Below are 57,671 nucleotides of genomic sequence, written 5' to 3'. Positions count from 1 at the left end.
GTACGCGATCCAGTCCTCCGGGCTGTTCCCGCACATGACGGTCGCCCAGAACATCGCGCTGGTCCCGAGGATGGCCGGCTGGTCCAGGGACCGGGTCACGGCCCGCGTCGAGGAGATGCTCGACCTCGTCGGCCTCGACCCCGGCGAGTTCCACGGCCGCTACCCCCGCCAGCTCTCCGGCGGCCAGCAGCAGCGCGTGGGGGTGGCCCGGGCGCTCGCGGCCGATCCGCCGGTGCTGCTGATGGACGAGCCGTTCGGGGCCGTCGACCCGATCACCCGCGACCACCTCCAGGACGAGCTGATCCGCCTCCAGCACGAGCTGCACAAGACGATCGTGTTCGTCACCCACGACTTCGACGAGGCGATCAAGCTGGGCGACCGGATCGCGGTGCTGCGCGAGCACTCGCACATCGCGCAGTTCGACACCCCGGAGGCGATCCTCACCAACCCGGCGGACGACTTCGTCTCCGGGTTCGTCGGCGCGGGCGCCGCCCTGAAGCGGCTCGACCTCACCCGTATACGGGACGTGGAGATCACCGACTACCCGACGGTGACCATCGACGATCCGCTCCAGGAGTTCTTCAACCGGCTCCGCGACAGCGGCTCCAACGAGATCCTGCTGCTCGACAAGCGTGGCCGGCCCTACAAGTGGCTGCGGCGCGGCGACCTGATGCGCGCCCGGGGCTCGCTGGCCCGCGCGGGCACGCTGGTGGCCGGCACGGTGACCCGGGACGCCACCCTGCGGGACGCGCTGGAGGCGGTGCTCACGGACAGCGCCGGACGTGTCCCGGTCACCGGACGGCGTGGGGAGTACACCGGGGTGGTCGACGTGGAGACGCTCATGAATTCCGTGCACCAGCTGATGGAGGCCGACCGCCTGGCGGCCGTCGAACACCGTCACGCGTTGGAGGAGCTGCGGGCCGCGCAGACGCACGCGGAGCAGGAGGGCGTCGGCGGGGAGGAGAAGGCGTGACGGCCCCCGATCTGGAGGACGACCGCACGGAGCGGGACGACCCGGTGTACGAGGAGGAGGCCGAGGCTCCTCCCCCGCCGAGCCCGGCGGGCGGACGGATCACCTGGCAGAAACTGACGATCCTGCCCCTGTTCCTGGTGGCCCTGCTGCTGGCGACCTGGCTGTGGTTCCGGCAGGCGGACCTGGACCGGATCTCGGAGAACGCGCTGGCGCACGGCCAGGTCTCCAAGGCTTTGTGGCAGCACGTGCAGCTCACCGTGATCTCGACCTTCTTCGTGTTGATCATCGCCATTCCGCTGGGCATCCTGCTGACCCGCCGGGCGTTCCGGAAGGCGAGCCCGCTCGCGACGACCATCGCCAACATGGGCCAGGCGACCCCGGCGATCGGTCTGCTCGCCCTGCTGGTGATCTGGCTGGGCATCGGCCGCAGATCGGCCCTGATCGGCATGATCGCGTACGCCGTGCTGCCCGTGCTGTCGAACACCATCGCGGGCCTGAAGGCGAACGACCCGACGGTGCTGGAGGCGGCGCGGGGCATCGGTATGTCCCCGATGGGCGTGCTCCGCAGGGTCGAACTCCCGCTGGCCGTCCCGCTGATCCTGGCGGGCGTGCGCACGGCCCTCGTCCTGAACGTCGGCACCGCGACCCTGGCGACGTTCGGCGGGGGCGGCGGCCTGGGCGTGCTGATCACCGCCGGCATCACCAACCAGCGGATGCCGGTGCTGGTGCTGGGCTCGGTCCTCACCGTCGCCCTGGCGCTGCTCGTCGACTGGCTGGCCTCACTGGCGGAGGTGCTGTTGCGGCCGCGCGGGCTGGAGGTGGGGAGGTGAGGCGGCTCGGGTGGCCGGCGGCGGCTCTCGCTGTGACGGCCGGCTGCGGACTGACCAGCGGCTCCCCCATGGCCGACGACGTCGAACCGGGCTCGATCGGCCGGGGCGAGCCGCTCAAGGGCGCCCATCTGACGGTGACGTCCAAGTCGTTCACCGAGAGCCTCGTCATGGGCGCGATCATGGGCATCGCCTTCCAGGCGGCCGGAGCGGACGTCCTGGACCGCACCGGCATCCAGGGGTCCATCGGCGGCCGGGAGGCGGTCCTCAAGGGCGACGCCGACGCCATGTACGAGTACACGGGCACGGCCTGGATCACGTACCAGGGCAACAGCGAGCCCATCACCGACCCGTACCGCCAGTGGGAGGCGGTGCGCGACGCCGACCTGAGGAACGGGCTGACCTGGCTGCCGCCGTCCCGGCTGAACAACACCTACGCACTGGCGATGAACCGGGCCAACTTCAAGAAGTACGGCACGAAGACGCTGTCCGACGTGGCCGTGCTGGCCAAGAGGGATCCGGGCGCGGTGACGCTGTGCGTGGAGGGCGAGTTCGCCAACCGCGCGGACGGGCTGCCGGGGATGCGGAGGGCGTACGGGATGGACGTGCCGTCGGGCCGGATCACCCAGATGGACACCGGGATCATCTACACGCAGGCTGCGAAAGGGAGCTGCGTGTACGGGGAGGTGTTCACCACCGACGGGCGGATCACGTCGATGGACCTGGTGGTGATGGACGACGACAAGAAGTTCTTCCCCAACTACAACGCGGCCCCCGAGATCAACACCGAGACCCTGAAGAAGTGGCCCGCGATCGCGGAGGTACTGAACCCGATCACCGAGAAGCTGGACAACACGGTGGCGCAGGAGCTGAACGCGAAGGTGGACGTGGAGGGGGAGGATCCGCATCAGGTGGGGTTGGACTGGCTGAAGAAGGAGGGATTCGTGAAGTAGGGCTTATAAAGAAAGAGCGCCGGCTCGGGCCCGCCTGGGCCGGACCCGGAGGTGGGTCTGCGACCGGCCTCCGTACCCAGGACCACGGCGGCTGCCGCGGTGGGTCAGGACAGCCACTAACAGGTGGGGACGGAGCCCTTGCCCTTCTCCAGGGACACGAGGGCGTCGACCGTGCCCTTCAGTGTGGTCACCGGGATCAGGCGCAGGCCCTTCGGCAGGTTGGACTTGGCGTCGGAGCACTCGTCCTTCGGTACGAGGAAGACGGTCGCGCCGTCCCTGCGGGCGGCCTGCGTCTTCAGCCCCACGCCTCCGACCGCGCCCACCTTCCCGTCGGCGTCGATCGTCCCCGTACCGGCGATGGTGCGGCCGCCGGTCAGGTCGCCGCCGCTGCCGTCGCCGTCGAGCTTGTCGACGATGCCGAGCGTGAACAGCAGTCCGGCGCTGGGGCCGCCGACGTCCGCGAGCTTCAGCGTGACCTTGACGTCCTTGCTGTCGAGGTGCAGGTAGTCGAGCGCGGCCTCGGTCGCGGTGTCCTGGGACTCCTTCATCTGCGCGGTGTTGTGCTGCTCGATCTCCTTGGTGGACTCGCCGCTGGGGTAGACCGAGTCACGCGGCATGATCGCCTGGTCGCCGCGGAACCAGCCGTCGATCACGTCGCCGAGCGAGACGTCCGCGTCCGGTGAGGTCGCCTCGATGGTCGTCATCCGCAGCTGGCCGCTGGTCTTCCGCGTCGGCGCACCGGAGATCGTGATCACCGCCTCCCCCTTGTTCGCCCCGAGCACGTTCGCCGTCATCCCCGGCTCCGCCACGGAAAACGGCAGCGGCACAAACGCGGCCGTGGCGACCAGCGCCACGACGGGCACGGCACAGACGGCGAGGGCCTGGAGACGAGTGAGGCGAGAGAGCACGGGATCAATCTAACGGAGGGGACGTTTCAGCCAACCTCGGGTCTCCCCGGGGGAGGGTGGGCGCGGGCGGCGACCCGGCAGCGCCGGGCCGCGCGACCCACCCCAGCACCGGCACCGGCACCGGCACCGGCACCGGGCAACAACACAAGCCCTCAGCACAGCAACCCGGCACCGCAGCGCGCCTCAGCGCAACGCCTCAGCCACCTCCCGCGCCGCGTCCACGACCCGCGGCCCCACCCGCTCCGGCACCGCGTCCGCCAACATCACGACGCCCACGCTCCCCTCCACCCCGGTGACTCCGAGCAACGGCGCCGCGGCCCCACTCGCCCCCGCCTCCAGCTCCCCGTGCGTCAGGGTGTACCCCGGCCCCCCCGACGGCCGCTGCCGCGCGGCGAGAATCGCCCGCCCCGCCGCCCCCCGGTCCAGGGGATGGCGGAATCCCGCACGGTACGCCACGTGGTAGTCGGTCCAGGACGGCTCGACGACGGCGACGGCGAGCGCCTCCGCCCCGTCCACCAGCGTCAGATGGGCCGTCGCCCCGATGTCCTCCGCCAGCGATCGCAATGCCGGCAGCGCGGCCTCCCGTACCAGCGGATGGACCTGTCGGCCCAGGCGCAGCACCCCGAGGCCCACCCGGGCACGTCCGCCCAGATCACGCCGTACGAGCGTGTGCTGCTCGAGTGTGGCGAGCAACCGGTACACCACGGTCCGGTTCACGCCCAGTTTGTTGGATAGCTCGGTGACGGTCAGCCCATGGTCCGTGTCGGCCAGCAGCTTGAGGACCCGTAGTCCTCGGTCGAGCGTCTGAGAGGTCTCCGCGGTCACGACGCCCACTCCTCCAAGTGGTGAGGTCGGAGGCCCCCAAGCGAAAAGATGCGTCGCCGAGTCCCGTCGGCGACGCGCTTCAGAGGCCGCCGATCGGCCTGCGGCCCGGTCCGCCCGGGCCGAGTCGCTTCACGGCTGCGCTCCGCGGCGGCGCTGCCACGGGGCGTGTGCGTAGCGGGACAGTAGCGAAGCCGGTTCGCTGAGCGGAAGGCTCCGTCCAGAATCCGGGCATCGACCTGGAGGGACTACCTCGGTTTGTCCCGATATGTACGACGTGTGAGCGGGTTGCGCACGCCCCCTCGTGTCACCCGTCATCGCATCCGCGTGGCCCACTCCTGCACCTTGGCGATCCGCTGCCGCAACTGGCCCGCCGTCGCCTCCGCGCTCGGCGGCCCACCGCACACGCGGCGCAGCTCGGTGTGGATGACGCCGTGCGGCTTGCCGCTCTGGTGGACGTACGCGCCGACCATCGTGTTGAGCTGCTTGCGCAGCTCCATCATCTCCTTGTGCGAGACGACCGGCCGCCGCTCGGCGGGCACCTCCAGCAGGTCGGCCTCCGCGTCCGGCTTCTTCTTGCTGTGCGCGATCTGCTTGGCCTGCCGCTTCTGGAGCAGCAGCTGGACCTGGTCGGGTTCGAGGAGGCCGGGGATGCCGAGGTAGTCCTGCTCCTCCTCGCTGCCCGGGTGGGCCTGCATGCCGAACTCGGCGCCGTTGTACATGACCCGGTCGAAGACGGCCTCGGACTCCAGCGCCTCGAAGGCGAACTGCTCCTGCTCGCCGGTGTCCTCGTCCTGCTCCCGGTTCGCCTCGTCCATCTCCTTCTCGGACTCGGCGTACGGGTCCTCCTCGCCCTCCTTCTTGGGCTTGTCGAGGACGTGGTCGCGCTCGCGCTCCATCTCGTTGGCGAAGCCGAGCAGGTCGGGGACCGTGGGCAGGAACACGGACGCCGTCTCGCCGCGCCGCCGGGACCGTACGAAACGTCCGACGGCCTGCGCGAAGAACAGCGGTGTCGAGATCGTCGTCGCGTACACGCCGACCGCCAGCCGGGGCACGTCGACGCCTTCGGACACCATGCGGACCGCGACCATCCAGCGGTCGGTGCTGTGGCTGAACTCGTCGATCCGGCTGGAGGCGCCGGCGTCGTCGGAGAGGACCAGGGTCGCCTTGTCGCCCGTGATCTCCCGGATCAGCTTGGCGTACGCGCGCGCGGACTCCTGGTCGGAGGCGATGACCAGCGCGCCGGCGTCGGGGATGGCCTTCCTGACCTCGGTCAGCCGCTGGTCGGCGGCGCGCAGCACGCTCGGCATCCACTCGCCGCGCGGATCCAGCGCCGTACGCCAGGCCTGGCTGATCGCGTCCTTGGTCATCGGCTCGCCGAGCCGGGCGGCGATCTCGTCGCCCGCCTTGGTGCGCCAGCGCATGTTGCCGCTGTAGGAGAGGAATATGACCGGGCGCACGACGTTGTCCGCGAGGGCCGAGCCGTAGCCGTAGGTGTAGTCGGCGGCGGACCGCCGGATCCCGTCGTTGCCCTCCTCGTACGTCACGAAGGGGATGGGGTTGGTGTCGGAGCGGAACGGCGTACCGGTGAGGGCGAGGCGGCGCGTGGCGGGCTCGAACGCCTCCAGGCAGGCCTCACCCCACGACTTCGAGTCACCGGCGTGGTGGATCTCGTCGAGGATGACGAGCGTCTTGCGCTGCTCGGACCGGTTGCGGTGCAGCATGGGCCGGACGCCGACACCCGCGTACGTCACGGCGACACCGTGGTAGTCCTTGCCGAGCGGGCCCGCGCTGTATTCCGGGTCCAGCTTGATCCCGATCCGCGCGGCGGCCTCCGCCCACTGCTTCTTCAGGTGCTCGGTGGGCGCGACGACGGTCACCTGCTGCACGACGTGGTGGTGCAGCAGCCAGGACGCCAGCGTCAGCGCGAAGGTCGTCTTGCCGGCGCCGGGCGTGGCGACGGCGAGGAAGTCACGCGGCTGCTCCTGGATGTACTTGTCCATGGCCCCCTGCTGCCAGGCACGCAGCTTGCTGGCGGTGCCCCACGGCGCCCGGCCGGGGAAGGCGGGCGACAGGTGGTGGGAGTGGGAAGCGGTGGAGGAAGCAGACATGGATGCGGGCCCGGAGGGCTCTCCGTTGAGGGTGGTGGCGGGCGACGGGCGGGCGGTAGTCACGGTCTCCGTACGGGGTCGGGCTGGCGGTGGCTTCGTTCGGCGCTCGGCTACGTATGACAACCGGGCCACCCTACCGGCGGCCCCAAGGCGTCAACACGCGAACACCGCCGGGCCGCGGGGAGGTGGGATTCACGTCACAGGGGGAGCCCGGGAACGGTTGCGAACGCGGTGAGTTCCGCCGGCTCACTGCCCCCGTTCGCGCAGTCGGGTGGTCACCCACGCCCCCAGGAGGGCGACTGACGCCATCGGGAGGAAGACGGCGGCGTAGGCGGCGGGATGGGAGCCGGCGGAGGCCGTGGCGGCTTCCTGGGCGGCGGCGCCGTGGGTGACGTCCCCGCCGCCGAGCGCGGCGAAGGCGGCGCCCCCCGCGGCGAGCAGCAGCACGTTGGAGAGTCCGTCGGAGATCTGCAGGGCGGCGGAGTTGGTGCCGGCTTCCGCCGGGGCGGAGAGCTGGAGCAGCAGCACACTGGTGGAGGAGATCACCAGCCCCATCCCGAAGCAGCCGAACGCCCACGCCACGGCGACGGTCCACACGGGCACGGCGGGGAGCAGCACGCTGGGCGCGGTCGCGATGGCCGCGGCCACCAGCAGCATCCCCACCGTCATCAGCCTCTCCCGGTACGGCTCCATCCGTGACCGTGACTGCGCCCACGAAGCCAGCGCCCAGGTCGCCCCGCCGGCCGCGAGCGAGAGCCCGGCGAGTGTCGGTGCCAGGCCCCGCTGGGTGACCAGCATCAGCGGTACGAAGGACTCGGCGCCGATGAAGGATCCCGCGGCCACGCCCCTCAACAACACGACCGACGGCAGTCCGCGCGCCGCCCGGTAGGTGCCCCGGGGCAACAGCCCCAGCACGGCCGGCACGAGCAGCGCGGCGCCCAGGGCACCGGGGACGGCCGAGAGCGGACGTAGGTCCTGGGCGGCGTACTGGAGGAGCGCGGTGCCGAGGGAGATACCGAGCGCGAGACGGATGCGACGCAGGTCGAACGCGCCGGCTTCTTGGCCCGCCACGGGCCCGGCGGCTCGCTTCCGTATCTGCGGCAGGGCGAGAAGGAGGGGGAAGACAACGAGGACGGGTATCCCGACGAACACCCACCGCCACCCGAGCTGCTCGGTCACGACACCCGAGACGAGCGGCCCGACGACGGACGGCACGACCCAGCACGCCGCGAACGCGGCCATGATCGCCGGCCGCAGAGTTTCCGGATAGGCCCGCCCCACGACGACGTACAGCGCGACGATCACCAATCCGCCCCCGAGCCCCTGCACGGCCCGGCCCAGGATGAACACCCACATCACCCCGGCCGACCCCGACACCACCAACCCCGCGGCGAAGGCGGCGATCCCCCCGGTCAACGCCCCCAGCGGCCCAAGCCGGTCCGACCACTGCCCGGCCAGCACCATCCCGAACAAGCTGGTGGTGAAGTACCCCGAGAACGCGAACGCGTACAGCGACACCCCGTCAAGCTCCCGCGCGGCAACGGGCATCGCGGTCCCCACGGCGGTCGCCTCGAAGGCGATGAGCAGGACGACGGAGACGATCCCCACCGTGAGGGCCCGATGGGACCGCCCCAACACCCCCTCGTCCGCCTCGCCGTGACGTGTGAGCTCAGAGCTGTCGAGGGCGGCCATACGGACCAGCGTAAGCCGCAAAGCCCACCGTGACCCCTGTCAAAAGCCGCACCTCCCCTACCCCCTTGGCCCTACGCCCTCTCCCCGTTTCATGAACGGCGTATGGCAGTCCCATTGCGGCCGTGGCGTGTCCCTTGAGCGCATCCGCTGCCCCGCCGTACGGTCATCTCACCGAGTTCGGGCCGGGAGCCTCCACTCCCCCTCCTGAACTCGGAGCCCGGCCGTGTGCCCGAGTGGTTTAGGGGCTCGCCTGCAAAGCGAGTTACGTGGGTTCGATTCCCGCCACGGCCTCCACTGCCTTGACCAGGCGAAACGACAGGGCGGCACCCGGCCGGGGGCGCCGCCCTCTCTGTCGTCCGTCTCCAATCCCGTCTCAGATGGCCGGTATGAGCGCAAGGCGTCCCTGGCCCCAGGGTCATGGCGTCCCTACGATGTGACCGTGGACTGGGGGACTCTCGCGGGCACTGCACTCGGCGCCGTCCTGGGCGTCACTACAACCCTTCTGGCCGAACGGTCACGGTGGCAGCGGGAGCACTCGGCCCGAGAGCGCGCGGTGAAACAGGAGCTGTATGCCGAGTACCTCGGGGCGCTCTCGCTCACTACGCACCGACTCCGGGACCTGAAACGCAGCGTAGGCCTGAGCAGAGAAGAGCGCATGGGACAGGCGGGAGAGATCCTGGGCTCGACCAATGCCTACCACCTGCGCTATCAAGTGCTGATCATCGCTCCCGAGCATCTCGGCAATATGGCCAACCAGGCATTTGCGCGAGTCCGGGACTTGCGGGACCGCTTCGACGAGGCCGACGTATGCACAGATCCCGAGTGGGCTTCCGCTATGGCCGCTCTGACCGAGGCCCTCATTGCCCTTCGTACTGCTATGCGTGCCGACCTCACCTCTGGCTGAAGGGGGCAAGGATCCCTGGCTGCGCATGGGGAGGCGTGCGTCACCTCATCCCCGGCAGGCTGCGCAGTTCCCCTGTCCGCAAGAGCCGTGCCATGAGGAGGTACAGCACGGTCATCGTGAGGCCGCCCGCTGCCAGTGAGAGGGCAGGGGTCCAGGAGGCCGGCGTCAGGCTCTGGCCGCAGTAACGGGTGACGAGCCACCCGGCGGTTCCCGCCACGGAGGCGGCGACGGTGAGTTTGGCGTAGGTGCGGCAGATCCGGCGGCCGTCCAGCAGTCCCTCGGTGCGCCGACGCAGTCGTAGGGCCGTGAGCAGCAGGCCGATCCCGTAGGACAGGGCGTAGGCGGCGGCCATTCCGGTGACCGCCCAGCGGGGGGAGAGCAGGAGGTGGCAGGCCACGGCGAGCGCGATGTTGATGCCGCTGATCCACACGGCCATGCGGAACGGCGTACGGGTGTCCTCGAAGGCGTAGAAGCCGCGGAGCAGGAGGTACTGGGCGGAGAACGGGATCAGTCCCAGACCGAAGGCCTGCAGCATGCGGCCCAGGGGGACAGTGTCCGCGGCGTCGGCGGCGCCGTGCGCGTACACCAGTTGGGCGATCTGCGGTCCGAAGGCGAGGAAGAAGAAGGCGGCCGGGACGATGAGGACACCGCTGACGCGGATGGCGCGGGACAGGTCGGCGCGCAGGTCGCCGAGACGGTGTTCGGTCACCGCCCGGCTCATGCGTGGGAGCAGGGCCGTCACGAGGGAGACGGTCACGATCGACTGGGGAAGCATCCAGAGCTGCTGGGCGTAGCTGTAGGCGGTGTAGCCGACGCCGTCGTCCGGGAGTTCGCCGTCGGCTGCGGAGGCCAGCCGTGTGACGACCGTTGCCGCCACGAGGTTGGCCAGCACGAACAGCAGCGTCCAGCGGGCCGCGTTCACGCTCTTGCGCAGGCCGGTTCCGCGCCAGTCGAAGCGCGGCCGGAACCGGAAGCCGGCGGCGTGGGCGTAGGGAAGCAGGGAGAGGGCCTGGAGGGCGAGGGCGATTGTCGTCCCGATGCCGAGCAGTCTGACCTGGGCGCCCGTGATGTCCGAAACCTGTGCGGGGGCGGTCATCAGGCCCAGGTAGAGGCCGAACATGGTGATCAGGACCACGTTGTTGAGGACCGGGGTCCACATCATCGCGCCGAAGCGGTTCCGGGCGTTGAGGACCTGGCCGAAGATGCTGAACACGCCGTAGAAGAAGATCTGCGGGAGCAGGAAGCGGGCGAAGACCACGGTCAGTTCGAACGCGTCGTGCGTGTTGGGGGTGTCGTCCTGGTAGACGCTGATGATCTCCGGTGCCGCCCACACCGCCAGCGCGGTTCCCACCCCCAGGACGCACAGCACCAGGGTGACCAGGCGCTGCTCGAAGGCGGCACCGCCGTCGGGGTCTTCGGCGCGGGCCCGTACGAGTTGGGGGACCAGGACGGAGTTCAGGGCTCCACCGATGAGCAGGAAGTACAGGCTGGTGGGGACCGTGTTGGCCTGGTTGTAGGTGGTGGCCAGCAGTCCGGTGCCGAGTGCGGCGGCCTGGAGTGCCTGCCGTATGAGTCCGGTGGCCCGCGACACCATCGTTCCCGCCGCCATCAACGCGGACGAACGCAGCAGTCCGCCGCTGCCTTTGGGCTGGGGCTCGGGCCGGCCTTCGGGTCCGGCAGGGGACTTGGCCGGTGCGGCGTGTCTGCGTCTGGTGCGTAAGCGGTCCGGCCGCTCGGGCGACGTCTTCTCGATCATGGGCACAATCTACGATCCACAGCTCGACCTACGATCCACCGCTCAACTCCCGTGCGCTACGCGTACAGCCCCCCGCCCGCCTGGTCCTCGAACACCCCCGGCCAGTAGCGCCAGCCGTCGTCCTGCGGGGTCGCCGGGGTGGCGCTGCAGGCGATGGGGTCGACCGCGGCGAGGGTGCGGGTCATGGTGTCGGCCAGTTGTTCGTAGGCCTCGGTGAGGTCGTGCTCGGCGTCCAGGGTCTGCTCGCGGCGGATCAGCCAGAAGGTGAACGCGAGAGTGGAGATGTCGGCGTTGAGGGGGCGCAGGGTCGCGTCCGGCTCACTCCAGCACAGGACCGCGCCGGTGGTCCCGTCGATCACCAGGCTGGTGTCCTCCAGGAGGTGGCCGAGGCGGATCAGTCGGTCCGCGCCGTCCGGGAGATGGGCGTCGGCGAGGTCGGCCTCCGCCGCGTACTCGGCGAGCGTCGGCAGCGGCAGGTCCGTGTCCAGGGTGAACCAGACGACCTCCTCCGGCAGGCCCACCTCGCGCAGGAAGCGGCGGGTCGGCTCGTGGCTGAGGGCGGGCGGGAAGTCGAGGTCCTCGAAGCGGACGACGGCGCCGGAGCCGAACTCGTCGTCCAGCAGGCGGGGCGGCAGGTCCAGCGCGAGTTCGGAGACCGTGCCGCGGCCCGCCACCAGGGCCAGGGGGCGGATCACCGCCGCCATCTTCCAGAAGGGGGCCACGTCGCCTCCCGTGCCCTCCTCGTACAGCGCGAGCAGCTGCTGAGAGGCCTCGGCGACCGCCTGTGGGCCGAAGCGGCCGGCGTAGGCGGCGAACTGGCCGCGCAGGGCCGCCAGTTCGTCCGCGGCCGTGGCGAAGCGGACCAGCTTCTCCAGGGACGGCGCGAACGGGCGGCGGTCCATCAGATCGGGGCGGCCGTGGAGGAAGTACGTCGTCGAGATCTCGCCGGTCGAGCCGTCGAGCAGGACCGACTCCGTCTCCGGGCCCTGGGCGCCCAGCAGTCCCCCGATGACCAGCTGGTCGCGCAGCTCCGGCGAGAGTCGGCTCTCCTGGTCGCCCGTGGAGTCGGCGACCGTGCGCAGGCCGTCGCGGCGCAGCGCCTCGAACGTCAACAGGCCGCCGACACCCGGCAGTCCGGGGCCCGTCAGCCAGCGGCGGGTCGGCGCGTGGGTGACGTGGGCGCCCAGCTCCGTCTCGGTCAGGACGATCATCGCGGCGCTGAAGACGTCAGCGGTGTTCACGGTGCCGGTCGTGCTCATCGTTCTCCCCCGAGCGTGCGATGTTCTCGTCCCCAGGCGGGGCACGGCGGTCGGCGGTGCGCGGTGATCCGCGGCAGGCCGGCCTCCCCACTGCCCAGAACATTACGCCGCACCACTGACAACTGCCCTCAGCGACGGCCCTCGGCAACGGCCCTCACCAAGGAGCGGGGTCCGTGACAGAAGACGTCAGAAGACCCTCGCGCGTTCCCCGCCGGCCACGATCGCCTCCACCGTCTCCCCCACGGTCAGCTCCGACGTGTCCAGCCACAGCCCGATGCGCGGGGTCCGCGTCCGCAGGGCCCGGTCCAGCTCCTCGACGGTCCATGCCCCGTAGCCGGTCTTCGCGCGGTCCCTCTCGCGGACGGCGACCGTCTCGGGCGGCGGAGCCAGGACGACCACGTACAGCGGGCGGGTGCGGACGAGTTCGACGTACGCCGCCAGATCCGGGCCCAGGACCACGTCCTGCACCACCGCCGTGAAGCCCGACTCCGCATACGCGTCCGCGGTCGCCGCCGACAGCCGGTACCGCAACCGGAGCTGGGCCTCGGCCTCGCCGTCCGCCGCCCCCGGCACGTACTCTTCGCGCCCCGAGACGATCATCCGCCGGAACAGGTCCCCACGGACGTGCGCCGCCCGCGGCAGCCTCTCCGCCAGCGCCTGCGCGATCGTGGACTTCCCGGCCGCCATCACGCCGGTGACGAGGACGACACCGTCCATCAGCGCGTCGGCGTCACGTGAGGTACACGCCGCCGAGCACCACGACCACCGCCGCGAGCACGAACACCAGCACCCACATCAGTACCTTGCCGACGCTGGGCGGCGGTTCGTAGCGCGGCTCCTCGCTCACTGTGCCGTCACCACCGCGGCCTGCGGCCTTATGGGCAGCCTGTTCACGGGGCGGCCGGTGGCGGCCCGTACGGCGGAGGCGATCGCCGCCGGGGACGTCACCACCGGGACCGCGCTGGCCGCCTTCGCGCCGAAGGGGGCGACCACGTCGCGTTCCTCGACGAGCTTGACGATCCGGATGTCGGGGGCGTCCAAAGCGGTGGGCAGGGCGTAGCCGGTGAGGTCGGGATGGCGGATCAGGCCCCTGGGCGTACGGAGGTTCTCCGTGAGGGCGATGCCGACGCCCTGGGTGACGCCCGCCTCGATGCGTGCGGCGAGCTGGGTCGGGTTGAGCACCCGGCCCACGTCCTGCGCGATCGCGAGCTCCACCACCCGTACGGAGCCGAGCTCGATGTCGACGTCGACGACCGCGCGGATCGCGCAGAAGGCGAGCCCGACGAAGGCGTCGCCCTGGCCGGCGCCGTCCAGCGGCTCGGTGGGGTGCGGGCGGCACTGCGCGGTCGCCCACAGCTCCTTCCCCTCCAGCGCCTCGCCGACGGTGGTCGACAGGACCCCGTCGTACGAGGTGATCTTGCCGTCGGTGATCTGGAGCAGCTCGGTGGACATGCCGAACTTGTGCGCCAGGGGCTGCAGCAGCTGGGTGCGGACCATCTTCGCCGCGCGCTCCACCGCGCCGCCCGACACCCAGGTGTGGCGGCCCCGGCAGCCCGGGCCCGCCGGGGGCTGGTCGGTGTCGACGGGCGCCACGTGCACCTCGTCGATGCCGAGGGTCTCCTGGACGATCTGCCGGGCCAGGGTGGTGAAGCCCTGGCCGGTCTCCACGGCCGCGCACAGCACGGTCGCGACGCCGTCGTGGACCTTCACGGTGGCCGTGGACACCTCGTCGGCGCCCTCCGCGCCGAGCATGTGCACCATGCCCAGGCCGTAGCCCACGCCCCGGCGCACCGCGCCCGGCTCGCCCGCGCCCTCGGGGCCGCCGGGCAGCAGCCACTCCTCCTCGGGGGTGTCCTTGGGCAGGGTCGGGAGGGGGAAGTCCTGGACGGCCTGCAGCAGTTCCGCCACCGGCGCCGGACACGTCACGGTCTGGCCCGTGGGGAGTACGTCCCCGGTCGCCAGGGCGTTGCGCAGGCGCAGGTCGGCCGGGTCGGCGCCGAGCTTCTTCGCGAGCTTGTCCATCTGCGCCTCGTAGGCGGCGCACACCTGCATGGCGCCCTCGCCGCGCACATGGCCGGAGGGCGGGTTGTTGGTGCGTACGGCCCAGCCCTCGATGAAGGCGTTCGGGACGACGTAGGGGCCGCAGGCGAAGGAGACGGCGGCGGCCAGGGCCTCCGCCGAGGTGTCCGCGTACGGGCCCGCGTCCAGCAGGATCTGTGCCTCGACCTTCACCAGCCTGCCCTCGGCGTCCGCGTGGTGGCGGTAGCGCAGCAGGGTGGGGTGTCTGTGGGAGTGCCCGAGGAAGGACTCCTCGCGGGTCGCGGTGAGCTTGACCGGGCGGCCGGTCTTCAGCGCGAGCAGGCCGAGCGGGAGCTGGAAGCCCTGGTCCTCGCGGTCGGCCGTGGCGCCGGGGACGCCGGTGACCACGATCTTGACGCGTTCGCTGTCGAGGCCGTAGCAGGCGGCGGCGATGTCGCGGTCGGTGTGCGGGTCGGTGGAGGCCAGGTAGAGCTCCACGCCGCCGTCGGGACGGGGCACGGCGAGCCCGGCCTCGGCGCCGATGGGGGCGGGGTCGGCGCGGCCGATGCGGTACAGGCCCTCGACGACGACCTCGCCGGCCGCGTCCGGGTCGCCGTGGCGCAGCGGGATGTGCCGGATCAGGTTGCCCTCGGGGTGCAGGGGCTCGGCCTCGAAGGCCTGTTCCGGGTCGAGCACCGGGTCGAGCACCTCGTACTCGACGATGACGGCCGCGGCGGCCATCCGCGCGGTGTCCGGGTGGTCGGCGGCGACGGCCGCGATGGGCTCGCCGTGGTGGCGTACGACGTCGGAGGCGAACACCGGACGGTCGGGCGTGCCCCTGCCGTACAGCGGGCGGCCGGGGACGTCCTCGTGGGTGACGACGGCCCGTACGCCGGGCATCTCGCGCGCGTGGGAGGTGTCGATGGACACGATGCGCGCGTGCGGGTGCGGTGCGCGCAGCACGGCGGCCCACAGCAGGCCCTCGGCCCACAGGTCGGCCGCGTACGGGAACGTGCCCTCCGTCTTGGCGCGCGCGTCGGCGGGCGGCAGGGCGGCGCCGAGGCCGTGCGGGATCGGCTCGGGGGCGGGGGCTGCCTCCGCGGTGGTGGTCGCGGTGGCGGCTTCGTTGCTCACGCCTGGCCTCCGTCCTGGCCGTACGCCTGGTCATGCCGTCCGGGTGGATCCGTGGGCCCCTGGGGCCCGTTGGCGCTCGGGAACCCCGGGGAGTCGAACGCCGACGGGTGGACGCCGCCGGCGCCCGGGCCCGCCTGGTGCGGAATACGTGCCTCGTCCGCGCCCGTCTCACCGTCGGCCGCGTTGTGTGCCTCGCGTTCGGCGACGACGTCCTTGACGGCCTCCAGGACACCCCGGTAGCCGGAGCAGCGACACAGGTTGCCGCACAGGGCCTGGCGGGTCTCCAGCTCGGTCGGTGCCGGGTTGCCCTCCAGCAGGTCGTGCACGGTCATCGCCATGCCGGGCACGCAGAAGCCGCACTGCACCGCGCCGCACCGGGCGAGCGCGCGCTGCACGTCGGAGGTCTGACCGTCGACGGCCAGACCCTCGACCGTGCGCACCTCGCTGCCGGCCGCGGTGACGGAGGGCACCAGGCAGGACGCGACGAGCCGTCCGTCGACCTGCACGTTGCAGGCGCCGCACTCGCCCTGCGAGCAGCCGTCCTTGGCCCCGGCGAGCCCGAGGCGCTCGCGCAGCACGTACAGCAGCGACTCGCCGATCCACGCGTCGGTGACGGGCCGGTCCACGCCATTGACGCGCAGGACGTACGAGGCGAGCGGGTGCTCCTCCTGGGGAGGCGCGGGGGCTTCGTGCGGGGTGGCGGCGTCGAGGGCGGGGACGGCTGCCTCCGGGGAGGCGTCCTGTCCGTCGCCGGGGGCGGTGTCCCCGGTGTCGCCGGTGTCCCTGGTGTCCCCGGCGTCCACCGCGTCCACCGCGTCCGGGGAAGCGTCCTGTCGGTCGCCGGGAGGGGTGTCCGGGGAGTTGAGGGAGCCCGTGGCCGCCTCGTCGGCTTCCGGTGAGCCGGCTACCGGCTCGGGGCCGGGGGCGGGGCGCTCATCGGGCAGAGGGTGCGAGCTGTCGGCCGTCCCGTCGTCACCTTCGGCATCGAGTGCCATCTCGTCCGGGGGACCGGACGGCGCGTCAGCCTGAGGACCGGAAGTCGACCCGTCCGGGTGCTCCGGAGCCCCCTCCGAGGCATCCGGGAATCCGTCCGCGGGTACGTCCGCGGGTACGTCCGCGAATCCGTCCCTCGGCGTGTCGGCGAACCCGTCCGCCGGTGCGTCCGCGAACCCGTCCGTGGGCGCCGCGTCCGGGAGGCCTGCCGACGCCCCCTCCAGGGAACCGTGGAACGTGTCGTACGCGGTTGCGGCATCGGCGTAACCCTCGTACGCCGTGGCGGCGATGGAGGACGCCTCGGCGGCCGTGTGGGCCTCGCCGAGCGCCGCGTCGGCCGCGGAGGCGTACCGCTCGGCCTCCGCCGCGTCCGGGGAGGCCGTACCGTGCGCCCCCGTGTCGTACGGGCCCGGTGTCTGCGCGTAGGGGTCGGCACCGGGTGCCGTCTCCTGCTGTCCCCAGGGCTGGCCGGCGCCGCCCGGTCCGGTCGCCCAGGGGGCGGGGGCGCCGCCCGGCAGCGTGGCCGGGGGTGTGCCGCCCCACTGCTCGAGGAGCGCCGAGGTCGTGTACTCGCCCGACTCGTCGGGAAGGTCGCCCCCCGCGACGGGGATGGACCACTGACCGGTCACGTCGTGGCCGGCTCCCGGCGCGGGTTCCCGCGCGTTGGCGTCGCCGAAGTTCCACTGGCCGGTCGCGCCGGGGGTGTACGTGAACCGGTCGCCGCCGCTGGTGTCCTGGGCCGGTACCGCGCTCGGGTCGGGCCACTGGGTGCCGACGGCCGGGGCCCCCCAGGCACCGGCCGCCGCCGGGTCCGTTCCGTCGTGGGCGGGGGGCGTCGCCGTTATCTGCGGGGGCACGTACCCGTGGCCGGGCGCGGCGAGCGGGCTGTCGCCGGACAGGAGCGCGTCGATGCCGCCCTCGGGGAGTTTCACGAAGGCGGTGGCGCCGTCGTCGTAATCGCCCTGGGGCAGCGGGTCCCAGCGGCCGCCGCCCTGGGGCGTGCCCTCTCCGTGCTGGTCGTCGGTCACGACAGCGCCCTCCCCAGTGCTCGTCGGGCCAGCGCGGCGACGGTGCGCCGCAGGTGCAGTACGGCGGGCGGAAGCGGCTGCACGGATCCGTCCTCGGCGGGCACCGGTTCGGGGATGCAGGCCGCGGCGACGTACTCGCCGAAGGCGTGGAGCGCCTCCGGGACGATCGCGCGGTTGTTGTCCCAGTCGATGAGCTGGGCGACCCACTGCTCGGCCTCCAGGGGCCGCAGCGGCATCGGCGCTATGGCGCCGACCGCGCATCTCACGCCCCGGCGCGCGGGGTCGAGGACCAGGGCGACGGAGGCGAGCGCGCGGCCCGGGCCGGTGCGGCCGGTGGCCTTGAGGAAGACCTGCGGCGCGTGCAGCAGCGGCACGCGCACGAAGCCGATGAGTTCGCCGCCGCGCAGCATCTCGACGCCGGCCAGCAGGTGCGACACGGGGATCTCCCGGCGGGCTCCGCCCGGGCCCGCGATGATCAGTGTCGCCTCCAGTGCGGCCAGGACCGGCAGGGCGTCCCCGGTCGGGGCGGCCGAGGCGATGTTGCCGCCGAGGGTGCCGGCGTTGCGGATCTGCGGCGGTCCCGCGGCGCGCGCGGACGCCGCGAGCGCCGGGATGAGGGCGGCGAAGTCGGGGCGGCCCATGCGCGCGTGCGTGAGTCCGGCGCCGAGCAGGGCGTGGCCGTCCAGGTACTGCCAGCCGCGGATCTCGCTGATCCGCCCGAGACCGACCAGTCCGGTGGGCCTGAGCTGTCCGGAGTTGACGGCGGCCATCAGGTCGGTGCCGCCGGCGACGGGTACGGCGGCGGGCATGGCGGTGAGCGCCGCCACCGCCTCGTCCAGCGTCGTGGGCAGCGTGACGGCCTGCGCCGCCTGCGGTGTGTGCGTGCTCAAAACCGGCTGCCCCTTCCCGCTGCCCCACCTGGTCCCACCTGTGTTGCCGTACGGTACGTGCTGACAGGGCGGACGTGGCAACTCTGGCACATCTTCGCAAGAGCCGAGGACGGGGGTCCGCTAGGAGGCATTCGCCCACCTCACCAGGGACATGGTCCGTTTTGGCATGACTTCACCGGTGAGCGCGAATTGCCACTCTTCGGTGATCCTGGCGGGGTTTTTCCATTACGTGTTCGGGCCGCCCCACCCGACTACCGCTGCGGGGGCAGGCCGTCGACGGGCCTCCCCAGCACACCCGGCCGCCGCTGCCACGGCCGCGGTCCGGACGGCGGCCGGTAGCCGACCCCCAGGGCGTCAAGTCGCCGGTAGTGCACCGCCATCCGCCGCTCGAAGTCCGGGAAGTCCCGTTCGACCGGTTCGGGCAGCGCGCTCCACGCCACCTCCGCGAAGGCCGCGAGCCTCGGGAACGCCTGGTAGTCCACGCGCGCGTGGTCCTCCATCACCTCGGTCCACACGTTGGCCTGGGTGCCCAGGACATGGCGGGCCTCCGACTCGTCCAGCTCGGGCGGGACCGGCTCGAAGCGGTAGACGTCCTCCAGGGTGCGCACGTAGCCGATCGGCACGGGCTCGTCCACGCCGGCGTCCTGCCGGTGGTCCAGGTACACGTACTGCTCCGGGCACATCACCACGTCGTGACCGGCCCGCGCGGCGGCGATCCCGCCCGCGTAGCCGCGCCAGGACGACACCGCCGCCCCCTCGGCCAGCCCGCCCTCCAGGATCTCGTCCCAGCCGATGAGCCGACGCCCGCGCGCGGCGAGCCACCGGTCGAAGTGGCCGATGAACCACGCCTGGAGCGCGTCCTCGTCGGCGAGCCCGAGCTCCTCGATCCGAGCCTGCGCGGCGGGCGACCCACGCCACTGGTCCTTGAGGCATTCATCACCCCCGACATGGACGAACCGTGAGGGGAACAGCTCCAGGATTTCTTCGAACACGCCCTCGCAGAAGCGCAGGGTGTTGTCAGTGGGGGCGAGTACGTTCGGAGAGATCCCCCAGTTGTCCCAGACGGTCAGGGAAGTGGTGTCGATGACGTCGGTGTTGCCGAGTTCCGGGTACGCGGCGATGGCGGCCTGCGAGTGTCCGGGTACGTCGATTTCGGGGACGACGGTGATATGCCGCTCGGCGGCGTAGGCGACGATCTCCCGGATGTCGTCCTGGGTGTAGTAACCGCCGTGCGGCTTCTCCTCCCACAGCGGCGAGGCACGATGGCCGATTTTCGTGCGGCTGCGCCAGGAACCGATCTCCGTGAGCTTCGGGTACCGCTCGATCTCCACGCGCCAGCCCTGGTCGTCCGTCAGATGGAAGTGGAGGACGTTGAGTTTGTGGGCGGCCATCAGATCCAGGTAGCGCAGGACGCCTTCCTTCGGCAGGAAGTGGCGGGCCACGTCGAGCATGAGTCCGCGCCACCGGAAGCGCGGACTGTCGTGCACGGTGACCGCGGGCACCTCCCATTCCCGCCGGCCGGAGACGGGCGCACGACGGAAGGCGTCCGGCCCGAGCAGCTGACGGAGGGTCTGGGCGCCCCAGAAGAGGCCCGCCTCGCTCGCCCCGTCGATGGCGAGGCGATGTCCGTCGGCGCTGAGGCGGTACGACTCGGGGCCGCCGAGTTCCTCCGCGAGCTCCGGGAGGATGCACAGGTGGATCCGGTTCCCGTCGCCGGTGCGCGGCGGCAACGGCAGACCGGTTGCCGCGCCGACGGTCGAGCGCAGCCACCGCGCGACCCGCTCGGTGCCGGGCCGCGCCTCGATCCCGGTCTCCTCGTCGATGACGTATCCGGCGCCGCCGCCGGGCAGGGAGTCCGACAGCCGGTTGGGGGCCGGGACCAGGGAGGTGCCGTATTCACTCATGCCGTCAGTCCTTCACCGCTCCGCCGGGGCCGGAGACGAGTCGTCGTGGAACGCGTACGAAGAGGAGCGGAAAAGCAGAAACATGATCAGCAAAGCGGTCCGGAAGGGGAAGCGGAATCGCGCCAGGGGGGCGCGGCGAGAAACGCGATCAAGGATGATGATGATCATGTGACCGCACCCCACGATCGCCCGTCGAGGAAATCGCGGCCGAATTCCCGCCGTTCGAACACGCACCTCCTTGCGCACGTTGCGGACGGCACCCGCATTCGCCGTGACACCACTCAGGAGGCTAGGGACTGCCCACCCACACCCACAAGAGGTCTAAACCATTCTGTGACCGGCGGACGCACTCCGCGCAACGGCGAAAGACGCGAAGACCCCCGGACGCGTCGGAACGCGCCCTGGGGGCCTTCGGAGGTCTGCTCGGGCCGGCGGCTGCCGCCTGCCTACTTGTCGTCACCCTTGCCCTGGTCGCCACCGGCGCCCATGGATTCGTAGATCTCCTTGCACATGGGACACACGGGGTACTTCTTCGGGTCGCGGCCCGGCACCCACACCTTGCCGCACAGCGCCACGACGGGAGTCCCGTCGAGGGCGCTCGCCATGATCTTGTCCTTCTGGACGTAGTGGGCGAAGCGCTCGTGGTCGCCGTCGCCATGGGACACCTGCGGCGTCGGCTCTACGAGGGTCCCCGTACCAGTCCCGCGCTCGGGCTCAAGAGTGCTCATATCAACAAGGGTACTGAAGCTCGCAGGCGTCAGTTGAGCGAAGGGTCGTCCGGGTACGTCGCCACCATCGCGAGTTCGCTGCGCTGGCGGCGCAGGACCTCGCGCCAGAGTCTTTCCGGGGACGGGGAGGAGACGTCGCCGGGTTCGGACTCGACGACGTACCAGGCACCCTCGACGAGCTCGTCCTCCAGTTGACCGGGGCCCCAGCCGGCGTAACCGGCGAAGATCCGCAGGGAGCCGACGGCGGAGGCGAGGAGTTCCGGCGGGGCCTCCAGGTCGACCAGACCGATCGCGCCGTGCACCCGGCGCCAGCCGAGCGGCGCGCCGTCGACGGAGGTGCCGCCGGGGATGACCGCGACGCCGAGGGCGGAGTCGAGGGAGACCGGGCCGCCCTGGAAGACGACGCCGGGTTCACCGGTGAGGTCCGCCCAGCCCTCCAGGATGTCACCCACGTCCACGGGGGTCGGACGGTTGAGGACGACGCCGAGGGAACCCTCCTCGTCGTGGTCGAGAAGGAGCACGACCGCACGGTCGAAGTTCGGGTCCGCCAGGGCGGGAGTGGCCACGAGCAGCCGCCCTGTGAGCGAGGACACCTCGGTCATGCCAGACATGATCCCGCATCTTCCCTTGGAGTGGGGAGGCAATCGGCGTTCGCGAGTGAACGCAGCTCAGGCACCCCGCGTGCGCCGCCGGAGCACGGCGGGCGGTGGTGACCCCATGTGCCCGTGAAGAAACGGTTCGTGTTGTGACACAGCTATGACGTACCTGGGTGGTCCTCAGGCTTACAGAAGGGGGGTGCGCGGCGATTACCCTTTCCCTCCTGGCCCCTGCCCCACTCATCGGAACGCGAGATACATGACCGTCAACGACGATGTCCTGCTTGTCCACGGCGGAACCCCGCTGGAGGGCGAGATCCGTGTCCGCGGTGCGAAGAACCTCGTGCCGAAGGCAATGGTCGCCGCGCTGCTGGGCAGTGCGCCGAGTCGACTGCGCAACGTTCCGGACATCCGTGACGTGCGTGTCGTACGCGGCCTGCTGCAGCTGCACGGTGTGACGGTCCGTCCGGGTGAGGAGCCGGGCGAGTTGGTGATGGACCCCTCGAACGTCGAGAGCGCGGACGTCGCCGACATCGACGCGCACGCCGGTTCGAGCCGTATCCCGATCCTGTTCTGCGGTCCGCTGCTGCACCGGCTCGGACACGCCTTCATCCCGGGTCTCGGCGGCTGCGACATCGGCGGCCGGCCGATCGACTTCCACTTCGAGGTGCTGCGGCAGTTCGGTGCCCGGATCGAGAAGCGGGCGGACGGGCAGTACCTGGAGGCGCCGCAGCGGCTGCGCGGCACGAAGATCCAGCTGCCGTACCCGTCGGTCGGCGCGACGGAGCAGGTGCTGTTGACGGCGGTCCTCGCGGAGGGTGTCACCGAGCTGTCGAACGCGGCCGTGGAGCCCGAGATCGAGGACCTCATCTGCGTCCTTCAGAAGATGGGCGCCATCATCGCGATGGACACCGACCGCACGATCCGCATCACCGGTGTGGACCAGCTCGGCGGCTACAACCACCGCGCCCTCCCGGACCGCCTGGAGGCCGCCTCCTGGGCGTCCGCCGCGCTGGCGACCGAGGGCAACATCTACGTCCGCGGCGCCCAGCAGCGCTCGATGATGACGTTCCTGAACACCTACCGGAAGGTGGGCGGTGCGTTCGAGATCGACGACGAGGGCATCCGCTTCTGGCACCCCGGCGGGCAGTTGAAGTCCATCGCCCTCGAAACGGACGTGCACCCCGGCTTCCAGACGGACTGGCAGCAGCCCCTGGTGGTCGCCCTCACGCAGGCGACCGGCCTCTCGATCATCCACGAGACGGTCTATGAGTCCCGGCTGGGCTTCACCTCCGCGCTGAACCAGATGGGCGCGCACATCCAGCTCTACCGCGAGTGCCTGGGCGGCTCCGACTGCCGCTTCGGCCAGCGCAACTTCCTGCACTCCGCCGTCGTCTCCGGCCCCACCAAACTCCAGGGCGCCGACCTGGTCATCCCCGACCTCCGCGGCGGCTTCTCCTACCTCATCGCCGCCCTCGCCGCCCAGGGCACGTCCCGCGTGCACGGCATCGATCTGATCAACCGCGGCTACGAGAACTTCATGGAGAAGCTCGTGGAGCTGGGTGCGAAGGTCGAGCTCCCCGGCAAGGCGCTCGGCTGACCCCACCCCCATGACCCCGGCCCGAAGCCACACACCTCCCGGCCGGGGGCCCGGGGGGGGGTGACCCCCGGGCAGACACAGCATGGAGAAGCTCGTGGAGCCGGGCGCGAAGGCCGGGGCTCCCCGGCAAGGCGCTCGGACGGACGAGAGCCTCGTGCACAAACGCCGATGGGGCGGCCACCCGGATCCGGGTGGCCGCCCCATCGGCGTTTGTGCTGTGCGCCCCGAAAAGGGGCGCGGGGAACTGCGCGGCCAGCCACAACCGGCCCGCAGTCGCCCGGCGCTCTCAGCGGAGCGACTACTTACCCTTGGCCGCTTCCTTGAGCTTCGAGCCCGCGGAGACCTTCACGCTGTAGCCGGCCGGGATCTGGATCGGGTCACCGGTCTGCGGGTTGCGCGCGGTGCGAGCGGCACGGTGGGTGCGCTCGAAGGTCAGGAAGCCGGGGATGGTGACCTTCTCGTCGCCCTTGGAGACGATGTCGCCGACGACCTCGGCGAACGCGGCCAGCACGGCGTCGGCGTCCTTGCGGGTCACCTCGGCGCGGTCGGCCAGCGCGGCCACCAGCTCACTGCGGTTCATGTTGTTACTCCCGTGTTCTTCTTGCCGTTGAGGCGTGCCACGCGGCGGAGCCGCATGGTGGGCACAGCGAAGCCGATGCTGCCAGGGTCCTCTGACAGTCCCCGGAGCCGGGTCCGTCGTCAGACCCTCGCGCCCAGGGACGCATCCTGCCCCTACCTGCGGCGGGAAAGCCAATCCGGCACCCGCAGGAGTCGCCAGAACACCCCTGGGAGTCACACGAAAAGCGCCACTGCCTCGGTGTGGTGACGCTCCGGTTCCTCCCGGCAGCGGACCGCAAGGCCCTGAGGACCTGAGCCTGGCCGCCACGATAGAGGGCGGCTCGAGACCCCTGGTTCCACGACGCGCCGATGCCCGGCCAGTCGTGGTGATCCTCACAACTGCGCGAATAAACCCTACGGGCGAGCCTACGACGCCGTCGGCGCCGCCGCTCCGACGGCCTTCGCGGCTTCCCGCACGGCGCCGGCGACGGCACCGGCGACCTTGTCGTTGAAGACGCTCGGAATGATGTAGTTCGGGTTCAGCTCGTCCTCGGTCACGACGTCGGCCAGCGCCTTCGCGGCCGCCAGCATCATCTCGGTGTTGACCGTGCGGGACTGCGCGTCGAGCAGACCGCGGAAGACGCCCGGGAAGACCAGCACGTTGTTGATCTGGTTCGGGAAGTCGGAGCGACCGGTGGCCACGACCGCGGCGGTCTGGCGGGCGATCGCCGGGTCGACCTCGGGGTCGGGGTTCGCGAGCGCGAACACGATCGCGCCCTCGGCCATGGCGGCCACGTCGTCGCCGTCGAGCACGTTGGGGGCGGAGACGCCGATGAAGACGTCGGCGTCGCGCACGGCCTCCTTCAGCGTGCCGGTGAGGTTCTCCGGGTTGGTGTTGTCGGCGATCCAGCGCAGCGCCGAGCCGGGGGCGGCGTCGACGAGGTCCTCGCGGCCGGCGTGCACGACGCCGTGGATGTCGGCGACGACGGAGTTCTTGACGCCCGCCGCGATCAGCAGTTTGAGGATGGCCGTGCCGGCCGCGCCGGCGCCCGACATGACGACCCGGATGTTCTCAATCGCCTTGCCCGCGACGCGAAGTGCGTTCGTGAGCGCGGCGAGGACGACGATCGCCGTGCCGTGCTGGTCGTCGTGGAAGACGGGGATGTCGAGGGCCTCGCGCAGCCGGGCCTCGATCTCGAAGCAGCGGGGGGCGGAGATGTCCTCGAGGTTGATGCCGGCGAACCCGGGGGCGATGGCCTTGACGATCTCGACGATCGCGTCGGTGTCCTGGGTGTCCAGGCAGATCGGCCAGGCGTCGATGCCGGCGAACCGCTTGAAGAGGGCCGCCTTGCCCTCCATCACGGGCAGGGCGGCCTTGGGGCCGATGTTGCCCAGGCCCAGCACGGCCGAGCCGTCCGTCACGACCGCAACGGAGTTGCGCTTGATGGTGAGGCGGCGGGCGTCCTCGGGGTTCTCGGCGATCGCCATGCAGACGCGGGCCACACCCGGGGTGTAGACCATGGAGAGGTCGTCACGGTTGCGGATGGGGTGCTTCGACGCCATCTCGATCTTGCCGCCGAGGTGCATCAGGAACGTACGGTCCGAGACCTTGCCCAGCGTGACGCCCTCGATGTGGCGGAGCTGCTCGACGATCTCGTCGGCGTGCGCGGTCGAGGTGGCCGCGATGGTCACGTCGATCCGGAGCTTCTCGTGCCCGGAGGCGGTGACGTCGAGGCCGGTGACCGAGCCTCCGTGGGACTCGACGGCCGTGGTGAGCTGCGAGACCGCGGTTCCGCTGGCGGGCACCTCCAACCGGACCGTCATCGAGTAGGAGACGCTGGGCGCCGTTGCCATGGCCGACTTCCTCTGCTTTCACCTGTGACGCTGGATGTGCGGTCCGATCGTCGCACCTACCGCCGAGTACGCGGTAGCCGCCGTGGATTGCGAACGTTTTGTTCTCAACAGAAGAGGTCCACGTCACATCGTGACGTGGACCTCTGCTCATGCTCAATGGCACCGACCCGCCATGCTCGCCTCGCGGCAAGTGGTCGCTCGTAGCGACGAAGGTTGGGCCCGGGGGCTTGGATCGGGCCGGTGCCACATCCAGGCTAACAAACAGATCCCGTAAGGCCATTCCCGTGCGGGGAGTTCATTTGAATCAGTCTCTGAGCAGGTCCGGAACCCCCGCGGCGTCCGGTTCGTCCCGCTCCCCCGAGACGACCGTGAGCTGCTGGGTGGCCCGGGTCAGGGCGACGTAGAGGACCCTGAGGCCGGCCGGGGACTCGTCGGCGATCTCGGCCGGGGAGACGACCACGGTGGCGTCGTACTCCAGGCCCTTGGCCTCCAGGCTGCCCAGGGCCACCACGCGGTCGCCGAGGCCGGCGAGCCAGCGTCGGGCCTCCTCGCGGCGGTTCATGGCGACGACGACGCCGACGGTGCCGTCGACCCGTTCCAGCAGGCGCTCGGCCTCCGCGCGGACGGTGGCGGCAAGGGTGTCCGCCACGGCCCTGAAGCGTGGGACCACTCCGGTGGACCGCACCGCCGACGGGGCCTTGGCGCCGGGCATGGCCAGGGCCAGCACCCTGGCCGCGAGCTCGGCGATCTCGGCGGGGTTGCGGTAGTTCACGGTCAGCTCGAAGCGGCGGCGCGGGCGGGTGCCGAGGGCCTCGTCGCGGGCCTCGGCCGCCTCGTCGGGGTCGGACCAGGAGGACTGGGCCGGGTCGCCGACGACCGTCCAGGTGGCGTGCCGGCCGCGGCGGCCGACCATGCGCCACTGCATCGGTGTGAGGTCCTGGGCCTCGTCGACGATGACGTGCGCGTACTCGGTGCGCTCCTGCGCCAGCCGCTCGGCCCGCTCGCGCTGCGACTCCTCGCGTACGGGCATCAGCTCCTCCAGGCCGGTGAGCTGGTCGAGCGGGTCGAGATCACGCCGCTTCCTGGGGCGGGCCGGGGTGCCGAGGATCGCCTGGAGCTCGTCCAGGAGGGCGATGTCGTGCACGGAACGGCCGTCGCGCTTGAGGGAGCGGGCGACCTTGCGCACCTCGCCGGGGTTCAGGATCCGGCGGGCCCAGCGGCCGAGGCGCCGTTCGTCCGCCATGGCGTCCAGGACGGCCGCGGGGGTCAGCTCGGGCCACCAGGCGTCGAGGAACGCGATGAAGGAGTCCTCGGAGGTGATGTCCTCGTCGAAGGAGGAGCGCAGCTCCGCGGCGAGCTCGGGGTCGGAGTGCCGGCCGTTGGCGCCGGAGCGCTCCCACAGGGCGTCCAGGAGCAGCTTGCGGGCACGGGGGCGCAGCAGGTTCACGGGCGCGGTGCCGCCGAGCGCGGCCTGGCGGATCCGGGCCAGCTGGTCGGCCTCCAGCTCCAGACGCCGCCCGAACGCGACGACGCGGAGCCGGGTGGGCGGTCCGGCGGGGGCGCCCGTGTCGAAGGCGAGCTGACCGTCCGCGAAGGAGCCGGCCGCGGTTCCCGGTCCCAGTTCCAGCGCCCCGCGTGCCGCCTTCCGGAGCACCTTCAGCATGCGGTACGAGCCCTTGGCGCGGGCCACCGCCGGGGAGTCGTACTGGGTCGCTTCCGCGCCGTCGACGAGGGAGCCGATGGCGCGGATGGCGACCTGGCCCTCCTCGCCGAGGGAGGGCAGGACGCCCTCGGTGTAGGCGACCAGCAGCGGGGTCGGGGAGACGATCAGGATGCCGCCCGCGTAGCGGCGCCGGTCCTGGTAGAGGAGGTAGGCCGCGCGGTGCAGGGCGACGGCGGTCTTGCCGGTGCCGGGGCCGCCCTCGACGTAGGTGACGGACGCGGCGGGGGCCCGGATGACGAGGTCCTGCTCGGCCTGGATGGAGGCGACGATGTCGCGCATGGTGTGGCTGCGGGCCTGGCCGAGGGCGGCCATCAGGGCGCCGTCGCCGATGACGGGCAGTTCGCCGCCGTCGAGGAACGCCTTCAGCTCGGGGCGCATCAGGTCGTCCTCGACGCCGAGTACCTTGCGGCCCTTGGAGCGGATGACCCGTCGGCGCACGACCCGGCCGGGGTCGACCGGGGTGGAGCGGTAGAAGGGGGCGGCCGCCGGGGCCCGCCAGTCGATCACGAGCGGGCTGTAGTCGGCGTCGAGGACGCCGATGCGGCCGATGTGCAGGGTCTCGGCGATGTCGGCGGTGTTGTCGGGGCGGACCGCGCCCTCCGCCGGTTCCACCGCGGTGTAGGCGCCGTCCGGCCCCTTCTTGCCGTCCTTGCCCCGCAGCAGGTCGATCCGGCCGAAGAGGAAGTCCTCGAACTCGTTGTTGAGCCGGTTGAGGTGGACGCCGGCCCGGAACACCTGTGCGTCCCGCTCGGCGAGCGCGCCGGGCGTGCCTACCTGGCCGCGTTTGGCCGCGTCGTGCATGAGGAACTCGGCCTCGTGGATCTTCTCCTCGAGGCGCTGGTACACCCGGTCGAGGTGTTCCTGTTCGACGCTGATCTCCCCGTCACGAACGGAATCGTGAACCGGGTCGAGCGCGGTTTCCTGCTGAGCCTGAGCGGCCACCGGGCCCCCTTCTGACGTGCTGGGCAGCCGTCAACCGTACGCGAAGGGGGCCGGTGGAGGCGAGGGGCTTGCGGGGGCAGGCCCTACGCGTCGATCTGGACGAGTTTCTTGCCGTCGAAGTCGATGACCTCGAAGTGGTCGATCTGGTCGGGGGTGAAGGCGGCGCCGCCCTGGACGTAGAGCGGGTTCTTGGCCTGTTCCGTCTTGGCGCCGGGGAGGCCGTAGCCCCATTCCGGGACGGCCCAGGTGGAGATGGTCTCGCGCTCGCCGTTCTTGCCGACGGCGATGAGCGAGCACTTGTTCGGTCCGGCCACGTTGTTCAGCTTGACCACGGCCTCCGTGCCCCAGGCCTTCTTCTCCATACCGACGGTCGCGGTGACCTTGGTGGAGGGGTCGGTACCGGAGACCTTCGCGGGCAGCTTGTCGAAGACCGACTGGGCGGAGCTCGCGCCCGCCTGGACCGCCGTGCCGCCGCCGCTGTCGCCACCGCTCGCCGCCATGGCCGCGAGCGGGCCGGCGATGATCAGCGCGACCGAGGCCGCGAGCATGAAGAAGGTGCGCCGACGCTTCTGCGTGCGCTGGACGACGACCTCGTCGACGAGCTTCTCGGCCATCCGTGGGGCGGGCTTGGCGGACAGGGACTCACCGATGGTGGGTGTGCCGGAGCCCGGCAGGTCCGCGAGGGCGGCCAGCATGGGTTCCATCCCGGCGAGCTCGTCGAGCTGCTGGGCGCACCACTCGCAGGTGGCGAGGTGTGCTTCGAAGGCGGTCGCCTCCGCGTCGTCGAGGATCCCGAGGGCATAGGCGCCGACGGTCTCGTGCTCGTTCGGAGCCGGAGATCCCTGCTGCATGGGGCCAGACATACCCGAACCGCCTGTTCCGAATCCCCCGTAAACGCTCATCACGCCGTCACCCCCCGCTCTTCCAGAGCAAGCTTCATCGACCTCAGGGCATAGAAGACCCGCGAGCGGACAGTGCCGCTGGGTATCCCCAGCGTCTGCGCCGCCTCGTTGACGGTACGCCCCTTGAAGTACGTCTCGACGAGCACCTCCCGGTGAGCCGGGGTCAGGTCGTCGAGTGCGTCCGACAGCGTCATCAGCCACAGCGCCTTGTCGATCTCGTCCTCCGCGGGGATGACCTCCAGCGGCGACGGGTCGACCTCCTGCGGCCGGGCCTGCCGGCTTCGGTGGCCGTCGATGACGATGCGGCGAGCGACCGTCACCAGCCAGGGGCGTACCGATCCGGTCGCTCGATTGAGCTGACCGGCGTTCTTCCAGGCACGGATGAGCGTCTCCTGCACGACGTCCTCGGCGCGCTGCCGGTCTCCGGCAACCAGGCGCAGGACATAAGCGAGCAGCGGTCCCGCGTGCTCTCTGTAGAGGGCACGCATCAGCTCCTCATCAGGTTCCGAGGGCTGGGACATGCGATGTCGGGCCCTCGTTCCACGTTCATTGGCCACGACGGAATCTTTGCGCACGCCCACCTCCGATGTCCGGGGGTTCCCCCTGCCGGTCGCTCAACACCGGGTACGGACGGGGGCGGTGGGGTGTTCAAAGTGACAGGACACTTTTCTTCGTGGTGACGTGACGAGGGGGACATGGGTGCACATACTCACCGCTTCTTCTTTACATTTCCGCCACGCTGGCAAGTTGGAGCGCGCTGCCCCTACGCCGCCGTAACCAAACGGAGTGTTATCGAAATCACTTCGACGGTCGCTCCACAGAAGCCGCATACCGGGCACCCAGGAAGGCGTACGGCCGTGCGCATACCCGTAGTTGGGGTCGCTCAAGCGCGTGAGAGGGCCACTCGACGGCGGTGCCGGGCCACTCTTTCCCGGTTTCCGCAGACCTCGCTGGAGCACCATCGGCGCCTGCGGCCCCGCGAGGTGTCGACGTACACAATGGGGCAGTTGTCCCCTTCGCACTGACGCAGCGCGGCGCGGGTGGCGGGGTCGGTGAGCAGTTCCACGGTGTCCCGGGCGACGGCGGCGAGCAGCGCGGCGCACCCGGGTGGGCCGGCCAACTCGCGTACCAGCGACCCGTCCTCGCTCCGTACGGCGAGGGGGGCCGGGGGCGCGGCACGGGCGAGGTCGTTGACGCGGGTGAGGGCGAGGTCGTGGGCATCCGTCCGGGTCTCGGGCGGCGCCGCCGGGCAGTGCACCAACAGGCCGACGATGCGGCGCAGTTCCTGGAATCCGGCGAGCCAGGAGGCGTCGGCGTGGGCCAACGCCGTGCCGGCCGGGACGAGTCCGGAGCCGGTGATCCAGGCGCGCAGGGGCGGCAGGGAGTCGAGGTGTTCGAAGGGGTGGGTGGTCGCGAGCAGATCCAGGCAGATCCGCCCGGCGTCGAACCGCAGCTCGTGCGGGGCCGTGGCCGTGCCCAGTGCCATGTGCCTTGTCACCGCCTAGGGGTTGCCCCGGGGGGAAGGGACCAGTGAGAAGGGCGGGAAGAACCGTTGCCTTCTTACAGTGCCTGCCCGCTGGCGCGGCTGGAACCCCTCGTACGCGCGGCGGGCGCCTTCCGGGGCGTCTGATGCTCAGCCACCGGCACCCGTGCACGGACTCCCTAGGCGTCGGCGTACTTCGACTCCGCCACCGGGTCCAGTGCCAGGCGGTAGCCCCGCTTCACCACCGTCTGGATCAACTTCGGGGCGCCCAGGGCCGTACGGAGGCGGGCCATCGCCGTCTCCACGGCGTGCTCGTCACGGCCCGCACCGGGCAGCGCGCGCAGCAGGTCGGCGCGGGGCACCACCCAGCCGGGCCGTCGGGACAGCGCCCGCAGCAGGGACATCCCGGCCGGCGGCACCGGCTTCAACTCACTGTCCACCAGGACCGCGTGCCCGCGGATCTCCACCCGGTGCCCGGCGATCGGCAGCGACCGTGCCCGGTTCGGGAGTTGCTGGCACAGCAGCTGGACGAGGGGGCCGAGCCGGAATCGCTCGGGCTGGACCGTGTCGATGCCCCGGGACTGCAGCGGTAGCGCGGTCACCGGGCCGACGCAGGCCGGCAGCACGTCGTGGTTGAGGGCGGCGAGCACCTCGGACAGCAGTCCGCGCTCCTCGGCCCGGGCGAGCAGGGACACGGCGGCCGGCGCGCTGGTGAAGGTGATCGCGTCGACGCCGCGCGAGACGGTGGCGTCCACCAACCGGTCCAGGGGTGAGAGGTCCTCGGGCGGCATCCACCGGTATACGGGCACCCCGACGACCTCCGCGCCACCCTCCCGCAGCGCCTCCACGAAACCGGGCAGCGGCTCGCCGTGCAGCTGGACGGCGACCCGGCGGCCCTCGACGCCCTCCTCCAGCAACCGGTCGAGCACCTCGGCCATGGACTCGCTGGACGGCGACCAGTCCTCGGTCAGCCCGGCGGCCCGGATCGACCCCTTCACCTTGGGGCCGCGGGCCAGCAGTTCCACCCCGCGCAGCCGCTCCAGGAGCGTCTCGCCGAGCCCCCAGCCCTCGGCGGCCTCGATCCAGCCCCGGAAGCCGATCGCGGTGGTCGCCACCACGACGTCCGGCGCCTGGTCGATGAGGTCCTTGGTGGCGGCGAGCAGCTCACCGTCGTCGGCGAGCGGCACGATGCGCAGGGCCGGCGCGTGCAGCACCGCCGCGCCGCGCCGCTGGAGCAGCGCCCCGAGCTCGTCGGCCCGGCGCGCTGCCGTCACTCCTACTGTGAACCCCGCGAGGGGGCCGTGTTCCGGTCGCTGCTGTTGCTCGTACATCACACTCGTCCCGCTCGAGTTCATGGCGCCTACATGCCGAACGAGCCTGTCAACGGTCCGTGACAGGCTCGGTTCGGCTTCATGTCGCCGGTGTTACGTCACACCCCCGACATGTGTTCCGCCGGTGGTGCAGCTCACACCTCGGCGTAGCTGAGCTGCGGCTTCGCCTCCGAAGCGGTGGTCGCGGCGGTGGCCGTACCGGTGGCCTTGCGAAGGTATACGGCCCAAGTCACCGCGAAGCAGACGCCGTAGTAGGCGAGGAAGGCGACGAACGCTCCGGTGCCGGAGCCGTAGGAGAGGAAGGACTGCCGGAAGGCCATGTTGATGCCGACGCCGCCGAGCGCGCCGACCGCGCCGATGAGCCCCATGGAGGCCCCGGACAGCCGTCGGCCGTGGGCGGCCGCCGCCTCGCCCTCGAGCCCCTTGGCCAGGGCCTTCGCCTGGAAGATGCCGGGGATCATCTTGAACGTCGAGCCGTTGCCGAGGCCGCTGAGGACGAACAGCACCACGAAGACGGCCACGAACAGCGGCAGCGACTTCTGCATGCTGGCGTAGATCAGGACGCCGGTGGCGGCGGCCATGCCGACGTAGTTGTAGAGGGTGATGCGGGCGCCGCCGTAGCGGTCGGCGAGCCAGCCGCCGAGGGGGCGGATGAGCGAGCCGAGCAGCGGGCCGACGAAGGTGAGGTACGCCGCCTGCAGCGGGGTGCGGCCGAACTGGTTCGTCAGGACCTGCCCGAAGGCGAAGCTGTAGCCGATGAACGAACCGAACGTGCCGACGTAGAGGAAGGACATGATCCAGGTGTGGGCGTCCTTCGCGGCGTCCTTGGCGGCGCCGGTGTCGTTCTTCACGGACGTGAGGTTGTCCATGTACAGCGCGGCGAGGACGGCGGCGAGCAGGATCAGCGGGATGTAGATGCCGAGCAGCACCCGCGGCCCGCCGCTCGCGCCGATCACCGCGAGCGCGACCAGCTGGATCACCGGCACGCCGATGTTGCCGCCGCCCGCGTTGAGGCCGAGCGCCCAGCCCTTCTTCCGCAGCGGGAAGAAGGCGTTGATGTTCGTCATCGAGGAGGCGAAGTTGCCGCCGCCGATGCCGGCGAGCAGGCCGATGAGGAGGAAGGTGTTGAACGAGGTCCCCGGCTTCATCACGGAGAACGCGGCGACGGTCGGGATGAGCAGGAGGCCGGCCGAGATGATCGTCCAGTTGCGGCCGCCGAAGATGGCGACGGCGAAGGTGTAGGGGACGCGGACGACCGCACCGACCAGCGTGACCACCGAGGTGAGCAGGAACTTGTCCGCCGGGGTCAGCCCGTACTCCGGGCCCATGAAGAGCACCAGCACCGACCACATGGTCCAGATCGAGAAGCCGATGTGCTCGGAGAGGACGGAGAAGAGCAGGTTCCGGCGGGCGATCTTCTCGCCGCCCTGCTGCCAGAAGGTCTCGTTCTCCGGATCCCAGTGCTCGATCCAGCGACCTCCCCTGCTTGAAGCGGGGGCTGTGCTAGGGGCTGTCATGACGCCTCCACGGTGCTTCGGGACTCGGGTGCTCGGGTGGTGAGGGGCATCGAGCGGTGATGAGTACCGAAGGTAGAGGGGACGCGTTTCCTGTCTGTGGCTGTGGGTGACCGGAAAGGAACTTTGCTCTCACCGCCGGGGAGAACGGGATGAGAGGTCCCGGTCACGCAACGTTCGTCACGTGACCGGTGGGTGGTTCAGGCCCGGTGGGTCCCCGCCCGCCCGGACTGCCGCTTCGAGCCGTCCGGCCACAGGCGGGGCCTGCGGCGGGCGGCCAGGTCCTCCGCCCAGCCGAAGCAGACGACGCAGCCGGCGACGAGTATCCAGACGACCACGAGGACCGGCCACGAGCTCTCCAGGAGCCAGGAGAAGTGCGTCTCCAGCACCGGGAAGCCCCAGAGCCGGTCCCACAGCATCGCCGCGACGACGATGCACACGTTGTGCCAGAGGTAGATCGTCACCGCGCGCGAGTTGAGGAGCGTGATCAGGCGGTCCCAACGGCGCAGCCTGCGCGGCCACTCGGTCCAGGTCGGGCTGAGGTGCAGCAGGAGCAGCACCGTCGCGAAGGACCACAGGGCCTGGCCGAAGGGGATGTCATCGAGGTCGTGGCCGGTCCGGAAGCCGTGGTGCAGGGCGTACCAGAGGCCGACGGCGGCGACGGCGGGTGCCACGGACGGGACGACGTAACGCGGCAGACGCTTCAGGACGCCCTCGTGGTGGGCCATCCCGAGCAGCCAGCAGGCGCCGAAGGTGGCGAAGTCCAGGACGGCGGAGTCGATCCGCTCGCTGGGCATGCTGATCCAGCCCCAGCTGAGGGCACCGGTCAGCGCGATCGGCGCGAGGATCGTCGGCCAGGGCAGCGCCCGCAGTGCCTTGCGGAGCAGCGGGGAGAGCAGGACGTACCAGAGGTAGGCGCGGACGTACCAGAGCGGGACGGCGAGCTGGGCCGCCCAGTCCTCGCCGAGGAAGCCGTGGACGCCGGGCATGGTCTCGGGGGCCGACGGTTCGCTCAGCGGCAGGATCCAGAAGGTGAGGTGCAGCCACCACCACCCCGGGTGTCCGTCGGAGCCGGGCCCCCAGCCCTGGAGCAGCATGCCGGTCACGCCGATCGCGCCGAGCAGCCACAGCGGGGGCAGCAGGCGGCGCAGTCGGCCGCGTACGACCTGGAGGGCGGGGCGCTTGAGCGAGCGGGCCATGAGGTTGCCGGCAAGGGCGAACATCACGCCCATCGACGGGAACACCACGGGCAGCCAGGCCCAGCCCATCAGGTGGTAGAAGACGACACGGAAGAGGGCGACGGCCCGCAGCAGGTCGAAGTAGCGGTCGCGGGCCGGTGGTTTGCGCTCCGGTACGGCCGGGGCCGGCTCGTCCTGTGTGTCGGCGGGCAGCGTGGGAGTCGTACTCATCGGGCGGCCCCCTGGTCCACTGCCTGCTTGCCTGCCTGCCGGCTCGCCGGCGTCTCACCGGGCGGCGCGGCCACCTGGCCCTTGCGCCGCAGTTTCTGCCAGCGCAGTCGGCCCCCGGTCAGGGCGGTGATCCAGGACTGGAGCAGGACGACGTACATGAGCTGGCGGTAGAGGAGTTGCTGGAGGGGCAGCGAGATCAGCGGGGTGAGGCGTTCGCGGTCGAGGACGAAGGCGTACGCGGCGCAGGCGGCCTGGATGCCCAGGACGCCGAACCAGGCGGCGATCGTCTTGCCCGTGGGCCCGAAGACCAGGCCGTAGAAGAGGAACACGTCGAACAGCGGCGCGAGGAGCGGTGCGACGATCATGAACAGGGCGACCAGGGGCAGGCCCACGCGGCCGAAGCGTCCCGAAGGCCCGCGTTCGACGAGTGCGCGGCGGTGCTTCCAGATCGCCTGCATGGTGCCGTACGACCAGCGGTAGCGCTGCGACCACAGCTGCTGGACCGACTCCGGGGCCTCCGTCCAGGCGCGGGCCTTCTCCGCGTAGACCACCCGCCAGCCGTCGCGGTGGATGGCCATGGTGATGTCGGTGTCCTCGGCGAGGGTGTCGTCGCTCATGCCGCCGACCCGGTCGAGGGCGCTGCGGCGGAAGGCGCCGACGGCGCCGGGGATGGTGGGCATGCACCGCAGGACGTCGTACAGACGGCGGTCCAGGTTGAAGCCCATCACGTACTCGATGTGCTGCCAGGCGCCGATGAGGGTGTCCTTGTTGCCGACCTTGGCGTTGCCGGCGACCGCGCCGACGCGCGGATCGGCGAAGGGCTGGACGAGTTCGCGGACGGTGGCCGGTTCGAAGACGGTGTCGCCGTCCATCATCACGATCAGGTCGTGGCGGGCGTTGGCGATGCCGCGGTTGAGGGCGGCGGGCTTGCCGGCGTTGAGCTGTCTGACGACGCGTACGTTCGGCAGGTCCAGGTCCTCGACGATGCGGGCCGTTCCGTCGGCGGAGCCGTCGTCGATGACGAGGACCTCGATGGGGTGCTCGCTGCGCATCAGGGAACGCACGGTGTTCTCGATGCACTTGGCCTCGTTGTACGCCGGGACCAGCACCGAGACCGGTTCGGTGACCGGCGCGTCGGGGCCCCAGGTGAAGCCCTTGCGGCGGGTGCGGCGGACGTGGATGCCGGACAGCAGCAGCATCAGGCCGAAGCGGGCGAGGACCAGGAACCCGATCACCGCGAGGCCGACGACCAGGACGTCGGTGATGGTGTCGGAGGCACCGACCAGGAAGACCCAGGCCTTGCCCTTCCACAGGTCGGGGCCGGTGACCTCGGTGTGCGCGGAGGGCGCGTCGAGGGCTTCGGTGAGGTTCTGGAAGCGGTAGCCGCGCTGCTTGAGTTCGGGCAGGAGCCGGTCCAGGGCCTGCACCGTCTGGTGGCGGTCGCCGCCGGAGTCGTGCATCAGGACGATCGCGCCCTTGCCGTTCTTCGGCGTGGAGTTGTGGACGATCTCCTGGACGCCGGGCTTGCGCCAGTCCTCGCTGTCGTCGGTGGTGAGGACGGTGATGTAGCCGCGGCTGCCGACGTACCGGGTGACGGGCCAGGTGTGGTCGTCCAGGGCGGAGGCGGTGGAGGAGTACGGCGGCCGGAACAGCGAGGAGCGGATGCCGACCGCGCCGGCGAGCGCCATCTGGTTCTGGGACAGCTCCCAGTCGATGCGTTTCCTGGTCTGCAGGGAGAGGTCGGGGTGGTTGAAGGTGTGCAGGCCGATCTCGTGGCCCTCGGCCGCCATGCGGCGGACCAGGTCGGGGTGGCGGGAGGCCATGGTGCCGGTGATGAAGAAGACGCCGTGCGCGTGGTGCTTCCTGAGGACGTCGAGGACCTTGGGCGTCCAGGTCGGGTCGGGGCCGTCGTCGAAGGTGAGGACGATGCGGTGGTCCGGCACGTCGAGGGTGGTGGCCTTGGGGCCGCGGGTGTCGATGACCGGGCCGCCCTCGAGGATCTTCTCGGGTACGTGGTCGGCGGTGGTCTCGGGCCGGATGCGGTGGTCGGCGAGGATCTCGCTGTGCACATAGCCGCGCAGCATCAGCATCGCCGCCAGGGCGAGCAGGAGCAGCAGGGGCAGCAGGTGCCGCAGCGGGAGCCGACGGCGTCGAGCGGCCGTCGAACCGCCCGTTCTTCTGGTCTTCCTGGCGGTTCGACGGTTGGTGCGGGATGCCATCAGACGGTGTTCTCCGGGGACGGGGCGGCGGGGCTCGACGGGCCGGGCGCCGAGGGCGACGTCGCCTCGGACGCGGTCGGCACGGGCGAGGGCGTTCCCTCGGCCATGGTGCCGGTGCCGTCCCCGGTCGGGGACGGGGAGGCGACGGGTGAGGGGCTGGCGCTCGTCGGGGACGGCTGCGGAGAGGACGGCGGCGGCAGGACCGGCGCGCTCGTGCCGGGAGCCGGGCCGGGCGTGGAGACGCCCGGGGTCGGCTTGACGGGAGCGCTGGTCATGGGCCCGGGTTTGGCGGACGGGCTCGGTCCTGGCGCGCCGGCGGAGGGGCTGGGCCGCGGAGTGCTCACGGGCGTGCGGGCCACGCCGGGAAGGGAGGGCCTGACGTGCACGCCGGGCAGGAAGGGACCGACCGGGCCGGGCAGGAGGGGGCCGACCGGAGGCAGGACCGGAGCGGCCGTCCTGGTGGGCTGCGGTGGGCTGTCGGCCTCGACCTTGGCCGCGGGTTTGTCGTCGTCCTGGACCGGTACCGGCAGCCAGGGCGCGTCGGAGTTGCCCGACAGCAGGGTGCCGACGATGACGGCGGCGTAGGCGGCGCAGGCGACGCCCACGCAGATGCCGAGGCGGCGGATCCGGATCCGCCGGCGGCCGGTCTCGTCGACGAACACGGGCCCGTCGGAGGCGTCCTGGCCGCCGTCCGCACCGCCTCTGCCCGCCGCCGCGGCGGCGTCACCGAACCGCACGGAGTCGAGCTGGACGGTCACCTCCTGCGGGTCGTTGGCCGCGGAGCCGCTGTCGCCGCTCTCCTCCTGCCAGGGGTCCCGGACCTCGGTGCCGGGGAGCCCGGCGGCCGGGACCGGAGTGGCATCACTCGCTCCGGTTTCCGGAAACTCCTGTGTGTTGACGCTCGTCACCGGTGTGCCTCTGGTCGCGGACGCCGCTGCTGGCCATTCCAGTTGGGCGTCTTCCCGCCATTTCTTCACGTGCGCTGTTCCCCCCACGGGACAAGTTCCGGGTGCGCGAAACGACCCGAGCGCACGCCGAATGAACCCGGCCCCCCGCCGGATCGTGCGCGCCCTCTTGACATATGGCGCTCGGGCGCCCTGAATCTAGCGCAGACGCGACCGGTAAATGCGACAACGCGTCAATTGCCGGTTTTTATCATGTCCACGTCGATGGCCGGAATCCATCCATTTGCGGGCCGAGTCAGCCATCCCTCCTCGGCTGAAATCCGGTCCGCGGCCCGTCGAAGCGCATCGAACCCCGGGTGGACCAGCCCCTTCCGCCACACCAGTGACACCGGGGAGAGCGGGACGGGATCGACGAGCGGCCGCAGCACCGTCGCGGGCATGGCCGGAAAGCCCACCACCGCAAGGATGGGATTGCCCGCCTTCGCCATGATCCGCCGGAACTCCTCGTCCCCTACCGCGAGCGGGACGGGCGGCGCCACCTCGATCCCCCGTCCGTCGAACAACCGGTGGGCGAGATCGGTCCACTCCGGCGTGCGCGGGTTCCCGGCACCCGCGTACACGCACTCCCCCGCCAGCGCGGACAACGGCACCTCCGGCAGCGACGCCAGCCGGTGCGCCTCGGGCAGCACCACCGCCATCGGCTCAAGCCGTACGGCCTGATGGTCGAGCTGCGACCGCATCACCGGGGGCAGGCCCGCGAACCGGCCGAACGACACGTCGAGCCGGCCCGCGATCATCTCCCCCGCGGCTCCCGTCAGCCCGCTCTCGTAGCGGGCCATCAGCTCCTGCTCGGGGGCGAGTTCACGCGCCAGTCGCAGCACCCGGCGCCCGGTTTCCAGCCCCGGCGAGTTCAGGTCCACCAGGAGCGGCCTGGCCTGCCCGAACGCGGCCAGCAGCGCCTCCTGCGCCGCCAGGACGCGCCGCGCGTACGGCACCAGCCGCTCACCCTCGGACGTCAGCGTCACCTGCCGGGTGGTCCGCACGAACAGCTCCGCGCCCAACTCCCGCTCCAGTCGCCGCACATCCCGGCTGAGCGCCTGCTGCGCGACGTAGAGGCGGGTCGCGGCACGCGTGAAGTGCAGTTCATCGGCGACGGCCAGGAAGGCGCGCAGGAGTCGGGGGTCGAGATGCTGAGGCATCCGGCGAACTTACAACGCAGGTGCGTGAATCGGTACGGAGAAGGTGTTGGACCGCTTGATCACCCCCGGGCGACGGTGGACCCATGCCGCAACCGACCCCGCCCGGACCGCCCCTGTACACCGTCACCGGCGACGCCCTGGTCGCCGTCGACTTCCACCCCCGCCGCACGCCCCGCCCACCCGGCCCCTACCGCCGGCTTCTCGCACTCCCCGGCGCCCGCGCCTTCACGGCCGGGAACCTGATAGCCCGGCTGCCCATGGGCATGTTCAGCGTGAGCGCGGTGGTGATGATCGCCGGGTCGCGTGGCTCGTACGCCCTCGCCGGTGCCGTCACCGCGACCGGGCTCGCGACGACCGCGCTGGTCGCCCCCTGGATCGCACGGCTGGTCGACCGGTACGGCCAGGCCCGGATCGCCGTACCGGCCACACTGGTCGCCGCGCTCGGTTCGCTCGCGCTGCTGCTCTGCGTGCGTCTCGGCGCCCCCGACTGGACCCTGTTCGCCGCGTACGCCGCGACCGCGACGACCCCCAACACCGGCGGGATGTCCCGGGCCCGCTGGGCGCACCTGCTCAAGGGCGACGCCCGCGCCCTGCACACCGCGAACTCCTTCGAACAGGCCGCCGACGAGTTGTGCTTCATGCTGGGCCCGGTCCTCGCGGCCCTGCTGTGCGGCACGCTCTTCCCGGAGGCGGGCACCCTGTTCGGCGCAGTGCTGCTGGTCACAGGCGTCCTGCTGTTCACCGCCCAGCGCGGCACCGAGCCGCCCCCGCAGCGCCGCCCTTCCGGCGGCGCCCCCTACCGCGCGCCCGGCATACCCCCGCTGCTCGCCGTCTGCCTGGCCATGGGGGCGGTGTTCGGCGCGATGGAGGTCGTCACCATCGCGTTCGCCGACGCGCAGGGACACCGCACGGCCGCGGGTGCCGTGCTCGCGCTCCAGGCGGCCGGTTCCTGCGCGGCGGGCCTGGTCTACGGCATGGTGAAGCCCACCGGACCGGCCGCAGCTCGCTACCCCTGGTGCGTCGCCGCGATGACGGCCCTGCTGACACTGCCCCTGCTCGCGGCGGCCCTCACCGGCTCACTTCTCGCCCTGTCCGGCGCGCTGCTGGTCGCCGGAATGGCGACGGCCCCCACCATGGTCACCGGCATGACCCTCATCCAGGAACGCACCCCGCCCGCCCGCCTCAACGAGGGCATGTCCCTGGCGGTGACCGCCCTGCTCGGCGGCATAGCCTGCGGCAGCGCGACAGGCGGCTGGCTGGTCGAACACTGCTCCCCTGCCACCGGCTTCACGGTCCCTCTGGCGGCCGCGGCAACGGCCCTGCTGATCACACTCACCCAGCGGCGAGCCCCCGCAGCCGCATGACCGCGGGAGCGGGCCGTGGCGGTGCGTCGCAGCCCGTCGCTCAGCCGGTCCCAACGCCGCTGAACCGTGGCAGCGAACGGAGGGGCGCGACCCGCGACGGGCTCGACGCACCGCCACGGCCCCCACCCACCCACTCACAGCAGGCGCGCGACAGCCCACCGCACCGCACGGCACGGCACGGCAATTCACGTACGCCCCATTGACGCACTCACAGCCGCCACATACCTTCGCCCGTCGAAGCGCTTCGACGTCACGCATCGAATCGATTCGATGAACTCCGCGTGACGCCCTGAGACCCATCCGACTCCCTTGGAGGCACTGGATGTTGACGGCACGAAGGCGTGTGGTGGCGAGCGCGGTGGTCCTGGCGGGATCCCTGCTGATGACCTCCTGCGGCGGATCGGACGGCAGCGGCGGGTCCGACGGCAAGACCCTGCGGCTGTGGCACTACGAGGCACCGAACAGCGCGATGGGCGCCGCCTGGAACGAGGCCATCAAGGAGTTCGAGGCCACCCATCCGGGTGTGAAGGTGAAGTACGAGGAGAAGAGCTTCGAGCAGATCCAGAAGACCGCCCCGATGGTCCTGAACTCCTCCGACGCGCCCGACCTCATGGAGTACAACAAGGGCAACGCGACGGCGGGCCTGCTCTCCAAGCAGGGCCTCCTCACCGACCTGACCGCCGAGGCGACCAAGCGCGGCTGGGACAAGAAGATCAGCGCGGGAGTGCGTACGACCAGCGTGTACGACACCGACGGCGTGATGGGCTCCGGCAAGTGGTACGGCGTGCCCAACTACGCCGAGTACACGATGGTCTTCTACAACAAGGACCTCTTCGCCAAGTACAAGATCGCCGAGCCGAAGACGTTCGACGAGCTGACCGCAGCGATGGACACCTTCGTCAAGAACGGCGTCACCCCGCTCTCCAACGGCGGTGCCGAGTACATCGCCCAGCAGTACCTCTACCAGCTCGCCCTCTCCAAGGCCGACCGCTCGTGGGTCGACGCCTACGAGCTGTACAAGGGAAAGACCGACTTCCACGACCAGGCCTGGACGTACGCCGCCGAGACCTTCGCCGACTGGGTGAAGAAGGGCTACATCGGCAAGAACTCCACCAGCACCAAGGCCGAGGAGGCCGGTGTCTCCTTCATCCAGGGCAAGTCGCCGATCCTGTTCTCCGGCAGCTGGTGGTACGGCCGCTTCCAGGACGAGGCGAAGTTCGACTGGGGCACCTTCCTGTGGCCCGGCTCGAACCTGACGCTCGGCTCCGGCGGCAACCTGTGGGTCGTCCCGAAGAACGCCAAGAACAAGGAACTCGCCCACGACTTCATCGACATCACCCTGTCGAAGAAAATTCAGGACCTCCTCGGCAACAAGGGCGGCGTCCCGGTCGCGGCCGACGCCAACGCGATCACCGACCCCAAGTCCAAGACGCTGATCGCCGACTTCAACACCCTCAGCAAGCGGGACGGCCTGGCCTTCTACCCCGACTGGCCGGTCGCCGGCTTCTACGACGTCCTCGTCTCCGAGACCCAGAAACTGATCACCGGCAGCACAGAACCGAACAACTACCTCGACGCCCTCCAGGAGGCCTACGACAAGGGCGCGCCGAAGCGATGACGGTGACCGTCGAACGGGACGCCCGGGTGGTCGGCAAGGGGCCCGGCCCCCGCCCCCCGCGCCGCCCGAGCTCCTCGTACGCGCTGTTCCTGCTCCCGGGCGCCCTGGCCTTCCTCGCGGTGATCGTCGTCCCGTTCCTGATGAACACGGGCGTGAGCTTCACCGAGTGGCAGGGCGTGGGCAGCCCGGAGTGGTCCGGGCTCGCCAACTACCGCGAGCTGATGGACGACTCGGAGTTCTGGGAGTCCTTCCGGCACAGCCTGTTCATGGTGGTCGCCATGGCGGTGATCCCCACGGCCCTCGGACTGGTCCTGGCCGCCGCCCTGTTCGACTACGTCGGCAAGCACTTCGGCAGCGGACTCGCCGCCGTACTGCGCGCCTGCTTCTACCTCCCCCAGGTCCTGCCGATCGCCGTCGCCGGCATCGTCTGGAGCTGGATCCTGGCCCCCGACAACGGCTCGCTCAACGCGCTCCTCAAGGCGGTCGGCCTGGGCTCCTGGCAGCAGGACTGGCTCGGCGACCCCGACCTCGCGCTGTACAGCGTGATGGGCGTGATGGTGTGGGTGCAGCTCGGCTTCCCGCTGGTCGTCTTCATGGCCGGCCTGCAACGCGTCGACCCGCAGCTGTACGAGGCGGCCGAGCTGGACGGCGCCGGCTGGTGGCGCCGCTTCCGGCACATCACACTGCCGCAGATCCGCCCGGAGACCTATGTCGTCCTCACCTGGTGCTCGATCGCCGCGCTGAAGGTGTTCGGCGCGGTGTACGTCCTGACCAAGGGCGGGCCCGGCGGCGCGACGAACGTCCCGTCCTACTTCTCCTTCACCACGTTCTTCGAGAAGACCCAGGTCGGCTACGGCGCCGCGATCTCCACCGTCCTCACCGTGATCATCCTGGCCCTGTCGCTGGTCGGCCTGAAGCTCCAGACCCGCGCGGAGGACGCCGAGGAAGGGGTACGCCCATGACGAGGGCCCTACGCCGTTACCCGGTCCTGATCGCCCTCTGCATCGCCGCCCTCTTCATGGTCGTCCCGTTCCTGATCGTGGCGGTCAACGCGGTCAAGTCCCCGGCGGAGTACTCCCGGAACGGCCCGCTGAGCCTGCCGGACGGCCTCTACCTGGACGGCCTGAAGGACTTCTGGGAGCGGGTGGACTACAGCCGGAAGCTGGTGAACTCCGTGCTGATCAGCGGCTCGGTGGCGGCCCTGGCGGTGGTGCTGTCCGTCCTCAACGCCTACGCGATCGGCATCGGCCGCATCAAGGGCCGCACCTGGGTCCTCGCCTTCTTCGTCCTGGCGAACATGCTGCCGCAGGAGGCGCTGGTCTACCCGGTGTACTACCTGAGCAAGCAGGCCGGCCTCTACGACACCCGGCTGAGCGTGATCATCGTCTTCACGGTGATCCAGGCGGCCTTCGGCACGTATCTCCTCTCCTCCGTGCTCGGACAGTTCCCCCGGGAGATCATCGAGGCCGCCCACATCGACGGCGCGAACAAGTGGCAGGTCCTGTGGCGGATCGTCGTCCCGGTCAGCCGCCCCACCCTGGGTGTGCTGATGGTCTTCTTCTTCATCTGGACCTGGAACGAGTTCCTGCTCCCCCTGGTCATGCTGATCTCCAACGACAACCAGACCGTGTCGGTGGCCCTCGGTGTCCTCCAGGGCCAGCGCCTGATGGACGCCACGATGACCAACGCGGCGGCCCTGCTCGGCGTACTGCCCGCTCTCGTGTTCTTTCTCGTCTTCCAGCGAACGCTCACCCGCGGCATCGCGGTGGGAGCCGTGAAGTAAGGAACCCCCCATGAAGTTCACCGACGGTTACTGGCTGCTGCGCGAGGGCGTCACCGCCGCCTACCCGGCCGAGGTCCTCGACGTCACCGCGTCTGGGGGAGGCACGCTGGAGATCCACGCGCCGACCCGGCCGATCCGCTCGCGCGGCGACCTGATGACGGGACCGGTCATGACGATCAACGCGCACACCCCGATGCCCGACGTCATCGGCCTCACCCTGACCCACTTCACGGGCGAGGAGCGGCGCGGCCCTGAGTTCCGGCTCACCGAGGCGGAGACCACCCCCCAGGTCTCCTACGACGACGAGCACGCGACCCTGACCTCCGGCGCCCTGTCCGTGAAGCTCGCCCGGGGCGGCCCCTGGCAGGTGGAGTTCCTGGCCCACGGCCGCGTCCTCACCTCCAGCGGCCACAAGAGCATGGGCATCATGCGGGACGCGGACGGCGCCCACTATCTGCGCGAGCAGCTCAACCTGGGGGTCGGGACCAGCGTCTACGGCCTCGGTGAACGCTTCGGGCCGCTGGTGAAGAACGGCCAGGTGGTCGACGTCTGGCAGGCCGACGGGGGCACCTGCAGCGAGCAGGCCTACAAGAACGTCCCGTTCTATCTGACGGACGCGGGCTACGGCGTCTTCGTCGACCACCCCGGCAAGGTGTCCTTCGAGGTCGCCTCGGAGGTGGTGTCCCGGGCCCAGTTCAGCGCGGAGACGCAGGAGCTGACGTACTACGTCATCTACGGGCCGACCCCGAAGGACATCCTGCGCAAGTACACGGCCCTCACCGGCCGTCCGGCCCTGCCGCCCGCCTGGTCGTTCGGGCTGTGGCTGTCGACGTCGTTCACCACGTCCTACGACGAGGAGACCGTCACCTCCTTCATCGAGGGCATGCGGGAGCGTGAACTGCCGCTGTCCGTGTTCCACTTCGACTGCTTCTGGATGCGCGAGTTCCACTGGTGCGACTTCCGGTGGGATCCGCGGGTGTTCCCGGACCCGGAGGGCATGCTGGCCCGGCTGAAGGAGCGCGGGCTGCGGATCAGCGTGTGGATCAACCCGTACATCGCGCAGAGATCGCCGCTGTTCGCGGAGGGCAAGTCACTCGGTCATCTGCTGAAGCGGCCGGACGGCAGTGTCTGGCAGTGGGACATGTGGCAGCCCGGCATGGCGCTGGTCGACTTCACCAGCCCGGCCGCCCGCGACTGGTACGCGTCGAAGCTGGAGGCGCTGCTCGCGCAGGGCGTCGACTGCTTCAAGACCGACTTCGGCGAGCGGGTGCCGCTGGACGTGGCCTGGTCCGACGGCTCCGACCCGGAGCGGATGCACAACTACTACACCTACCTCTACAACCGCACGGTCTTCGACGTGCTGCGCAAGCACCGGGGCGAGGGCGAGGCGGTCCTGTTCGCCCGGTCGGCGACAAGCGGGAGTCAGCAGTTCCCCGTGCACTGGGGCGGCGACTGCGAGGCGACGTACGAGTCGATGGCGGAGTCGCTGCGCGGCGGGCTCTCGCTGGGGCTCTCGGGGTTCGGTTTCTGGAGCCACGACATCGGCGGCTTCGAGGGCACCCCGACCCCCGCCCTCTTCAAACGCTGGCTGGCCTTCGGCCTGCTCTCCTCGCACAGCCGCCTGCACGGCTCCTCCTCCTACCGGGTGCCGTGGCTGTTCGACGAGGAGTCGGTGGATGTCCTTCGGCACTTCACCCGGCTGAAGCTCCGGCTCATGCCCTACCTGTACGAGGCCGCCCGCACCGCCCACACCGAGGGCCTGCCGATGATGCGGGCCATGGTGCTGGAGTTCCCGGACGATCCCGGGTGCGCGCACCTGGAACGGCAGTACATGCTCGGACCGGACCTGCTGGTCGCGCCCGTGTTCTCCGACGAGGGGGACGTCACCTACTACGTCCCCGAGGGCACCTGGACCCACTTCGTGTCCGGCGAGACGGTGACCGGACCGCGCTGGGTGCGCGAGCAGCACGACTTCCTCGGGGTGCCGCTCCTGGTGCGGCCGGGTGCGGTGATCCCGGTGGGCGCGGTGGACGACCGGCCCGACTATCCGCACGCCGACGGGGTCACCCTGCGCACGTACGGGCTGCGGCGGGGCGACCAGGTGACGGTGCCGGTCGGGGACGTGACCTTCACGGTCGTACGGGAGGGGGACACGCTGCGCGCGTCCTCCAGTGATCCCTCGGCGCCCTGGGCGCTGGCGGCCGGGGAGCGGATCGCGCACGCGCAGGCGGGGACCGGTTTCCTCACCCTGGAGCTGGGCTGATGGTCAAGATCACCGATGTGGCGAAGCGCGCCGGGGTCTCCGCCAGCACGGTCTCTTACGCGCTGAGCGGCAAGCGCCCGATCTCCGAGGAGACCCGGCTGCGCGTCGAGGCCGCCATCCGCGAGCTGGGCTATCGGCCGCACGCCGGTGCCCGGGCGCTGGCCAGCAGCAAGTCGAACGTGCTGGCGCTGGTCGTACCGCTGCGGGCCGGGATGCACGTACCGGTCGTCATGCAGTTCGCGGTGTCCGTGGTGACCACCGCCCGCAAGCACGACCATGACGTGCTGCTGCTCACCCAGGAGGAGGGCGATGAGGGGCTGCGGCGGGTCGCGGACACCGCGCTGGTGGACGCGCTGATCGTGATGGACGTCCAGCTCGACGACCCCCGGCTGCCGCTGCTGCGATCGCTGGAGAGACCGTCCGTCATGATCGGCTTCCCTTCCGACGCGGCCGGTCTGACCTGCATCGACCTGGATTTCCGGGCGGCCGGCGAGGTGTGCGTGGACCATCTGGCGCGGCTCGGGCACCGGGTGGTGGCCCTCGTCGGGTCGCCGCCGGAGGTGTATGTGCGTCGGACGGCGTTCGCGCAGCGTGTGGTGCAGGGGTTCACCGCCGCCGCCGACCGCAGCGGGCTGGCCTCCACCGTCCACCCGTGCGAGACCGGGCCGGGCGCCGCCCGCCGGGTCGCCGAGCGGCTGCTGCGCGAGCAGCCGGCGCTGACCGGGGTCGTCGTGCACAACGAGCCGGTGCTGGAACCGCTGATCGACGCCTTCGAGCAGCTCGGGCTGCGGGTGCCCGGCGACCTGTCCGTCACCGCCATCTGCCCGGACGAACTCGCCGAGAGCGTCCGGGTGCCCGTCACCTCGGTCGCCCTGCCGTCCGCCGAGGTGGGTGAGCGGGCGGTGGAGCTGCTGATGCGCAGGCTCGGCGGCGACGACGTACCGGAGGCGACGCTGTTGCCGCCGAGGCTGACGGAACGCGCGAGTACCGCGCCGCGCGACGCGTGATCCCGGCCGGGTCGGCCGGGCGCGGTCACAGGCCCCGGTAGGTGACGGTCCGACCCGGGTGCAGTTCGCGGGCGACGCGATCGGTGAGGAGCCGGCCCTCCTCCCACAGCCGCTCGAGGGCGATGCGCTCCCGGACGCCGTCGCGGTCGTCCAGCCAGCCGCCGATGGCCTCCTTGTGGCCCTGGGACCAGGCATTGAGGTCGGCCACCAGTGCGTGGGAGAGGTCGAGCGCGGCGGCGGGGTCGTCGGGTGGGAAATCCCCGAACCCGTCGGCGCGCAGCGGATACCACCCGTACTCGGCCTCGACGAAGATGTGGACGGGGTGCGGCGGGGTGCCGTGGGCGTCTGGGGTGAGGTTGGCGCGCCCGCATCCCCAGCAGACGTACTTCTCGGTCCGGTGCCGCTCGTCCCAGTAGCGGACGGTCCAGTCCGGGCCGAGGTGTTTCGCCAGCGCACGCGCCACGTCCAGGCCCTCGGCGACGTGCTTGCGCAGCGCCGGGCGGGAGGTGAAGCCACCCTTCGGCCGGGCCAGGGACCAGGAGCCAAGTCGGTCGGCCAGAGTATCGGGGAGGCCCTGGTCCAAAGGCTCGTCGTCGGCGAGCAGGGGCCACGAGTAGGAGTCGTCCTGAGCGCGGACGAGCAGGTGACGGGGTTCGGTCATGTTCCCCTCTTCAAAGCGAAAGCCCCGCTGCTCGCGAGCAGCGGGGCTTTCACCCACATGGGTTGGGTAGGTCCGAGGACCTTCCCGATCGTGGAGATGGCGGGAATCGAACCCGCGTCCAACGGTGCAGAATCAGGGCTTCTCCGTGTGCAGTTCGCTGTGATTTTCTCGGCCCCGGCGATCACGCGAACAAGTCGCCGACGGGCCCAGTCACTGTTTGGTTTCCCATCGAGCCCCGTGACCGGGCTCGATGGTTTAGTTCCCTAGATTATGCCAGGATCCGGGCCGGGAACGCTCCCGGGCTGACACCCATTTAGGGTCCCTCACTCACTGCTTATCAGGCAGCGAGGGCGAAGGACTGGGAATCGCGCTTTGTAGTGGCGATTATTTTTTGCGACATATGGTTTACGAGATCATTGCCGCTTCCTCGACACGCTTCCCCTGCTTCGACATCCGCTGTCGAAACCGATCATCCCCATGTTGTTTTGACAATCCCTCCGGAGAGGGGCGCGCACCCGCTGTGGGGTGCAGTCACCATCGTACGTGACCAACGCAGGTGGGTGCCAGCGTATTCCTACGCGCCCCGCTGCTTGCGCTTCGCCGCCGCGATCGCGCGGTCGGTCTCCCGGCGGTCCTGCTTCTCACGCAGGGTCTGCCGCTTGTCGTACTCCTTCTTGCCGCGCGCCAGCGCGATCTCCGCCTTGGCACGGCCGTCCCTGAAGTACAGGGCGAGGGGCACGATGGTGTGACCCGTCTCCTCCGACTTCGCCTCCAGCTTGTCGATCTCCTCGCGGTGCAGCAGGAGCTTGCGCTTGCGGCGCGCGGAGTGGTTGGTCCAGCTGCCCTGGCTGTACTCGGGGATGTGGGCGTTGTGCAGCCACGCCTCGCCCCCGTCGATCTGGACGAAGCCGTCGGCCAGCGAGGTCCGCCCCTGACGCAGCGACTTCACCTCGGTGCCGGTGAGCACGATCCCGGCCTCGTAGGTGTCGATGATCGCGTAGTCGTGGCGTGCCTTCTTGTTCTGCGCGACGATCTTGCGCTTGCCGCCCCTCTCGCCGTCACGCAACTTGGCGGCCGTCCCCTGCTTCGGCTGGGACTCCTTGGGTACGTACATTCCCTTGCTCATAGTGCGGCCATTTTCGCACTCCAAGGGGGCCGGAGGGAAAGCCGATTAGCGGGGCGGTGCCGGCTACCGTGCGTCGCCGAGCCCGCTCAGCACGGTCTGCGCCCGCTGGAGGGCACCCTCGTGGGCCTCCAGGTCCGGCGTGATGCCGGTGCCGTCGACACCACGGCCGGAGGGGGTGCGGTAGTGGCCGACGGTGAGCTCGGCGACGGAGCCGTCGGGCAGCCGGCTCGGCATCTGCACGGAACCCTTGCCGAAGGTGCGCGAGCCGACGACGACCGCGCGGCCGCGGTCCTTGAGGGCGCCGGTGAGCAGCTCCGCCGCGCTCATCGTGCCGCCATCGACCAGGGCGACCAGGGGCCGGGTGGTGTCGCCGCCGGCGTCGGCGTGCAGGGCCTGCTGCTCGCCGTCCACGTCGTACGTGGCGACCAGACCGCCGTCGAGGAAGGCGGAGGCGGCGGTGACGGCCTCGGTGACCAGGCCGCCGGGGTTGCCGCGCAGGTCGAGGACGATCCCGGCGTCGGCCGGGGCCTGCCGTACGGCGGTGCGGACGGTGTCGCCGACGCCCTTGGTGAAGGAGGCGATCCGGATGACGGTCACGCCGCCGGAGAGGCGCCGGACGGTGACCGGGTCCGTGGACAGGCGCGCCCGGCGCAGAGTCTCGGTCCACGCGCGCGTGCCGCGCTGAAGACCGACGCGGACGGTGGTGCCGGCGGGCGCGTCGGTGGCGTCGCCGCGCAGCAGGGAGACGACCTCGGTGACCGGGCGCCCGTCGACGCTCTTGCCGTCGACGCGGCGCAGCAGGTCGCCCGTGCGGATCCCGGCGGCCGCCGCGGGCGAGTCGGAGGCCACCTTCGTGACCTCGATACGGCCGTCGCGCTCCTGCCGCGCCCACAGGCCGACGCCGGTGTACTCGCCGTCGAGGGACTCCTCGAACTCCTCGTACTCACCCTCGGAGTAGACGGCGGCCCAGCGGTCGCCACTGCGGCTGACGGCTCGTTCGGCGGCCTCCACGGGGGACTTGCCGTCGGCCATCGCCTCGGCGGCGGCCCGGGCGACCTCCTCGTGGCGGCCGACCGGGGCGGCCTGGCGGATCTCGTCGGGCACCGCCTTGCGCTCGCCCACGGGGAGGGACCCCGTCGCGGCACCGGCGACGAGCACGCTCGCGAACACCAATGTCAGGGCGGCCCCGCGGCCGAAACGGCGGGGCTGACAGAACAGGTCACGACCTGACATGGCGGTGAGTCTAGGACAAGCGGAAGGGCCGTACGGACGGTTGTCCGTACGGCCCTCCTTGGCATGCGTCACACCTTCAGGTACTTGCGCAACGCGAAGAACGCCGCCAGCGCCGGCATCAGCAGGCTGGTCGCGAGGATGAGCGGGAGCTTCGTCAGGACGGCGTCCCAGCCGATGAAGTTGATCAGGTTCAGCTTCTCCGACAGGGCGAGTCCGTGGTCGATGATGAAGTACCGCGCGACGACCAGGAATCCGCAGGCGACGGTGCCGCCGATGAGTCCGGCGACCGCGGCCTCGGCGATGAACGGCGCCTGGATGTAGAAGCCGGAGGCGCCCACCAGCCGCATGATGCCGGTCTCGCGCCGACGGCTGAACGCCGAGACGCGCACGGTGTTGACGATGAGCATCAGCGCGACGACGAGCATCAGCGCCATCACCGCGCGGGCGGCCCAGTTCATGCCGTTGAGCAACCCGAAGAGGTTGTCCAGGATGCCCTTCTGGTCCTGCACCGACTGCACCCCGTCACGCCCGTCGAAGGCGGTCGCGATGACCTGGTACTTCTCCGGGTCCTTCAGCTTGATGCGGTACGACTCCTGCATCTGGTCCGGTGTGAGGGAACTGGCCAGCGGGGAGTCGCCGAACTGCTCCTTGTAGTGCTTGTAGGCGTCGTCCTGCGACTCGTACGTCACCTTCTGGACCACCGACATCTTGTCCAGGTCGGCGACGATCGCCTTCTTCTGGTCGTCGGTGACGGCGCCCTTGGCGCAGTTGGGGTCGGACTCGGCGTCGCTCTTGTTGCAGAGGAAGATCGAGACGTTGACCTTGTCGTACCAGTAGCCCTTCATGGTGGTCACCTGGTCGCTCATCAGCAGCGAACCGCCGAACAGGGCCAGGGACAGGGCGACGGAGACGATGACCGCGAAGGTCATCGTCAGGTTGCGACGGAGACCCACACCGATCTCCGACAGAACGAACTGGGCGCGCATGGCGTGTGGTCAAGCCTTTCCGTGGACGGTCAGACGGTCAGCGGACGGCGGTCAGTGCTGGTAGCCGTAGACGCCGCGTGCCTGGTCGCGGACGAGGCGGCCGCCCTCCAGTTCGATGACGCGCTTGCGCATCTGGTCCACGATGTTCTGGTCGTGCGTCGCCATCACCACGGTGGTGCCCGTCCGGTTGATGCGGTCGAGCAGTTTCATGATGCCGACGGAGGTCTGCGGGTCGAGGTTGCCGGTGGGCTCGTCGGCGATGAGGAGCTTGGGGCGGTTGACGAAGGCGCGCGCGATGGCGACGCGCTGCTGCTCACCACCGGACAACTCACCGGGCATCCGGTCCTCCTTGCCGCCGAGCCCGACGAGGTCGAGCACCTGCGGCACGGACTTGCGGATCTCGCCGCGCGACTTGCCGATGACCTCCTGCGCGAAGGCCACGTTCTCGGCGACCGTCTTGTTGGGCAGCAGGCGGAAGTCCTGGAACACGGTCCCCAGCTGGCGCCGCATCTGCGGCACCTTCCAGTTGGAGAGGCGCGCGAGATCCTTGCCCAGAACGTGCACCTGGCCCTGACTGCACCGCTCCTCGCGGAGGATCAGCCGCAGGAAGGTGGACTTTCCGGAGCCGGAGGACCCCACGAGGAACACGAACTCGCCCTTCTCGACCTCGAGGGAAACATCCCTGAGGGCGGGGCGGCTCTGCTTGGGGTAGACCTTGGAGACGTTGTCGAATCGGATCACGGATGCACCACGGGTCGCCGGGGGTAGATGGCGTGACCATACGCGAAGCGGGTACACGAGCGCAGGCGCCGGACACGGTTGCGCATCTTTTGTTCCGACTTGTACCGAGTAACGCTCGGCTCTTCCGCCGTTTCCTGGGGCCAGGGCTTCTACCAGGGGTTCGTCAAGAGGGCCGCGCTGAATTTGCCGGAACCTGGCACAGTGGACAGGGGAACGTTCTCGTTTCCCGGAGCGTTGTGTACGTGGAACCGGTGCAAGGAGGGCGAGCGCATGACGTACGACCGGCTGGTGTGCGCTAACTGCGCGGCGCCCGTGAGCGAGGGCCGGTGCCCGGTGTGCCGCGCCAACCGCGAGCGGCTGCAGCAGGAGAACTTCTTCGCGGGGATCAACCCGATGGCGCTCGTCGTGCTGCTGGCGGTGCTGATCGCCGCGGTGGCACTGCTGGCGCACCAGACCACGTAGCCCGCCCAGGACGCGGGAGGGGCCCGGAGCGGTGCGCTCCGGGCCCCTCGCTGTACTCGCGTCCGTACGGTCCGTACGTCGACGACTACCGTCAGGCAGCAGCGCCGCCGCGGCCGCTCACCAGCCGGGGCAGGATACGGAAGCCGATACCGCCGGCGATCATCGTCGCGGCGCCGATCACCAGGAAACCGGTCTGCGCGGCACCGGTCTCGGCGAGCTCCTGACCGTTGCCCTGGGCGTGCGCGGCGGAACCTGAGCCGGAGCCCGAGCCCGAGCCTGTGGCGGCACCGGAGCCGGTGTCGTCGGAGCCGGTGTCGGTCAGGGAGGAGGAGCCGGCCTCCTGGGCGGAGTCCCCGGACTCGCCGGAGCCGCCGTCGGGGGCGGTGCCGTCGCCCTTGTCACCGGCACCGCCGTTGTCACCCGCGCCGCCGTTGTCACCGGCACCGCCGTTGTCACCCGCGCCACCGTTATTGCCGGCACCACCGTTGTCACCCGCGCCACCGTTATTGCCGGCACCACCGTTGTCACCCGCGCCACCGTTGTCACCGGCACCGCCGTTGTCACCCGCGCCACCGTTATTGCCGGCACCACCGTTGTCACCGGCACCACCGTTGTCACCGGCACCGCCATTGTCGCCCGCGCCACCGTTGTCACCCGCGCCACCGTTGTCACCGGACGTGTCGCAGTCGGGGTCGAGGACAGGCAGGTCGCACGTGCCATTGCCGTCGCCGCCGTCCGACCCCGTCCCGCCGTTGGTGTCGACGTCCACGCCGACATCCGCGCCCTTCTCGTCGACGCTCACGCCGACGCCGATGTCGAGCGCCGAAGCGGCACCCGCGGCGGTCAGCGAGGCGCCCGCCGCGATCACGGCTCCGGCGGCGATCCGCGCGACACGTATCCGCGTCTTCTTCGTCATGTGGTTGCTACCCCCAGTAGCTCATCGTCTATGAGGCGGCGTCGGGGCCGTGATCAACGGAGAAGGCTGCTGCGAGGCGAAGTCCCCCGGTTCACATGCGCCCCAGGAATACGCATGCCGCGCTTCACCTTTCCCATTTTTCAAAGCAACGTCAAGGTCGTTGCGGGCGCAATGTCCAGGTCCGCCGTCTTTACTGGGGATTGGAAGCTGTGAGTGTGATGTAAAACCCGGACAAACGACAACTGCCGCCCTCAAGGCGGCAGTTGTGACCGGTGTTCAAGTCGATGAAGTTACTTCTCCTGCTGCTTGCGCCAGCGAATTCCGGCCTCCAGGAAGCCGTCGATCTCACCATTGAAAACGGCCTCGGGGTTGCCGACCTCGTGCTCGGTGCGCAGGTCCTTCACCATCTGGTACGGGTGCAGCACGTAGGAACGCATCTGGTTGCCCCAGGAGTTGCCGCCGTCGCCCTTGAGGGCGTTCATCTTCTCCTGCTCCTCCTGGCGGCGCCGCTCCAGCAGCTTGGCCTGGAGGACGTTCATCGCGGTCGCCTTGTTCTGGATCTGCGAGCGCTCGTTCTGGCAGGAGACGACGATGCCGGTGGGCAGGTGGGTGAGGCGCACCGCGGAGTCGGTGGTGTTCACGCCCTGGCCGCCGGGACCGGACGAGCGGTAGACGTCCACCCGCAGCTCGGACTCGTCGATCTCGATGTGGTCGGTCTGCTCGACCACGGGGAGGATCTCGACGCCCGCGAAGGAGGTCTGGCGGCGGCCCTGGTTGTCGAAGGGGGAGATGCGCACCAGGCGGTGCGTGCCCTGCTCGACGGAGAGGGTGCCGTAGGCGTAGGGGATCTGCACGGCGAAGGTGGTCGACTTGATGCCGGCCTCTTCGGCGTACGAGGTCTCGTAGATCTCCGTCTTGTAGCCGTGCTGCTCGGCCCAGCGCAGGTACATCCGCTGGAGCTTCTCGGCGAAGTCGGCGGCGTCGACGCCGCCGGCCTCGGCGCGGATGTTCACGAGCGCCTCGCGGGCGTCGTACTCACCGCTGAGCAGCGTGCGGACCTCCATCTCGTCCAGTGCCTTCTTGACGGCGGTGAGCTCGGACTCGGCCTCGGCGCGGGTGTCCGGGTCGTCCTCCTCCTCGGCCATCTCGAAGAGCACGGCGAGATCGTCGATCCGGCCGCGCAGCGCCTCCGCCTTCCTGACCTCGGCCTGGAGGTGGGACAGCTTGCTGGTGATCTTCTGCGCCTCGTCCGGGTTGTCCCACAGGGACGGCGCGGCCGCCTGCTCCTCGAGCACGGCGATGTCTGCCCTCAGCTTGTCGAGGTCCAGAACGGCCTCGATCGACTCCATGGTCGAGGAGAGGGACTTGAGCTCTTCGGATACATCGACGACTGCCACGCCTCCAGCGTAACGGCTCCGTCCAGCAGCCAACGCCGGGTGCGCCTCCCTGGGGACGGGGCCCCTGGGCGGTCAGGGGGCCGCGGGCGCCGAGTTGCCCGGCGTGGGGGCAGGAGCCGCGTCGTCTCCCGACGTCGCCGCCCACGTGCCGACCCCGGCCGCGGCCACCAGCACCAGCGCCCCCACCCCCAGCACCAGTCGACGCCGCCGAGTGGCCGCCCGGTGCCGCGCGGACCCCGGCCGCGGCGCCCCCGACGCCCGCGGCGCCCGCGCGGTCCCGTGCGCACCCCCCGCCAGCTCGTCCGGCGCCGGCACCCTCATCGACGTATGCGTGTCCCGGTTGGAGTCCGCCGGCTTCGCCCCCGGCACGAGCGGCACGGCTCCTCGCCGTACCGGCGTCCGGGGCACCCGCTCCTCCGGCGGCGCCTCCCGCGAGGGCTCCTCCTCCGGTTCGGTCTCCGGCTCGTCGACGTCCAGCGGCGGCATCCCCACCAGCACCGGCAACTGCTCCCGCAGCCGCGCCGCCAGCTCCGACGCCCGCAGCCGCGAGGCCGGTGCCTTGGCCAGGCACTGCACGATCAGCTGCCACAGCTCGTCCGGGATGCCGGGCAGCGGCACCACCGTCTCCGTGACGTGCCGGCGCAGCACCGCGCCGGGGTGGCCGCCACCGAAGGGCGTGAAGCCGGCGAGCAGCTCGTAGAGGACGGTGGCCAGGGCGTAGATGTCCACGGAGGCCCTGGGGGGCAGGCCCTCCACGATCTCCGGCGCGAGGTAGTCCGGCGTACCGATGATCTTCGTGGCGCGGGTCCGGCGCGGGGTGTCGATGAGCTTGGCCACCCCGAAGTCCGTCAGCAGCGCCCGGTGCGAGCCGCCGGGGCCGATGGGGCCCTGCATGTCCAGCAGCACGTTCTCCGGTTTCACGTCCCGGTGCACGACCCCGGCCGCGTGCGCCGCCGCGAGGCCCTCCGCGACGTCCGCCACGATCGCCACCGCCGCCTCGGGCGCGAGGCGGCGCTCACGGGTCAGACGGGTGCGCAGGTCGGTGCCCCGGACGAGGTCCATGACCAGGGCGAGGTCGTTGCCGTCGACCACCAGGTCGCGGACCGAGACGACGTGCGGGTGCTCCAGGCCGAGCAGAGCGGTGCGCTCCTGGACGAAGCGTCCGACGAGTTCCTGGTCGGACGCGAGGTCCTCGCGCAGCAGCTTGATGGCGACGGGCCCCTCCGGCCCCTCACCCAGCCACACCGTGCCGGCGCTGCCCCGCCCCAGGATCTGGTGGGCGGTGTACCGGCTGCCGATCTTCCGTGCCAAGGCTGCTCCTACAGACGCGTGTTGCCGTCAAAAGTACGCGTCCGACGAGCCAACCTTCACCGCGGAGACAGAAATCACCCGCCAGATGTCGACAAATCCACAGAGTCGTGGAATCTCCGCCGCCCGAGAGCCCTACTTGCCGATGCTCCCGCCCACCTTGCCGATCCATCCGGTCACGGTGCTGAACCAGTCCGAGAGTTGCGCCCAGTAGCTCTTGCCGGTCCCGATCCACTCCTGGAGCGGGCTCAGCTCCCAGACCAGCCACCCCGCGACGAACAGGACGACGATCGTGAACAGGCATCCCTTCAGACAGCCCAGGCCAGGGATCTTCATCGGGTTGGCGCTGCGCTGTCGCGGCGCCCGGGGCTCCCGCTCGGGCCGCTGCGGCTGCTGGGCGGGCGGCGGGGCGTACCGCTGGGGCGGCTGGGGCGTGGCGTACTGCGGCTGCTGCTGCTGCGGATGCCCGTAGCCGCCCTGCTGCCGCTGCGGGGGGCGTTGCTGGGGGCGCTGCTGGGGGCGCTGCTGCGGTGCGTACTGCTGCGGCTGCGGCTGCTGCGGTCGCGCGACCTGCCGCTGGGGGCGGCGGCGCAGCGGGTCCTCACCCGGGTCGAGGTACTGCTGGACCTGGGTCTGCTCGTTGCGGTCGCGGGCGGCCCGCAGCTGGTTCTGCCAGGGGTGGGGCTGCTCGGGCGACTGCCCGCCGGGCTGGTTCTGCGGCACCGGCGGCATGACCGCCGTCGGGTCGGCGGCCCCGGTGTTCGGCAGGACGGCGGTGGGGTCCGCGGCACCCGCGGGGCCGCCGGTGTGGGGCAGCACGCTGGTCGCGGCGTTCGGGTCGTAGCCCCCGGCGCCGTTCTGGAAGGCCTGGGTCGGGTCGGCGGAGCCCGGGACGGTCGCGGGCGTCGGGTCGGGCGCGAGGAGCGCGCCGACGTTCTCCGCGGCGGCGATCTGCGCGGAGTTCGCGTGCACGCCGATGCCCTCGGCGACGACCCGCAGGCCACGCGCGAGGTTCTCGGCGCTGGGCCGCTGGTCGGGGTTCTTGCTCAGGCAGCGTTCGATGACCGTCCAGAGCGGGTCGGGGACCGTGGACGGGCGGCGCGGCTCGGCGCTGAGGTGCTGGTGCAGGACCTCGAGGGCGGAGCCGCCGGAGAACGGCGGGCGGCCGGTGACCAGCTCGTACAGCAGGATTCCGGCGCCGTAGATGTCGACGGCGGAGGTCTGCGGGCGGCCCTCGGCGGACTCGGGCGCGACGTACGCGGGTGTGCCGACGAACTCGTGCGTGCGGGTCAGTCCGGGCGAGTCGGCCAGCCGGGCGATGCCGAAGTCGGTCAGCATCGGGTGCATCTGGCCGCCGTTCTGCTGGAGCAGGACGTTGGCGGGCTTCAGGTCGCGGTGCACGACGCCGTCGGCGTGGCTGGCGGCGAGCGCGTCGGCGATCTGCGCGGTGAGCAGCGCGGCGCCGACCGGCGAGAAGGGACCGTTCTCGCGCAGGTAGCGGTGCAGGTCGGGGCCGTCGACGAGGTCCATGACCAGGGCGAGGAGATCGCCCTCGACCACCAGGTCGCGCACCCGCACGATGTTCGGATGGGTCAGGCGGAGCAGGACGGACCGCTCCCGCAGAAATCGCATCACGATGTCCGCGTCGTTCGCGAGCTCCTCCTTGAGGA

The 57,671-nt window shown here is 70.9% G+C and carries 47 protein-coding genes, 1 tRNA gene and 1 other RNA gene (2 of these 49 cut by a window edge); 13 read left to right on the top strand and 36 right to left on the bottom strand.

Going from position 1 to position 57,671, the window contains the following annotated elements:
* The 3 genes from IG99_RS18485 to IG99_RS18475 form a co-directional block, all read left to right on the top strand.
* Nucleotides 1-973: the 3' portion of a betaine/proline/choline family ABC transporter ATP-binding protein gene (locus tag IG99_RS18485; RefSeq protein WP_037675372.1), read on the top strand. The gene continues 266 nt to the left of window position 1, outside the view; 973 of the gene's 1,239 nt are visible here — the last part of the coding sequence; its start codon lies beyond the left edge, outside the window; the stop codon is at nt 971-973.
* Nucleotides 970-1,803 (top strand): ABC transporter permease, encoded by an 834-nt coding sequence (locus tag IG99_RS18480; protein WP_037675371.1) that lies wholly within the window; start codon nt 970-972, stop codon nt 1,801-1,803. Before IG99_RS18485 ends, IG99_RS18480 begins: the two co-directional genes overlap by 4 nt.
* A 68-nt stretch (nt 1,804-1,871) precedes the next feature.
* The gene (locus IG99_RS18475) at nt 1,872-2,753 is read left to right on the top strand and encodes a glycine betaine ABC transporter substrate-binding protein (RefSeq protein WP_078947783.1); all 882 of its coding nucleotides are present in this window, start codon (nt 1,872-1,874) and stop codon (nt 2,751-2,753) included.
* A gap of 116 nt (nt 2,754-2,869) precedes the next feature.
* Here IG99_RS18475 and IG99_RS18470 read toward each other — a convergent pair whose 3' ends face one another.
* The 4 genes from IG99_RS18470 to IG99_RS18455 form a co-directional block, all read right to left on the bottom strand.
* Entirely contained in the window at nt 2,870-3,661 is a 792-nt protein-coding gene (locus IG99_RS18470; protein ID WP_037675369.1) for a S16 family serine protease, read from the bottom strand.
* Between the two features lie 183 nt (nt 3,662-3,844).
* Nucleotides 3,845-4,486 (bottom strand): IclR family transcriptional regulator, encoded by a 642-nt coding sequence (locus IG99_RS18465; protein ID WP_037675367.1) that lies wholly within the window; start codon nt 4,484-4,486, stop codon nt 3,845-3,847.
* 311 nt (nt 4,487-4,797) lie between these two features.
* Nucleotides 4,798-6,594, bottom strand: coding sequence for a DEAD/DEAH box helicase (locus IG99_RS18460; RefSeq protein WP_037675366.1), 1,797 nt, complete (start codon nt 6,592-6,594; stop codon nt 4,798-4,800).
* A 246-nt stretch (nt 6,595-6,840) separates the two neighbouring features.
* Nucleotides 6,841-8,286 carry an MFS transporter gene (locus tag IG99_RS18455; RefSeq protein WP_051865528.1) on the bottom strand — a complete coding sequence of 482 codons (1,446 nt, stop codon included), beginning with the start codon at nt 8,284-8,286 and terminating at the stop codon, nt 6,841-6,843.
* A 219-nt stretch (nt 8,287-8,505) separates the two neighbouring features.
* Between IG99_RS18455 and IG99_RS18450 the strand changes: the two genes are divergently transcribed.
* Together IG99_RS18450 and IG99_RS18445 are read left to right on the top strand one after the other, a co-directional pair.
* Nucleotides 8,506-8,580 (top strand) — tRNA-Cys (locus tag IG99_RS18450).
* Nucleotides 8,581-8,725: 145 nt separating this feature from the next.
* Entirely contained in the window at nt 8,726-9,190 is a 465-nt protein-coding gene (locus tag IG99_RS18445; protein ID WP_037675364.1) for a hypothetical protein, read from the top strand.
* A 40-nt stretch (nt 9,191-9,230) separates the two neighbouring features.
* Here IG99_RS18445 and murJ read toward each other — a convergent pair whose 3' ends face one another.
* From murJ to IG99_RS18400, 10 genes are all read right to left on the bottom strand, one after another.
* Nucleotides 9,231-10,799, bottom strand: coding sequence for a murein biosynthesis integral membrane protein MurJ (gene murJ, locus IG99_RS18440; protein ID WP_037675362.1), 1,569 nt, complete (start codon nt 10,797-10,799; stop codon nt 9,231-9,233).
* A 203-nt stretch (nt 10,800-11,002) separates the two neighbouring features.
* Entirely contained in the window at nt 11,003-12,205 is a 1,203-nt protein-coding gene (locus tag IG99_RS18435; protein ID WP_037675361.1) for an SUKH-4 family immunity protein, read from the bottom strand.
* A 186-nt stretch (nt 12,206-12,391) separates the two neighbouring features.
* Nucleotides 12,392-12,922, bottom strand: a complete 531-nt coding sequence (locus tag IG99_RS18430; protein WP_037675359.1) for an AAA family ATPase — start codon at nt 12,920-12,922, stop codon at nt 12,392-12,394.
* Between the two features lie 126 nt (nt 12,923-13,048).
* Nucleotides 13,049-15,358, bottom strand: coding sequence for a xanthine dehydrogenase family protein molybdopterin-binding subunit (locus IG99_RS18425; protein ID WP_037675357.1), 2,310 nt, complete (start codon nt 15,356-15,358; stop codon nt 13,049-13,051).
* Entirely contained in the window at nt 15,355-17,379 is a 2,025-nt protein-coding gene (locus IG99_RS18420) for a 2Fe-2S iron-sulfur cluster-binding protein (protein ID WP_037675355.1), read from the bottom strand. Before IG99_RS18420 ends, IG99_RS18425 begins: the two co-directional genes overlap by 4 nt.
* Entirely contained in the window at nt 17,376-18,269 is an 894-nt protein-coding gene (locus IG99_RS18415; RefSeq protein WP_037675352.1) for an FAD binding domain-containing protein, read from the bottom strand. The genes IG99_RS18420 and IG99_RS18415 overlap by 4 nt, the downstream gene beginning before the upstream one ends.
* A 251-nt stretch (nt 18,270-18,520) precedes the next feature.
* Nucleotides 18,521-20,173, bottom strand: a complete 1,653-nt coding sequence (locus IG99_RS18410) for a beta-N-acetylhexosaminidase (protein ID WP_037675351.1) — start codon at nt 20,171-20,173, stop codon at nt 18,521-18,523.
* A gap of 12 nt (nt 20,174-20,185) precedes the next feature.
* Nucleotides 20,186-20,341: a hypothetical protein gene (locus tag IG99_RS48765; RefSeq protein WP_158973198.1), complete on the bottom strand. Its 156-nt coding sequence runs from the start codon at nt 20,339-20,341 to the stop codon at nt 20,186-20,188.
* Between the two features lie 278 nt (nt 20,342-20,619).
* Nucleotides 20,620-20,901, bottom strand: a complete 282-nt coding sequence (locus IG99_RS18405; RefSeq protein ID WP_078947780.1) for a DUF3039 domain-containing protein — start codon at nt 20,899-20,901, stop codon at nt 20,620-20,622.
* Between the two features lie 29 nt (nt 20,902-20,930).
* Entirely contained in the window at nt 20,931-21,503 is a 573-nt protein-coding gene (locus tag IG99_RS18400; RefSeq protein WP_037675348.1) for a YqgE/AlgH family protein, read from the bottom strand.
* Between the two features lie 253 nt (nt 21,504-21,756).
* Between IG99_RS18400 and murA the strand changes: the two genes are divergently transcribed.
* On the top strand, nt 21,757-23,097 hold the full coding sequence (gene murA / locus IG99_RS18395; RefSeq protein ID WP_037675345.1) for a UDP-N-acetylglucosamine 1-carboxyvinyltransferase: 1,341 nt from the start codon (nt 21,757-21,759) through the stop codon (nt 23,095-23,097).
* 298 nt (nt 23,098-23,395) lie between these two features.
* Here the strand turns inward: murA and IG99_RS18390 are convergent, their stop codons facing one another.
* The 12 genes from IG99_RS18390 to IG99_RS18335 form a co-directional block, all read right to left on the bottom strand.
* Nucleotides 23,396-23,677 (bottom strand): HU family DNA-binding protein, encoded by a 282-nt coding sequence (locus IG99_RS18390; protein ID WP_004000874.1) that lies wholly within the window; start codon nt 23,675-23,677, stop codon nt 23,396-23,398.
* A gap of 404 nt (nt 23,678-24,081) precedes the next feature.
* Complete coding sequence (locus IG99_RS18385; RefSeq protein ID WP_037675343.1) at nt 24,082-25,509, bottom strand: NAD-dependent malic enzyme; 1,428 nt, start codon at nt 25,507-25,509, stop codon at nt 24,082-24,084.
* Between the two features lie 304 nt (nt 25,510-25,813).
* A complete protein-coding gene (locus IG99_RS18380) occupies nt 25,814-28,174 on the bottom strand; it encodes a HelD family protein (protein ID WP_037675342.1) in 2,361 nt (786 codons plus the stop codon).
* Between the two features lie 83 nt (nt 28,175-28,257).
* Nucleotides 28,258-29,025 (bottom strand): anti-sigma factor family protein, encoded by a 768-nt coding sequence (locus tag IG99_RS18375; RefSeq protein WP_234311884.1) that lies wholly within the window; start codon nt 29,023-29,025, stop codon nt 28,258-28,260.
* A gap of 50 nt (nt 29,026-29,075) precedes the next feature.
* Nucleotides 29,076-29,657 carry a sigma-70 family RNA polymerase sigma factor gene (locus IG99_RS18370; RefSeq protein ID WP_078947779.1) on the bottom strand — a complete coding sequence of 194 codons (582 nt, stop codon included), beginning with the start codon at nt 29,655-29,657 and terminating at the stop codon, nt 29,076-29,078.
* A gap of 302 nt (nt 29,658-29,959) precedes the next feature.
* Nucleotides 29,960-30,562 (bottom strand): CGNR zinc finger domain-containing protein, encoded by a 603-nt coding sequence (locus tag IG99_RS18365; protein WP_037675338.1) that lies wholly within the window; start codon nt 30,560-30,562, stop codon nt 29,960-29,962.
* Nucleotides 30,563-30,738: 176 nt separating this feature from the next.
* Nucleotides 30,739-31,890 (bottom strand): uroporphyrinogen-III synthase, encoded by a 1,152-nt coding sequence (locus IG99_RS18360; protein ID WP_037675336.1) that lies wholly within the window; start codon nt 31,888-31,890, stop codon nt 30,739-30,741.
* Nucleotides 31,891-32,024: 134 nt separating this feature from the next.
* On the bottom strand, nt 32,025-33,407 hold the full coding sequence (locus IG99_RS18355) for a nitrate/nitrite transporter (protein WP_037675333.1): 1,383 nt from the start codon (nt 33,405-33,407) through the stop codon (nt 32,025-32,027).
* A gap of 197 nt (nt 33,408-33,604) precedes the next feature.
* Complete coding sequence (locus tag IG99_RS18350) at nt 33,605-34,813, bottom strand: acyltransferase family protein (RefSeq protein WP_037675332.1); 1,209 nt, start codon at nt 34,811-34,813, stop codon at nt 33,605-33,607.
* On the bottom strand, nt 34,810-37,032 hold the full coding sequence (locus IG99_RS18345; RefSeq protein ID WP_037675331.1) for a bifunctional polysaccharide deacetylase/glycosyltransferase family 2 protein: 2,223 nt from the start codon (nt 37,030-37,032) through the stop codon (nt 34,810-34,812). The genes IG99_RS18350 and IG99_RS18345 overlap by 4 nt, the downstream gene beginning before the upstream one ends.
* Nucleotides 37,032-37,940: a hypothetical protein gene (locus tag IG99_RS18340; RefSeq protein WP_051865526.1), complete on the bottom strand. Its 909-nt coding sequence runs from the start codon at nt 37,938-37,940 to the stop codon at nt 37,032-37,034. The genes IG99_RS18345 and IG99_RS18340 overlap by 1 nt, the downstream gene beginning before the upstream one ends.
* A 230-nt stretch (nt 37,941-38,170) precedes the next feature.
* The gene (locus IG99_RS18335) at nt 38,171-39,136 is read right to left on the bottom strand and encodes a LysR family transcriptional regulator (protein ID WP_037675330.1); all 966 of its coding nucleotides are present in this window, start codon (nt 39,134-39,136) and stop codon (nt 38,171-38,173) included.
* Between the two features lie 83 nt (nt 39,137-39,219).
* On the opposite strand from IG99_RS18335, the gene IG99_RS18330 reads away from it, so the two are divergent.
* From IG99_RS18330 to IG99_RS18305, 6 genes are all read left to right on the top strand, one after another.
* Complete coding sequence (locus tag IG99_RS18330) at nt 39,220-40,500, top strand: MFS transporter (protein WP_037675329.1); 1,281 nt, start codon at nt 39,220-39,222, stop codon at nt 40,498-40,500.
* Nucleotides 40,501-40,822: 322 nt separating this feature from the next.
* Nucleotides 40,823-42,118 carry an ABC transporter substrate-binding protein gene (locus IG99_RS18325; RefSeq protein WP_199815550.1) on the top strand — a complete coding sequence of 432 codons (1,296 nt, stop codon included), beginning with the start codon at nt 40,823-40,825 and terminating at the stop codon, nt 42,116-42,118.
* The gene (locus tag IG99_RS18320; protein WP_037675327.1) at nt 42,115-43,080 is read left to right on the top strand and encodes a carbohydrate ABC transporter permease; all 966 of its coding nucleotides are present in this window, start codon (nt 42,115-42,117) and stop codon (nt 43,078-43,080) included. The genes IG99_RS18325 and IG99_RS18320 overlap by 4 nt, the downstream gene beginning before the upstream one ends.
* Nucleotides 43,077-43,901, top strand: coding sequence for a carbohydrate ABC transporter permease (locus IG99_RS18315; protein WP_037675326.1), 825 nt, complete (start codon nt 43,077-43,079; stop codon nt 43,899-43,901). Before IG99_RS18320 ends, IG99_RS18315 begins: the two co-directional genes overlap by 4 nt.
* Before the next feature lie 10 nt (nt 43,902-43,911).
* Nucleotides 43,912-46,164 (top strand): alpha-xylosidase, encoded by a 2,253-nt coding sequence (yicI, locus tag IG99_RS18310; RefSeq protein ID WP_037675325.1) that lies wholly within the window; start codon nt 43,912-43,914, stop codon nt 46,162-46,164.
* The gene (locus IG99_RS18305) at nt 46,164-47,171 is read left to right on the top strand and encodes a LacI family DNA-binding transcriptional regulator (RefSeq protein ID WP_037675322.1); all 1,008 of its coding nucleotides are present in this window, start codon (nt 46,164-46,166) and stop codon (nt 47,169-47,171) included. The genes yicI and IG99_RS18305 overlap by 1 nt, the downstream gene beginning before the upstream one ends.
* 25 nt (nt 47,172-47,196) lie before the next feature.
* On the opposite strand, the gene IG99_RS18300 is transcribed toward IG99_RS18305, so the two are convergent.
* From IG99_RS18300 to ftsE, 6 genes are all read right to left on the bottom strand, one after another.
* Nucleotides 47,197-47,832 (bottom strand): hypothetical protein, encoded by a 636-nt coding sequence (locus IG99_RS18300; protein ID WP_037675457.1) that lies wholly within the window; start codon nt 47,830-47,832, stop codon nt 47,197-47,199.
* 88 nt (nt 47,833-47,920) lie between these two features.
* Nucleotides 47,921-48,309, bottom strand: a transfer-messenger RNA (tmRNA) gene (gene ssrA / locus IG99_RS44810).
* A 97-nt stretch (nt 48,310-48,406) separates the two neighbouring features.
* Nucleotides 48,407-48,946, bottom strand: a complete 540-nt coding sequence (smpB, locus tag IG99_RS18295; protein WP_037675320.1) for an SsrA-binding protein SmpB — start codon at nt 48,944-48,946, stop codon at nt 48,407-48,409.
* A 75-nt stretch (nt 48,947-49,021) separates the two neighbouring features.
* Complete coding sequence (locus IG99_RS18290; protein ID WP_199815549.1) at nt 49,022-50,191, bottom strand: S41 family peptidase; 1,170 nt, start codon at nt 50,189-50,191, stop codon at nt 49,022-49,024.
* 68 nt (nt 50,192-50,259) lie between these two features.
* Complete coding sequence (gene ftsX, locus IG99_RS18285; RefSeq protein ID WP_037675315.1) at nt 50,260-51,177, bottom strand: permease-like cell division protein FtsX; 918 nt, start codon at nt 51,175-51,177, stop codon at nt 50,260-50,262.
* A gap of 51 nt (nt 51,178-51,228) precedes the next feature.
* The gene (gene ftsE / locus IG99_RS18280) at nt 51,229-51,918 is read right to left on the bottom strand and encodes a cell division ATP-binding protein FtsE (RefSeq protein WP_037675313.1); all 690 of its coding nucleotides are present in this window, start codon (nt 51,916-51,918) and stop codon (nt 51,229-51,231) included.
* Between the two features lie 270 nt (nt 51,919-52,188).
* Between ftsE and IG99_RS18275 the strand changes: the two genes are divergently transcribed.
* A complete protein-coding gene (locus tag IG99_RS18275; protein ID WP_037675312.1) occupies nt 52,189-52,380 on the top strand; it encodes a hypothetical protein in 192 nt (63 codons plus the stop codon).
* Nucleotides 52,381-52,471: 91 nt separating this feature from the next.
* On the opposite strand, the gene IG99_RS18270 is transcribed toward IG99_RS18275, so the two are convergent.
* The 4 genes from IG99_RS18270 to IG99_RS18255 all read right to left on the bottom strand — a co-directional run.
* A complete protein-coding gene (locus tag IG99_RS18270; protein ID WP_037675310.1) occupies nt 52,472-53,296 on the bottom strand; it encodes a hypothetical protein in 825 nt (274 codons plus the stop codon).
* 290 nt (nt 53,297-53,586) lie between these two features.
* Complete coding sequence (prfB, locus tag IG99_RS18265; protein ID WP_037675308.1) at nt 53,587-54,693, bottom strand: peptide chain release factor 2; 1,107 nt, start codon at nt 54,691-54,693, stop codon at nt 53,587-53,589.
* Between the two features lie 72 nt (nt 54,694-54,765).
* Nucleotides 54,766-56,004, bottom strand: a complete 1,239-nt coding sequence (locus IG99_RS18260; protein ID WP_037675306.1) for a serine/threonine-protein kinase — start codon at nt 56,002-56,004, stop codon at nt 54,766-54,768.
* A gap of 132 nt (nt 56,005-56,136) precedes the next feature.
* Nucleotides 56,137-57,671: the 3' portion of a serine/threonine-protein kinase gene (locus IG99_RS18255; RefSeq protein ID WP_037675304.1), read on the bottom strand. 145 nt of this gene lie beyond the right edge of the window; 1,535 of the gene's 1,680 nt are visible here — the last part of the coding sequence; the start codon falls outside the window, past its right edge; the stop codon is at nt 56,137-56,139.

The sequence above is a fragment of the Streptomyces griseus subsp. griseus genome, assembly GCF_000720255.1.
GTDB lineage: Bacteria > Actinomycetota > Actinomycetes > Streptomycetales > Streptomycetaceae > Streptomyces > Streptomyces griseus_I.
Note: the sequence above shows the minus strand (reverse complement) of the source record. Positions and strands in the feature narration are given on the sequence as shown.

Excerpts from the sequence above, each read along its gene's own strand:
- IG99_RS18475 (WP_078947783.1), top strand. The coding sequence starts at position 1,872 with ATGGCCGACGACGTCGAACCGGGCTCGATCGGCCGGGGCGAGCCGCTC.
- IG99_RS18460 (WP_037675366.1), bottom strand. The coding sequence starts at position 6,594 with ATGTCTGCTTCCTCCACCGCTTCCCACTCCCACCACCTGTCGCCCGCC.
- IG99_RS18455 (WP_051865528.1), bottom strand. The coding sequence starts at position 8,286 with ATGGCCGCCCTCGACAGCTCTGAGCTCACACGTCACGGCGAGGCGGAC.
- murJ (WP_037675362.1), bottom strand. The coding sequence starts at position 10,799 with ATGGCGGCGGGAACGATGGTGTCGCGGGCCACCGGACTCATACGGCAG.
- IG99_RS18435 (WP_037675361.1), bottom strand. The coding sequence starts at position 12,205 with ATGAGCACGACCGGCACCGTGAACACCGCTGACGTCTTCAGCGCCGCG.
- IG99_RS18430 (WP_037675359.1), bottom strand. The coding sequence starts at position 12,922 with ATGGACGGTGTCGTCCTCGTCACCGGCGTGATGGCGGCCGGGAAGTCC.
- IG99_RS18410 (WP_037675351.1), bottom strand. The coding sequence starts at position 20,173 with ATGAGTGAATACGGCACCTCCCTGGTCCCGGCCCCCAACCGGCTGTCG.
- IG99_RS48765 (WP_158973198.1), bottom strand. The coding sequence starts at position 20,341 with ATGATCATCATCATCCTTGATCGCGTTTCTCGCCGCGCCCCCCTGGCG.
- IG99_RS18405 (WP_078947780.1), bottom strand. The coding sequence starts at position 20,901 with ATGAGCACTCTTGAGCCCGAGCGCGGGACTGGTACGGGGACCCTCGTA.
- IG99_RS18400 (WP_037675348.1), bottom strand. The coding sequence starts at position 21,503 with ATGACCGAGGTGTCCTCGCTCACAGGGCGGCTGCTCGTGGCCACTCCC.
- murA (WP_037675345.1), top strand. The coding sequence starts at position 21,757 with ATGACCGTCAACGACGATGTCCTGCTTGTCCACGGCGGAACCCCGCTG.
- IG99_RS18390 (WP_004000874.1), bottom strand. The coding sequence starts at position 23,677 with ATGAACCGCAGTGAGCTGGTGGCCGCGCTGGCCGACCGCGCCGAGGTG.
- IG99_RS18385 (WP_037675343.1), bottom strand. The coding sequence starts at position 25,509 with ATGGCAACGGCGCCCAGCGTCTCCTACTCGATGACGGTCCGGTTGGAG.
- IG99_RS18375 (WP_234311884.1), bottom strand. The coding sequence starts at position 29,025 with ATGCAGCAGGGATCTCCGGCTCCGAACGAGCACGAGACCGTCGGCGCC.
- IG99_RS18365 (WP_037675338.1), bottom strand. The coding sequence starts at position 30,562 with ATGGCACTGGGCACGGCCACGGCCCCGCACGAGCTGCGGTTCGACGCC.
- IG99_RS18360 (WP_037675336.1), bottom strand. The coding sequence starts at position 31,890 with ATGTACGAGCAACAGCAGCGACCGGAACACGGCCCCCTCGCGGGGTTC.
- IG99_RS18355 (WP_037675333.1), bottom strand. The coding sequence starts at position 33,407 with ATGACAGCCCCTAGCACAGCCCCCGCTTCAAGCAGGGGAGGTCGCTGG.
- IG99_RS18350 (WP_037675332.1), bottom strand. The coding sequence starts at position 34,813 with ATGAGTACGACTCCCACGCTGCCCGCCGACACACAGGACGAGCCGGCC.
- IG99_RS18345 (WP_037675331.1), bottom strand. The coding sequence starts at position 37,032 with ATGGCATCCCGCACCAACCGTCGAACCGCCAGGAAGACCAGAAGAACG.
- IG99_RS18335 (WP_037675330.1), bottom strand. The coding sequence starts at position 39,136 with ATGCCTCAGCATCTCGACCCCCGACTCCTGCGCGCCTTCCTGGCCGTC.
- IG99_RS18330 (WP_037675329.1), top strand. The coding sequence starts at position 39,220 with ATGCCGCAACCGACCCCGCCCGGACCGCCCCTGTACACCGTCACCGGC.
- IG99_RS18325 (WP_199815550.1), top strand. The coding sequence starts at position 40,823 with ATGTTGACGGCACGAAGGCGTGTGGTGGCGAGCGCGGTGGTCCTGGCG.
- IG99_RS18320 (WP_037675327.1), top strand. The coding sequence starts at position 42,115 with ATGACGGTGACCGTCGAACGGGACGCCCGGGTGGTCGGCAAGGGGCCC.
- IG99_RS18315 (WP_037675326.1), top strand. The coding sequence starts at position 43,077 with ATGACGAGGGCCCTACGCCGTTACCCGGTCCTGATCGCCCTCTGCATC.
- yicI (WP_037675325.1), top strand. The coding sequence starts at position 43,912 with ATGAAGTTCACCGACGGTTACTGGCTGCTGCGCGAGGGCGTCACCGCC.
- IG99_RS18305 (WP_037675322.1), top strand. The coding sequence starts at position 46,164 with ATGGTCAAGATCACCGATGTGGCGAAGCGCGCCGGGGTCTCCGCCAGC.
- IG99_RS18300 (WP_037675457.1), bottom strand. The coding sequence starts at position 47,832 with ATGACCGAACCCCGTCACCTGCTCGTCCGCGCTCAGGACGACTCCTAC.
- smpB (WP_037675320.1), bottom strand. The coding sequence starts at position 48,946 with ATGTACGTACCCAAGGAGTCCCAGCCGAAGCAGGGGACGGCCGCCAAG.
- IG99_RS18290 (WP_199815549.1), bottom strand. The coding sequence starts at position 50,191 with ATGTCAGGTCGTGACCTGTTCTGTCAGCCCCGCCGTTTCGGCCGCGGG.
- ftsX (WP_037675315.1), bottom strand. The coding sequence starts at position 51,177 with ATGCGCGCCCAGTTCGTTCTGTCGGAGATCGGTGTGGGTCTCCGTCGC.
- IG99_RS18275 (WP_037675312.1), top strand. The coding sequence starts at position 52,189 with ATGACGTACGACCGGCTGGTGTGCGCTAACTGCGCGGCGCCCGTGAGC.
- IG99_RS18270 (WP_037675310.1), bottom strand. The coding sequence starts at position 53,296 with ATGACGAAGAAGACGCGGATACGTGTCGCGCGGATCGCCGCCGGAGCC.